The following is a 57,671-nucleotide window of genomic DNA, read 5'->3' as shown; positions in this document are numbered from 1 at the left end:
TAGCAGCAAATAATACTTTTTTATTTAAATTATCTACTTTTAAAAATTGATTTAGGATAACAGTATTGGCTCCCATTGCCCCTGAGGTGACATTATCACCTGAATCGGTAATAAATACAGGCTTCCCTTCAAATGACAAAGCCATCTTAATTGCTTCATCCGGTTTTGCTGTTAGACCTGTATAATGAAATTCATGCCTTCTTTCCCAGACAAAAGATGCCAGTTTATCAGCAATTTCTTCTGCATAGTCTTGATCTCTTTGGGTTGAAGGAATTACAACAATGCCACATCCAGCAACCGGTGTATCATGTCTTAAATATCCAACATGCCATGAACAACTCATGATACGTGGGTCTTCTTCTAGTTCGTTCATATATTGATTAATTGAGCGAACAGGCTCATCTGCTGATACACTCTGTTCACCTCCTAGTATCAGAGGCAATTTTCGATATACCGGTTTTATGTTTCGGGGTTTTTCAATTAAATCAATTAATGTTTGGCAAGTCCTTTGAACAGTTTGTTCAATATCGATATGTGGTGCTTCACGAAAGCTTCGAATAAATGTTGTATTTTCAACATAACTTTTACACAAGTTCCCATGTGGATCACAAGACACTGCGATAGGCATGTATGGTCCAACTATATCTCGAATTTTTTGAACCAAATGATGTTCACCAGAACCCATACCTTCTATTTCACTTGCACCATGTAAATGTAAATATATACCATCAAGACTTCGAATATTTTCTTTGACAGCATTTAAAATTGTTTCTTCTATATATGTAAAGGCTGTTTTCTTCATGACTCCGCTACAAGCCGCATCTGCGCAAATTACCGGTATTAATTCTATATCATTTCGATTAAATACATCTCCTAGTTGCATATGGCTTAACGCTTCTTTTCCATAAGAAATCGCAGTATCTTTCAAATCACATAGCATCGGAACATTTGCATTTGCTTCCAAAACGAATTTTGCTAATAATATCTTCATTGTAACCTCCTTAAATATTATCAATAGGGTACATCGGACGCATGATTCTCTTAAAAGGTAAGGCTGATGTATCTTGTAATGTTGCTCCATCAGTTAGAGCCATAATGCATAATTTCCCATATTTTTTAAAATCAGGAAAGATATACCCTTGTTTCACAAAAATAACATCATAGTCTTCTATATTTATTTGATTTCTTTCTAATTGTTGAATTTCACAAATTGCCCAATTATTATCTGCAACCATAACTTCGATTGGGGTTTCTTTAATTTGTACATTAATATAATGTCCAAATACTTTTTCATTATCATGCATCATAAAACCATTTAGATTTCCTTTGCTTTTTATTATTACATCCAACTCAACGCTTTTTGACAATTCATCAAAATTTGTACCAAGCCGAATTGAAACCTCCTGACCTATTTCCATTCTTTCTAATAATTGATATGTCATAGGATCACAAATTGATGCGAACAAAACTTTTTTATTTAAATTATTAAGATTAAGTATTTTTCTTAATAAGAATGTATTCCAACCAGTAGATCCCGAAGTTACATTATCTCCTGAATCTGTAATGAATACTGGTTTTCCTTCAAAAGAAAAAGCCATCTCAATTGCATCATCTGGTTTTGCAGTAAGTCCAGTGTAATGGAATTCATGTCTTTTATCCCAAACATATGAATAAAGATTGTCTGCAACTTCTTCGGCATAGATTTGATCCTCTTGAGTTGAAGGAACAACTACAATTGAACTTCCTGCAACACTGGTATCATGACGAATATATCCAACATGCCATGAACAGCTCATAATACGAGGATCTTTTTCTAGTTTATTCATATATTGATTAATTGATTTAACAGGCTCATCTGTTGAGACACTTTGTTCTCCTCCTAATATTAGTGGAAGTTTTCTATATACAGCATGAATATTTTGACGCTTTTTTAATAATTCACACAATAAATCTGCAACATGCCACATTGTTTGATCAGCATCTGTATGAGGTGATTCCCTATATGATCGAATAATTGTTGCTGATTCAACATATTCTTTAGATAAATTACCGTGCGGATCACAAACAATCGCGATAGGTAAATAAGGACCCACCAATTTTCTAATTTCAGATAAGATATGATGATCCCCCGACCCTAATTCTTCTATTTCGCTAGCTCCATGTAGCATCAAGAATATACCATCAATTTTCCTTATATTTTCCTTAATTGTTTTCAAAAAAATAGACTCAATATATATAAATGTATTCTTATCAACAACTCCAGAAGCACCTGCATTCGCATAAATAGAAGGAATTATATTTATTCCATTTCTCATAAATACATCTTCTACTCTCATTTTTTGTATACATTCTTTATCAAAAGCAAGATCATAGTCTTTTAAATTACATTTCTTTGGTACATTAGCATTAGATTCCGTTACAAATTCACCAACCATCACATACATAACATTTTCCTCCATTATCTAAAAAATATAACTCCAACAAATTGCTGGAGTTATTTAGTTTAATTATTTCCCACTAGAATCCGTTTTCTTTAAGATGACAGTCGTCGCTACAAAGGAAACAATAATCGCTACAGCAGATACTACTAGATAAAGGATAATATTTCCTGTTGATCCATCCGGAGATAAGAAATAGAAGAAAGATAAAAGTCCTGGGCAACCTCCAACTACATAATTTTTTAATCCAAATACCCCCGCAATCAGTCCTGCAGTTATCGCTCCGATTGCTGTTCCAATCAAACATTTTGGACGCATAATCAAAGAACCATAGAATGCCGGCTCTGTTACACCACACAATGCAGTAACTCCAAATGAAGAAATCATACCTTTTTGCCCTTTATCTTTTAAATGAAATGCAACTGCCAAGGCAGAACCACCAATACATAGATTAGATACTAGACCCATGACCATGTTAAATGGATCGTATCCGATTTCTGCAATTGACTGTGCCATAATTGGAGTAAAAGCTTTATCCAATCCAAGCATAACCATGTAAGGATATAATGCAGAGAGAATTGGCATTGCAATCCAACCAGCCACGGACATAACAGATTGAATTCCATAACCAACCGCATTACTTAATTCAGTTCCAATAGGTCCTAATATAATCAAAGTGATTGGTGTAACAATTACCATTGTTAAAATAGGTTTCAAAAAATAAATGAACATTTCAGGAATAATTTTCTTTAAACCTTTGTCCACAAAATACATCACTCCTACACCCAAAATAACTGGTAGAACACTCGATGCATAAGTAACAGTTGGTACTGTTATTCCTAAAAAATCTAGTCCTTCAGCATCTGAACAAACATATAAAACAGCTCCTAAAAAACCACCCATGATTGGTTCCATACGCAGAGATTTTGCAAATGAATAACCAATCCAAACCGGGAAAAAAGAGAAACCAGCAGTAAAGATATTTAAAAGAAGCTGGGCTGTTCCACTATCATCCGTAAAACCAAAATAATTCACCAATAGATTCTTTATAGCTAAGATCAAACCACCTGTAATCATTGCTGGAATAATCGGCATAAAAATTGCAGCACACTTATTTCCAAACAAATTTAGATAATACATAAAGTTTTTTTCTTCTGGTTCATCTTCAACTTCAGAAGTGACATTTTCTGTTTGATTTGGATTAAAACCAGAAACATCTAAAAAATCATTATATGCATCATTTACTTCAGGACCAATAATGATTTGTATTTGTCCCGATTTTTCAACAACACCAACAACTTTATCTTCTTTTTTAACTGCTTCTACATCAACTTTATTCTTAGAATAATAATGAATTCTTAAACGTGTAGCACAATGTTCAACAAATCTAATGTTTTCTAAGCCTCCAACATCCTTTAATACGCCTTCAGCCATTTTTGTATACTTTGCCATTTTATTTCCTCCTCTTGAAAACATTCTTCCAAAAGGTTTGGCCAGCCAAACTGTAACCACCCAATTATTTGCTCTTCTGGGCTATTTCTTCTCTCCTTTCTGACTTTAAACAATCTTATGATAACTATCATGATATTCGGCCTATTATCGATTAATATTAAGATTGTTTTTATATTTAACAGATACTTTTTCTGTCAAAAACTATGTTGTAAGTTTAACTAAGTGCAATAATAAATACATTTTTTCATCATCTTCAACTTGATAATTATATTTATTTTCAATAAAATGCGCTATTTCATTCACGCACCTGTATTGACTTTTATATAATCCTTTCATCATCAAAAACATTTCTACATATTTTTTCTTATTTTCTTCCACATACTCTTTGTTAACAACCCTTTGTACAAAAAATCTACAATGCGTAATAAATCGATCATACGCAAAATCCTCATAATCTATTTTATAATTACGATTAACAATAGAAAGAATCTCATCAATAATTGAAGTTATCTCATACATTTCCATCATATTAGAATTTGATTCCGCATTGACAATATGTAAAGTTATAAAATTTGCTTCTGAATCATCTATTTTTAAATCATATCTTTTGCTAAGCATTTTTACTGCATGCAAAGCTATTTTGTGCTCAGCTTTATATAAATATGAAATATTTAATAGAATTGTTGAGTCAAAATCTATACCTTTTTTTTATTCTATCAACCATATTAATGATATGATCCGTTAGTGTAACATAAATAGAATCATCTATTTCCTTATCATTATTACTTTTAATATATGAAATTACTTCTTCGCAAATCAAAATATCATCTATGGGAACGTCTTGAATTAATTCTTTAAACTTGTTGTTTACAGTTTCTTTTAATTCAAACCTTTTTTCTACTTTTGATTCATCGATGTTATCACCTTTATTTAATCCATACGCTAATCCACGCCCAACCAATACAAGTTCCTTTCCATTCTTATTTTGTGAGAGCACAACATTATTGTTGTAAACACGTTTTGCTTTCAATGAAATTCACCTCTCTATTCATAAAATTTCAAAAAGAGGATCACCTGCTTTTACATTTCCTTCTTCTCGAATAATTTTTAGCTCTTTTCCCATCACTACAATTGGTACTACTGTATCTTTTCCTTTTTTTTGAATATACTTCCAATCAACAACAGTTAAAAGATCTCCTTGTTTTACATGATCTCCAACCTTAACTTTTGTTTTAAATGGTTTTCCTTTCAACTCTACAGTATCAATTCCTATATGAATCAAAACACTTTGTCCCGATTTTGTTTTTAAACCAATAGCATGCTGAGTTTCAAATATCATGCTGACAACCCCACTTACAGGACTATATACTTCCTTTTCTCGTGGAATAATAGCTATACCGTCCCCCAACATTTTTTCAGAAAACATTTCATCATTAACTTGTGTGATACTAATAACTTTTCCATATAATGGACTATAGACAATTTCAGACACAATAAATCCTCCTGTTACTAAAAAAACCTATTAATAGCATAAAGAAATTTTTTTACCTATTAATAGGCTTTGCTTACAATCAAGTAATAACAACCCTATGAATTAACTTTTTCATCCTTATTTTACTCGTATATGTAACCGCTGTCAATAAGCTATTTAATTAACACTTATATAATAAGTAAATAATTATTTTTTTTATTACATAAATTTAAAGAATGTATTCCAATTTCTCTAAATCGTCAATTGGCCACATAGGTCTATAGATCTTCTTGAATGGTATTTTTTCAGATTTTTGAATTGTTGGTCCATCTGTCAAAGCCATAATATGATATTTCGTTTCTGGAATGAGATATGTATCTAAATATCCCATTTTTACCACTACAATATCATAATCATGAAATTCTAGACCTGCGGCATGAAACTGTTCCATCGTTCCATATTGAATGTTGTGATTCAACACAATTACATCAATATTTGTTCCCTCAATTCTTATTGTATGCGCATCTCCCACAGAATAATTGTTTCCAAATCCATATAACTGGATTCCTTTTTTAATAATTGTTCCAACAATATGTATTGGTTTAGATAATTCGTTTTCTCCAATACCTAAATCAAATTCTATCCGATCATTAACATTATGCATTAAGCAATAGTTATGTGCTTTTTCATCATTTATGCCTGCAATCAAAACTTTTTTTCTGTAGTATGTTTCAAAAATTCTTCGAGAACAACTGTATTTTGACCAGCTCCACCAGCTTCACAATTATTTCCAGAATCTGTTATTACTACCGTTTTTTCTGGATACGAAATTGCTTTTTCAACCGATTTATCTAACTCATCAAAATTTCCAGAGAATTGAAATTCTTCCCTATGATCCCATACATAATTAGAAATCTCTTCAGCTATTTTTTCACAATGTTCTTTATCTTCATATCTATTTGGTACCACAACAACTGCTGCCCCTAATTTGTCATCGTCATGCCTAATATATCCAACATGAAAAGAAGTAGAAAATACTCGTGAATCTTTTTCAGCCTCATCTAACAATCGATTGATTGAGCATACAGGCTCTTTAGCTGAAACACTTCTCTCTCCTCCAACCATAATTGGTAATTTACGTATAATAGGTTTCATTGATCTTCTGTTTTTTAATAAATCAATCAATAATATAGCCACTAATCTTTCCGTCTCAACTTGATCTGAATGAGGTGATTCCCTGTAGCACCTAACAATATTAAGTTCATCACAAAGTTCGTTCGTCAAATTTCCGTGAGGATCCATAACCATTGCGATAGGCATATATTTGCCTGTTATCTTTCGTATTTCATGCAATAGGTAATGTTCTCCAGAAATACAAGATAATTGTTTTACTCCACTTGCTCCATGAAACTGTAAATAGATACCATCTATTTCCTGTACACAACTTTTTAACGAAGCTAATATTTGCTTACAAATAAAATCAAACGTTTCTTTTTGAATCATACCATTTGGATGCATAGATGCAAATATGGAAGGAATGATTTCAATCTGAGCATTTTCAAAAATATCTTTAATATGCATCGCATCAATACAATCTTCATCATAAAGAAAATGAAAATCATCTTTAGTAACAATATGTGAAATATGTTCATTACATTCTGCTGTAAAATGAGCAACAAATACCTTCATACTAATCCTCTCTTTATTATTTTAATAATTAAAAAATCAAACACTATAAACACTAAATTTGTTTATTCCAATAAATAAATATAATGATTACTTTGAATACAGAATAGATCTATGATTTATGGTTTTGATTCAATAAGGATAAGAGGAATGAATAATAAGTATTTTACTATATCAATTTTTTGTCTTTTCATTATAAATACAATGGAATATCGGTAATTGATCCATCTGCTCAATATCCTATTTTAGAAAATCGAAAAATTACTTTAGAGTGAATTTTGTATTAATTACACATTTTTCTAAATTGTATTTATTATTTTTTGCACATTTTTCCCTTATTATATTAAGTGATTTTACACATTTTTCTAAGTTTTTTTAGATTTATAAATCACATTTTTATATTTTGAAATCTAGATTTAATATAAATTCAATCTCTTTATGATTTGAACTTTTATAATTTGTTTATCCGAATCCTAAATAAACTTGATTAATATTTTTTTAATTTATAGCCTTTACCTTGATAACACGTATTCATTTTATACGTGTTTTTTTTGCTGTAATACAAATGCAAAGAGGTGTCATATGCCAATGACGTCTAAAGATATGGAAAAACTTATCCTTGCAGATGGTTGGATATTAAAAAGTCAAGTAGGATCTCACAGACAATACATACATCCAACCAAAAAAGGTAAAGTTACGATTCCTTTACATTCAAAAGACTTGAAAAAGGCTATGGATCTTTCCATTTTGAGGCAGGCGGGACCGAAATAATCCCTGACTCATAATTATATTTTCAGGAGGTTAATTTATGTTATCCATTTACCCAGCTATCTTTTATAAAGAGAAAAACGGATATTCTGTAATATTTCCAGATTTGAATTATCTCTCGACATGTGGTGAAAACTTAAATGATGCGATGGAAATGGCAATCGATTGTTTAGCCGGATATTTATATATCGCAAAACTAGATGATGATAAATTACCAGAACCATCAAAAATTGATGACATTCATCCTATTGACATCGCAAATACAATAGGTTTTGATGGAAAAGATTCATTTATTAATCTTATTTCAGTCGATTTAGAAGATTACGCAAAAACACACTTTAATAAATCCGTAAAGAAAACTCTTACGATACCTGAATGGCTGAATCGTGAAGCAACCAAAAAGAACATCAACTTTTCAAAAGTCCTACAAGAAGCTTTGATTGCTAAATTGCGCTCTTTGTAAACCTAGAAATCAATTATAAGCGTCATTGGCATGACACAATTCTAAAGAAAAAATGAGCATTACACTTGTTAATTTAAGTGTGATGCTCATTTTCTTATAAATCATTTAGAAAGGATCCAAATCTTAAAATTCATTAGTATAAGAGAATACAAACTGATCTCCATCGTTGATTTCTAAATTTTGTACAGCTGGGCACATTCCTTCTTCCTTACATGTTTCATTGTTTTCGCTGGAAAACAGCCACCATGGTCCTTTATTAAAATCCTGTTTTAACCCTAACATAGAATCAATATATGCCCCATAACTGCCCTCTTCAAATACAATTTCTAATTCGTCACATTCAGATAAGAAATCATACAAGTTTTCAATATCTCCTTCTTTTGTCAAAGTTTCATTAAACAATTCTTTATCATTTACTTCATCTTTTACGACAATATCTAAAGAAACTTCTTTTACAGAAGAATCTGTATCACTCTGTGAAGCACAACCTGTTAAAATCATTCCTGCACATAATCCCATTAATAAAATATTCTTTTTCATCTCAATATCTCCTCTGTAATTTTTCTAAAAAACCAACTAATTTATTTCCAATCAAGGCATATTCAACACCACTGATAATTCCCTGTGGAATTGAAACCTGTAACCCCAAAATTAAATATAAAACAGTAACCTGCTTTGAGAACAATAAGAATGGCAACTGTAAGATCTGTCCTGTTAAAAAGGAAAAGAAACCACATAGCAAGATTGGATATATCTTTCTTTTTGCTAATCTCTCTTTATTTAGACCTATGATCAAACTATAACTTGGATACACCAGAACATACATGGCATTCCAAGGGTTTACTCCTTTAATAAACATATTGACCACAGTAAAGATCAAAGATCCAATCACAGCCTGTTTGGTTGAAAAGCTCATCGCAATCACAAAAGTACATAAAGTGATTACCTCCAGATACATCACAAATGAAAGTGAAGTAAAGGCAACAAACTGAATCGCGCCTAAGATTGCACACAAGACCATATCACGTGTTGTCATGAAGCAACCTCGTATGACTTAGATACAAACACCTTTTCTTCAAACCCCTCTTGTTCATTTTCATATAAAGCCATATAAAAGAACAAATTTGCCAATAGATTAAACAAATCATAGATCTTTTTATCCACTTGTTTTTCTTTTTCAATCTTCACGATCCAGCGAACGATATTTTTACATTCACTTCTTAATACATGAAGGTAGCTTGTGCCTATACAGCCAACCGGAAGATAGAACTCTTTAAATGGTCTTTCATACTTTTGATAAATCTGTTCTACTTTTTGAAATCTTATGTCATCAATGGCATTTTTACCACGAATCGATCCATTGGCATGATAGATCGTTTCACATAAAAATAAGAGTTCCTCTTGATCAATATGCTTGATATAGTGCATAGACAACCCTAGAAAACTTGCCAATCGATCAGTCATAATTTCATAATCACATTGATTTGATCCTTCTTTTAGAAAACTATATGCACAATAATCCGCTTTCATCACCTCCTAAAAAAATCTGCCTTTTGGGCAGATTAAAAGAAATCCCTTTTTCTTGAGCCCAGAAGAAAAAACTATTTATAAGAAAGCAGGTCTCCCGACTTCATTTCATCCTCTGATCACCTTCCCATATTTCTACAGTGGCTTTGATCATCGTCCATATCACGGTTGCTGGGGCAGTTAAAGCTTTTACTTTATTCCCTTAACTTCCTTATAAGTGATTCAATTTTACTGTTCTTCGATTTTCATCGTATTCATCTTTCTGAATTGACCAGGTGTTATAGAATAGATTCGTTTAAACGTCTTATAGAGCGCAATATCTGATTTAAACCCGCAATTTTGCGCAATCTCTTCAATCGTTAATTGATCCTCTAACAACAAGCTCTTTACTTCTGTCAGTCTTCTTCGAACGATGAAATCATGCACCGAAAGCTCCATGACCTCCTGGAAAACATGTAAGACATAATACTTGCTGTAACCAAGAGATTCACAGATATCATCCAAACAAATATCTTCTTTAAAATGATCTTCAATATACTCTACAGCTTTTTTCACCAATAAAGATTTCTTATTGTCTTTATCTATATTCATATGTATCATATCCGAATAGAAACGATACACGCTGGAGCTGTTCATAAAGATATCACAAGTTTTATATTTCGTTAAGCTTGAATAAATCGAGCTGAAGAAATAATTGACCTTTTTATATGCAATCGAATCTAAGATATAGAAATCTTTCTGTAAAACCTTAGACATCTTCTTTCCCTTGATCAAACAATATTCCAATTCGACATAGTTAAGATTTAATTCAATCTTATGTTCTCCCAACAAGATCAAAGTTGTTTTTATATCCGGCGATATCTGTTTGTCATCCACTGTAACGATACCTAAGTTTTCATACCAGGAAATCACCAGACAATCTTCTTTGCCTAATTCAAAAGAATATAAGATTCTACTTTTTTTACAAATTTGACCAATCTCAACTGCCAAATGAAGATCATTTTTTAAAGGATGTTCAGATTCTAATAAATAGTGTTTCTTATGTTCTACTTGCTCTGTCTCAAACATAGTCATTCTCTTTCTACAAAATACATATTATCAACAAAGCGATCAAAAAACAAAGAATTCTCCATTAAAGAAATCGTTTTAGACTTTCTTTGAATTTCTTCGATTTTTTCCTTATCCTGCAAAAGCGCATACTGGCATATTCCTCTTAAGGCCGTATTGCCAGAAATAGATACTTTATCCTTCCACAGACGACTAAATATACCTAATCGCATACAATCTTCTATATCTATGCTTTTTGAAAAGCCACCTGATAGATAAACTTTTTTAACCTCTTTATCCTGCAAAAGACAATCAAGAGCCGCCATGATGGCTGATTTTGAAAGCTGAAATTCACGAATATCCTTTTTTGTTAATACAATATCATCACATAAATAAAAATCCTGTTCCATATAGCCACTTTCCTGTAAAACATTCATCTTTAACAATGTCGCAAGCCAGGAAATATAGCCATTTCCACAAACACCAACCACATCTTTATCTTGAAGCGTATGATATTTCAAGCTCTGATCAAACCATACCTTATCCACCGCTCCAGCAATCGCACCTGTTCCACATTTCATGTGTCCCCCTTCAAAAGCCGGTCCACAAGCAGCACTGGTCACGATATATTGATCTTGATCTTTATATACCATTTCTCCATTCGTCCCTAGATCAATCAACAACTCCTTTTCTTTTAAAGATAGAATATAAATTCCCATTAAGATATCACTACCCACATAAGCTGAAAGAGCAGGCAACACCTGTACTTCAAATTCATACTCTAAATCAAAAAATTCTTTGCTGGAATAAGAGCGAAACGCATTTACTTTACACACATAAGGAGCCACTCCAATGCTGGAAGGATCTTCATTCATAAAGATATGCGTCATGATGGCATTTCCACAAACACACAATCGTTTAATAGGATATACGCTCTTTGATAAATACAAATTGATTTCCTGTATCAAACAATCATGCAATACAGATAAACCAACTTCTTTACAGGCTTGAATGCGTGAAATTACATCCGCTCCATAGATTCTTTGGGGATTCAAAAATTTATATTCTTCGACTTTTTTTGCCGTATGGATTTCATAAATACATAAAACCACTGTGGTAGTCCCTATGTCAATTCCTGCCACATAGCCATGCTCTTTACCACCAATAAGATCCATGTTATCAGACAAGATCTGAAATTGATCCTGTTTCTGCACTTCTTCGATTGCCATATCATTTTGTAAGGGGCCATGCATACAGGCAAGACGGATATTATTTTTTATTTCTTCAGCCGTTAATAAAGAAAGCTCAAGCTTGCAAGGTTCAATATAATCCAGAGTATGAATCTTGCATTTGCCACACTTTTTCTTTCCGCCACAACTTGTATCAATATTTAATTTGTGTTTTTGAATGGCATCAAAGAACGTTTCCCCTTTTTTTACTATGATCATTTTGAAAACATCACACTTAATTGATCAGCTAGACTCACGGCATCTTCGGTATATAGATCTGCTTCAATCTTATCGGCATATTCCTGTGTGACAGGAGCTCCCCCGATCGCTACTTTTACTTGATCACGAACACCGGCTTCTTTTAAAGCCTGCATAACTGTTTCAAAATATGGCATGGATGTTGTCAACAAGCTGGACATGCATAAAACATCTGGCTGATACTCTTTGATGGCTTCCACAAATTTAGCTGCATCCACATCGACTCCAATATCTTTAACTTCAATGGATTTTGACTTTAACATCAATATGCATAAATTCTTTCCAATATCATGCAAATCTCCTTTGACCGTACCAAATATAACTTTTCCTTTTGTCTGTTTTGGTTCTTTTACTAAGTAAGGCTCTAAAATATCAATGGCTGAATTCATACAGCGAGCTCCAATCAACACCTCTGGAATAAAAGCTTCCCCATTTGCCCATTTTTTCGCAATATCATCCATTCCTTTTAATAAACCATCATTTAAGATTACCTGCGGATCCACCTCTTCATCCAAACATTCTTGAACTAGCTGATTAATCTTAGGCAGCTGACCTGTTATCAACAAAGAACGAATCTCATTTACTTTTTCATTCATTTTTCTCTGCTCCTTTCAAAGTACCATAACGATAAGCCTCTTCAATAAATGCCACAACATTCTCAATTGGCACATTATCTTCTAAACGATTGTTGACGGTAAAAATCGTTCTTCCCTTTTCCTTTGTATAGAAAGTATCAATCAAGAACTGTGTTTCTTTGATTACATCTTCTTTTGTTCCAAATGGTAAGATACGCTGCAGATCCATACCAACCCAGAAGCTTAACTGATCTCCAAATGTATCCACAACTTTCTTTTCATCTAGAGCATATTTTTGAATTGGATGCAAGACATCAATACCGGCTTCAATCAACTGATCGATCAACATCATCGCATCCCCGCAACAATGCATCCATACATGTAACCCTAAACTATGCGCATAATCACAAAGCTCTTTATAATATGGAAAATAAAATTCTCTAAACATTTCTTTGGACATGAACGGTCCTTTCTGCATACCTAGATCATCCCCAAATCCAATCGCATCAATACCAGCTTCTTTGACACCACGCTTAGCGGCAGCCTTAAAGAAACGAATCACACGGCGATTGATATCATGAACTCTTTGAGGATTCATATAGAGATCCATCATAGAATTTGTCATTCCTCGATATGTCCAGATCCTTGTCCAAGGGCCACCGGAAAGCCATGCCAAACGATATCTTCCATCTGGTTCTGGAGCATGACAAAACATATCCGGTTCTTCAATATCTGGAACATCTTTTGAAATCTGATCATAAACTTCCCAGGATATTGCGGTTTCTTCATCCACTCCAACTGTTGTAGTTCGTCCAATAGAAGGATCGGCATTTTCTACATCACACCAAGTGTATTTATCCCCCGGTTCACCAAAAACACTTGGCTTCTTTACATAGAATTCCTGCATATCTTCCGGATATTTCTTAAACAATTCTTTTAAAACTTCCTGTTTATCTTTGGATAACAAATCCAAATGGATCCAAGTCCCAATAGCTACGCCTGGTCTAGGAGCTCCTTTCCCTTCAATACAATCAATCATCTGTTGACGAGTAAAAGGTTTATATTTCATCTCTTTAAACTTTTCATTAAAATCCTGCATAATATTTATCTCCATTTCTCAATACTCTTAAAGTATTGTTCTATATTTTCCCATTTGGCATGACTTGGGATATCACAACCACTGGAAATCAACCAGTTTGGATATTTCCCTAACTTTTCAAATAATTCTTTTACTTTGACATCCATCTCTTCTTTTGATGCATCACAGAAATACTTAACTGGATCCACATTTCCAAATACCAGGATATCTTCACTTGTTTTTGATAAGACATCCTCTAGATCGATCGCATTTCCAAAATGATAGCCATGCGCCTGAATAGAATAAATCTCTTCTAAACTAGAAACCGTACTAGGCCCGCAGTTATGATAAATAACACTGAAATGATCATCCTGAACTTTATCAATGATCTTCTTTAAATAATTGCCGGAAAAAGTCTGTACCATTTCTTTAGACATCAAACCCGCAAGAGGTTCAGCTATGATAACTCCATCAGCACCTGCTTCCTTAAAAGCTAAAATATATTGTTCTATAAAAGTAGACACCTTTTCTAATACCGTATGAACAAGACTAGGCTGCATGATTGCCTGGATCATGATTTCTGAAACATCGATCAATCTTCCAGCTAAAGAAAACGGTCCAATCGTTCCCGCAAAAATAGGTTTATCCTTGTTTCTTGATGCGACAAGTTTTATCGCATCCACATAAACCTGGGTACGATTTTTAGATACATCGGGAATCTGCAAGGCTCTAGCATCCTCTAGACTTTTTACGATCACACCTTTAGCATTTGGCACTTCACGCTCACTAAATTGAACCTCCATCCCAAAAGCTTGGGCTTCTACCGAAAGATCCATCAAACCAATGTAAGCAGCTTGTTTAGGACAAAATTCCATGATCGTTTCAATCATCTTGGACTGTACTTCAGCATTTTTTACTGCCATTTCAACATTCACATTTAACTTTTGAACAGCCGGAAAGCTTAGAACCAAAAAGCTCTCTTTGGTCTCTAGACAATGTTTTTTCCACTCCTTATATGAATAGCTCATAATACACTCACCTCTAGTTAAAGTATATGAAAAAAACATTCATTGAGTAATGATAAGAATTGTCATGATACTTCCCAAAATTGCTCTTATATAACAAAAAAATTATATATAGGATATTCTTCTTTTCAATTCATCATGTATTAGATAATTAGTAACAAAAGTAAAAGAAGCTGTCCTAAACCATTTAAATAGTTTTGGCAAACAGCTTCCTGTACTTCATAAATGCATAAATCCAGCTAATTATTAATTTTTCTTTAATAATATTTTAATTAAGGGCTTCTGTATCAAATTTAAATTCTAGTGCGTATAAAGGATAGAAATAAATACCATTTTCCTCATCTTTTCCTATATTCTTTGAAGACAACCTAAAAGCGTATTGCGGCTTATATTTGGCAACAAAATTTTTAAACGATTTTGAAGTTGTATGATTTCCAGCTTTTACTTCAATTGGCGTTATTCCATCCAAGCAATCAATCACAAAGTCTATCTTAGTATATTGATTTGGTTCATAGTAATATGCATTTATCGATAATCTTTTTAACATTTGTGAAACAACATTCTCGTATATTGCTCCTTTATATATGCCAATTTCTCCCTGCATGATTCTCAATACATCTCGATCCTCAAAACAAGATACCAACAAACCTGTATCTCCCATATATATTTTGAATATAGATAATTCAACTTCTTTCTTGAGTGGATAATCTATATGTGCTAAGCGATTTGTTTGAATGACGATTCCTGCATCTTTCAACCATTGAAGACTATTATCAAAATACCGCGCATTATACCCTTTCCGTATCATAGAATATTGAAATTTATGGTTCTCTTTTGCAAGCTGTAAAGGGATAGAATCAAAGCATTCTCGAATTTTGATTGCCTGAGTTGCATCTGAATATTTCACCATATCAGCCAAATAATCGTTTACAATAGCTCGCTGTATTCTTAAACAATTTTTTTTGTCTTGAGAATCAATATATTCTTGTACTACTTCCGGCATTCCTCCAATAACCATATATAAAGAAAAATATTCATTCATTTTATCATGCAGTAATTCCGGAATCGGTTCGCAGTTCTTCACACAATCAAAAACTTTCCTAAGTACTGTTTCATTGATATCTAATGCATTTAAAAACTCTATAAATGATAGAGGAAACATTTCTATCACTTCAACATATCGAACCGGATACGAAGAAGTTCTCGAAATCGCAACACCTAATAAACTGCCCGAACAAATAATATCACATGGAAAATCCTCTCCTATAAATTTTAAAGCTGTCAAAGCATCTGGACAAGCCTGTATCTCATCCAAAAACAATAAAGTATCTTGATCTATTCTCTCTTCTAAAGCAAAATATGTAAAATATTCATATATTCCCTTAGGTTCATGCGTTTTCTGGAAAATTTCCCGTGCACTTAAATCTCTTTCAAAATTGATTTCTAATACATTACGATAATTCTCTTTGCCAAACTGACGAATAATATATGTTTTTCCTACCTGTCTGGCTCCTTTAATTATAAGAGGTTTTTTCTTTTTGCTGTTTTTCCATTGTATAAGTTTCTTCATAATATGACGTTCCATAAAGCACCTCCTTTGTGTTTATTATATAATTTACCTTAAAAATGTGCAATTATGCATTTTTTTACATGTATTTTTATGCATTTTTGCACTTTTTTTAAAGTTGCTTATTTAAATATACCACTAAAGAAGAGTCTTTGCTTTTTCATATTTTCCAAAGTATACTGGCAAATCATTATCTGAATATGATTTTAAATAAACTTTTTCTGTAAATTTCTGTCCATATTCACCAATATTGTTAAAAATTCTACTGGGCGCAAATTGCGTTCTTGTTGATACTATTTATAACGTTTTGAATACCACACCACAAATTTATGTTGTCACTGAATAATTCAACAACATTTCCTTTATCAATAAAAGGTGATTCTTGTAAAACAGATAAATCTTTCATTACTCCGTTACGAACAATAAACTCAACAATTTGATTTACAAAATAGATTTGATTTCTATTCATTTGTCTTTCATCCAAGTATTTTGAGAAAGCTTCTTTTGCAGCATTCATATCCAAACCAACTATTTCACGCACAAATTCACCAAGTGGTTTTTCACCAACTTCAGAATAATAATCTTGTTTAGTTCCCAATTGCCCCCATATAATTTTTTCCAGTTCATCCATATCATTTTTATCTAAAGGCTTATTTTCTTTTAACTTCATGATGACTGGATTATTTTCTTGGTGTTGTTTAATATAATATTCAAGTTTATCTTTATAATTTTGTAAATCATCATTTTCCAAATCAGATTCATTCCAATTTACAGACAAAATATCGTCCTCAAAATCAGTAATGTAAATTTTTCCTGTTTTAGGAATATACTTAATCAGATCACGAAGATTCTTTCTAATAATTTCAAAATCATCAATATCACTTTCTTCTAAATAATTCGTATGTAATATTTTATTTAAAAGTTCAGACTGCACTTGTATTTCAGGAATATTTGCAACACTTGCTACACCCTCAACTTTTTTCATAAGATCCTTTTTGTACTTAGGATATTTTTTCTGTGCTAAATGAGCTAATTCAATCCCATACATCAATGCATCAAACCGAACTGCACTAATCTCATCATCATCCGGTTTAATCAATGGTACAAGCTCATCTTTTACATCTAAACAATTTTCATAAGTCAAAGAAGTATAATTTTCTGGATTAGAATATAGATCAACATATTTAATATGTTGCCGTACGTCAAACTTATTACGATCCAATTCTTTTACCTTGCTAACCATTTCTTCAACTAATTGTTTTCTCCACTCTTCCAACTCTTCTGTTTGATAAGTCAGATCTTGCAATTTATATGCAATTTGAAACTTTAAATTGAAGATTGCTCCATGCACAGCTATAGCATTCGCAGATGCTTTACCTTTATTCATTCTAAAGAATTCAAAGTTCCCACAGAAATCGAAAATATAAAATTCTTTTTTATCATTTCCATCTAATAGTCCTGGACACAATCGAGTTCCTCTCCCAATCATTTGCCAGAATTTCGCCTTACTCATTACCTTTTTAAAGAAAACAAGATTAACTACTTCAGGAACATCAATTCCTGTATCAAGCATATCTACTGAAATTGCAATCTGAGGAAGTTTATTTGCGTCCGAAAATTCATCTATTGCGCTTTGAGCATAGTTAATTTTATTATCAATAACTTTGGCATAACCATTCAATTCTGGATATTCTTTATTAAATACTTCGAATATTTTTTCTGCATGATTATGATTCTTTGCAAAGATAATAGTCTTTCCGATTTTTTGACCATAATCAACTGTAATACCATAATTAAATAAAGTCTTTAATACTTTTCGTATTGTATCCTCATTAAACACCCATGAATTCAAAGCAGAAGAATCAATGCGTTCTGGTACATGCCCATTTTCATCTGCAAATGTATCTTCATATTCTTCCTTCTCCTCTTCAGACAACTGATCCCATACAATACCTTCAGATATAAACTTTAATTCTGTTTCAACCGAAAGAAAATCAACTAAGTATCCATCTTTAACCGCTTGAGCAAGTTCATATCCATAAGTAGGAACACCATTTTCTAGTTCAAATATCTTATATGTATTCTTATCAATTTCATCTTTAGGGGTAGCTGTAAGTCCCACAAGAGGGGCATCAAAATAAGTAAAAATATCTTTGTACTTGTTATAAATAGATCTATGCGCTTCATCGCAAATAATCAAATCAAAGTGACCACAAGTAAATAGCTTTTTATCATCTTCTTTAACAGTATCTATGCATCCAATCATTGTCTGATATGTTGAAAATACTGCATGAGCATTATAATTAGATTTATCTTCTACTAAGTTTGTTGCAGATAAATTTGGAAGCATATTCACAAAACTTCTTTTTGCTTGTGTAACCAATGAATTTCTATCAGCTAAGAACAAGATATTCTTGATCCAGCCTTCATTTAAAAGCACATCTACAAGTCCAATAACTGTTCTAGTCTTACCAGAACCAGTCGCCATAACTAGCAATGCTTTTCTTTTATTTTTTTGATCAAAGGCTTCACAAGTAGCTCTAATAGCTTCTTCTTGATAATATCTACCCGCAATATCTTTGTTTATATTGATAAATTTCAAATGAGATCTAGTACTCATTAAATTAAAATACTTCTCTAAATCTCTTTTAGAGTAAATAGAAGACACTTTTCTTTCTGGATAATGATTATCAATGATTCTTGTTTCAAAACCATTTGTAAGGAAAATCACAGGTCTGCGTCCATATTGTTTTTCTAATATATTGGCATATAAAATTCCTTGTTGTCTACCTTTAGAAACATCTACACATGTTCTCTTAGCTTCGATAACTGCTAATGGTTTTTGCATATCGTCGTACAAAACATAATCAGCATATCCTACTTCCGATTTATTAGGCATACCTGGCAGTTCTACTTCATTAACCCAGTCCTTATCTTCCACCCATCCAGCATCGAGGAGCATTGCATCGATATATAATTTACGTGTTTTATATTCAGACAAATCCAAAGGTTTCGCAACATATGTGTTTTGCTGCTGTGACCTACGCTTACTTAGTTCTTCTTTTAAAGATTTATTTTCTTCAATCAACGCCTTCAAGTCAATATCTAGATTTATTTTCGGAACTAATGTTACATCTTCTTTTTCTAAAAGAGAGGCGTCAAATTCTCTCTCTTCATATTCATCTCCGTAACAATATGCTATCCAATCCATAAAGTAGAAAAGATTCTTCAAACATATTTCCGCAATATTTTTAGCCTTGTCCCCACTATTATGAGCTGCTTCATTTCCATAACGACGGATGAATTCCAAACGCCTCCATAAATCATCACCAATAATTTGTCTAAATGCATCACAATTCATTAGAGTATAGAGATTATCTTTATAAGGCACTTTTAATTCATAATCAACTGAAAACATCCACTTAATGGCTGCTTCCATTGCCCTACGACAATTTATGATACAAGTATTACTATCAACTTTATATGTCTTTTCTGCAATAATCGCTATATTGATAAAGTCTTTAAATTCACTCTCTTTTCTCAAGTAATCAAAGTTTGTCATAGCGCACCTCACTTCCCTTATACTTATTCACATCTATATTCTAATACATTTATATCTACATACATAGCGTCATATTTTGATTTGTCGATTTGTTTAACAAAGAAAACAAATTCATTTTGAAGTTCTATCGGTGGAACAATAACTTTTAATTCACTAAGTATTTTCAGATTAATATTCTTTTGTGCTGACTCTGGAGCCTGCGATTCAAGTATTCCCTGAAAGAATGAGAACCAATAATGAATAAATATATTGCTAGTCTTATCATTGGCAACAAAACCAACGACGCTATCTGGAAAACAAGCATCAAATTCCAATATAGCTGTCTTAGCAATATTAGCTGCAATTGTAATACAAAGAGTTCCTTTATCCCACATTTTACTCTGCTCTAAACCAAGGTCTGAATAAGTTGCATTATACGACGATATATATAAATCTGCATTTGCCACATCGCCTGTCTGAATCAATGGATAATCACCACCTAATAATTTAGGATCATTTCTCGGCCTGTGTTTAGATACACCACGACCGAACTCACCTAAGTCAGGTAATGTTGCTTCAGGTAATTCATAAGGGTTTTCAAATGGATTCCCAAACATCTCGACAAATCGGGCTTTGGTAAGTTCATCTAGTTTTTCAAGTTCCTTCCGACGCACATCAATTATCGCTTCTAATCGAGAAAGAATCTCTGCAACTTTATTCTGTTCAGATAAATCAGGAACATACAATCGCAACTTGTTTAGTTCTTTTGCTGAAAGATGCTTTACTGTAACGAATGCCGTTTTTTGTTCAATTTTTTTCAGTGCCTTTGACATAGCAAAACGAAGATATTCTTCATTTGTTCCTTTTCTTACAGTTAACTTACATACTCGCTGATTTAATAGTGCCCCATCACTTTTCCAACGAGCAATATTGAATTCTCCGTCCATCCCTATAAGGAGATCACCTGATTTTAGGACGTACTCCTGTGGATAATCTCCCGAATAATAAGTCTCAGAATATCCTCTCTTCACATCTCTTATTCGAACCAATGGTGGATATGCGGGATCCTCAGTAAAACATTTCGAATCAAATGCAAATCCATATTGAATGTCACATATATCTGTTAATTTCTTCATATATTCATCCCTACAAATCCGAATCTGCAGTTTTATCTTTTTGTTATTTGGGTTACCTCTTTTCTTAATTCTTCGCTAAATTCATCTAGATCCTCTAGGTTTATTACATGATCTTCTAATAGATCCAATATATTTATGAGCATTTTCGATCTTCTCATGTCAATCACAACGCCAACACTTCTTTTATCTTTAAACACTCTGTTTTCAAGATCCCAGAAATTTTGAGCCGCTGATCCATCCCTACTCAATATCTCGATGTATTCTTTATTTAGTTTTTTCATATAATCTTCTTGCCATCGAGGCACTCTTTTTCTAAAAATCTTCCAATCTGATTCTTTTACTTCGTACATAACTTTTCTCCTATGAAATATATCTTCTATGTGATTCCTTTACATTGTTCTGATTTACCATTGCATAATGCATGGTTGTATCTATTTGAGAATGTCCTAATAAACTTTGAACCTGTTCTATCGGCATTCCTTTGTCAATAGCCTTTGTTGCTACAGTCCTCCTAAATTTGTGTGGGTGAACTTTAGAAATCCCTAATCTTCTTCCTAATTGCCTTAGTCTAATTTCAACACCGCTGATATTTAATCTATTATGTGGTTTATCTAGTGAAACAAACAAAGCTTGATTTGAATCAGTTCTAGAATTTAAATAATTCTTTAAATGAATCTTGGTTCTCGCATCAAAATAAACTGGCCTTTCTTTGTTCCCTTTACCAAATACGACACATTCCCTATTTTCAAAATCAATATCATTAATATTTAACTTTACAAGTTCTCCAACTCTCATACCAGTGGAAGCTAATAAATCAATAATCGCCAAATCCCTTAAACAACTACAATTATCTCTTAGCAGTTCTAACGTTTCATCAGAGTATGTATCTTTAATAACCTTGTCCGTTTTAATCTTATGAATTCTTTTCATAGGACTTTTTAATATATAATTTTCTTCTTCTAACCAAGAAAAGAAACTACTTAAATTACGTCTAATGTTATCAACACTTGCTTTAGAACAATTATTGATTTTCTGATAATCCGTCAAATACGTTCTTAAATCATCTGTTGTCATATGTGTAATTCCTTTATTCATTTTAGAATTCATTTTTATTAATGTGGCCTCATAATATTTAGTAGTTCTACTGCTACAGCCCTCTATTTCTTTAGCTGAAATGAATTTTTTAATCAATTCCTCATTTGTAAATTCACAAATTCCAACATTCTCTTTCGAATAGATTTCAACACCATCAAGACAACGATTTAAGACTTTATGCAACACTTCCATTTGTGCATTGTCCAAATAATTCAATAAAGACTGTTCAATTTCAGTAATAATTTCTGTTTTCATGTTAGTAACCTCCGTTACCAACATCCCTACATCCATTATTCTTTATCCAAAATATTCTTGCATTAAGCTATCAAATAGTTGTTGTGTTTTCTCTAACGACTTCTGTACTGCTAATTTTGATTTATCGACTTGTGTAACAAAACTTGCAAACTGCCTTTGTCGCTCAATATCAGGAATCATAATATCAATCTTATTCATAGTTGATATCGGTAACTGTGGTTGAGCTGAACCACTTGCAATTTTCTCTTTAATATCTACAAGCAACATCTTAAATTGCTCAATAAAGTACACTTCATTCACAATATCTCTTTTCATCCTCAGAATAACCATTCCTGAATTAATCCTCACATTTTCAAACGGTACATCATCAGTATAAAACGCTAAATTCCCAAGTGTTCCTCTTGTTGTGAGTACAATATCACCCCTTGTAAGTTTCCCTTTACGAAGTTGCTTATCTTTTTCTTTTGAAATAAACATACACGTATCAAAATTAAATCCCTCGCATGTAACATTTTTTGCATTTAAAAACAAACAATAATCCTCTTTTTTAAAATCGTCAGCAACAGGATAATTTTTCCCTCTATCCCCATCAATAATTTCACACACTTCAGTCATTATCTTTGTTTTTAATTTGAGAGGATTAGTCAATGGATCCCCAAACAGTTCGACAAATCGGGCTTTGATAAGATTATCAAGATAATTAATCTGCATTGTATAGTGAGAAATAATATCTGATACTAAATCTAATTGCTTTACAATAGATACTTGATTATCTATTGAAGGTAGAAAATGTTTCTTTTCTGAAGTAGTTGATATCCACTGACGTTTATGGTTGGGAGGCATTTTTGATAAACTTAACAATAGATAATAACAATATTTTAAATTTGCATTATGCTTTGAAGTCAATATTTTCATTGCCGACGATTTAACTTTAAAAGGGAAATCAACATAATGAACCGATGTAGTAAAGTCATCAAAGATGATACAAGGACATTTATTATAGATTCCTTCTTTTTCATTTGTATATCCTAAAATAAAGGATTGTCCTGCAGTTAAAACAGGTGTTCTATATTCGTCACTATATCTATCCGATTCGACAATATAATCAGTTGGCTGTTCATAATCTATAAAATCTTTTATTTTCATTAAATCGCTAAATCCGAATTTACCATTCAGATTTTTCCTCCTTTCTATCCTTTCAGAAGAGCTTTTAATTCTTCCAAATTCTTATCAATTTCTTTATTTAACTCTTCTATATCTGCAAGTATTTCACTAGTAGGTGGATATTCTACTTTTTCATAAATAACTTCTTTGTATTTATTAATAGAAAGATCATAATCGTTATCAACTATTTCCTTCATATCCACGAAGAAACTTTGTTCTGTTCTTTTACGATTTTCCTCTTTATCTAAATGATTAAATCTTTCAATAATATCTGGAATATCATTTTCTTTGACTGGTGATCTCTTATCGTCTAATGAATAACCATCCGCTTTCATATCATAGAACCAAACTTTATCAGTTCCACCATATCCTGTTTTAGTGAATATCAATATTCCTGTTGAAACACCAGCATATGGTTTAAACACTCCAGAAGGCATTGAAATTACTGCTTCTAATCTATTATCTTCAATAATTGCTTTTCTTATTTGCTTATGAGCTTTACTTGATCCAAATAAAACACCATCTGGAACAATACAAGCACATCGTCCACCAATCTTTAACATCCTTATGAATAAAGCTAAAAATAATAGTTCCGTTTTCTTTGTTTTGGCTACTTTTAATAAACTAGCAGATACCGAATCGGCATCCAACGTTCCCTTAAATGGAGGATTGGCAAGAATCAAAGAATATTTATCTGTATCAATATTTTGATCAGATAAGCTATCTCTATATTCAATGAATGGAGACTCTACACCATGAGTCATCATATTCATAGCACCAATACGAAGCATAGTTCTGTCCATATCAAATCCGTAGAACATATGATTCATATAATGATCTCTATTTTCTTTATTCATTAAAATATCATTCCGATATGTCTCTCTTAAATAATCACTCGCTCCTACTAAAAAACCACCTGTACCACATGCCGGATCGCAAATCGTTTCCTTTGGTGTTGGCTTCATCAACTCAACCATCATATGAATAATATGTCTTGGTGTTCTAAATTGCCCATTTCTTCCAGCTGTAGAAATCTTAGATAATAAATATTCATATACATCACCACGAATATCAATTTCTGTTGATTTTCCCATCAACGAATAAATATCGTCTAATGAGTCAACGACTTTAGATAATACTAATGGCGTAGGCAATTTAAATATCGCATCATCCATATATTTTGAATATGCACTATTCTTGTCAGAGTGTAGATTCTTAATAAAAGGAAAAACCCATTCTTGAACCGTTTCATACATTTTGTTTGCTGGCAAATCTCTAAATGTTGACCATTTTAATTGTTGTCCATCAACAGTTCTTTCACCAATTTTAATTTGGTCAGAAAAAATGCTTTTAAATGGTAAACCTAACATCGCACATTCTTTTGCATTTTTATTATCTGTGTCATCCAAATCACGAATAAACATTAAATAAGTAATTTGTTCAATTACTTCAAGCGGATTTGTTAATCCACCGGCTGCAAACACATCCCACAGAGCATCAATTTTATTTTTTAATTCACCTGTAATCATTTTTCTTCCTCCCTATTCCATATATATGAAGTATATCTTCCACCACTCAATTTAATAATTTCATTATTTTTTAATAAGTCAGAGAGAGTTCTTTGAATAGTAGTTTCACTTATATCAGGACATTTCTCCATGATTTGATTCTTTGTGATTTTGCCCATATGTTTTCGTATCACTTCACGAATTCTTCCCGGCTTGCTCATTCCAGATTCAATCAATGTCTGCACTCTACCAGAAAACTCTTTATATGCTGCAATAATTACTCCAAGATAATATTCTACAAATGGTTCATAATCATTTTCATTCTCATGCCATCCATAAGAACTAGCCTGTAATACTTCATAATAGGTTTCTTTAGATTGCTCTATCAGTTTTTCTATACTTATGTATTTTCCAACTATATATCCTGACTTATATAAAAGAAGCAAAGTAAGAAGCCTACTCATTCTTCCATTTCCATCATTAAAAGGATGAATACACAAGAAATCTAATATACACATTGGCATCAATATCAATGGATCAATATTATCATTAATGGCATCGTTGTATGCATTGCACATATTAGCTATAGCTTCTGGTGTAGCCCAAGCTTCAATAGGTTTAAATCTAATTCTTTGATTTCCAAAAGAATCAACTTCTGCGATTATATTATCTGAAGATTTAAATTTTCCTCCAAAGCCTAAACTATTATATTTATATAAATCTCCATGCAACTGAAGAAAATAATTCTCATTTACAGGAATATATTCATAATTTTCATGAATTGTATTTAATACATCACGATAACCTGCTATTTCCTTCTCATTTCTACTTTTAGGCATTGTCTTGTCCATAACAAGTTTCCTCAAACGTTCATCTGTAGTAATAATTCCTTCAATCTTATTTGATGCTTCGGTACTTTGGATTTTAGCTACCTCTAATAATTCAGTTAGTTTGTCAGAATTAGACTCAATAAATAAATTTTGTTCTCCTTTATATTCATGAATAGAAGTCAAGAGCGAAACTATATTCGGAGTTAATAATTTCTTCCAACTTTCTTTGTATTCAAATTGTCTCATTATGTCCCCCTTTATCTTTTAACATCATTATAAATTTAATTTAGTCATTTTTCAATTCAATTTAGTCATTTTTCAGAAAATGACTAAATTAAATCATTTAATGACATAATTAAAATTGTGTATTAAAACCTAAAACTAAAAGAGTTGTCATAGAATTAACTTTCTTTTTAATCTGAATTTCATACTTCCAAGATATAAGTCAAAAAATAGATTAAACATTATATCTAAACCGTTATGCATCTTCCATCTAAAACTAGCCTCCTTGCATATTCTTAGCAATATCCCTATAATTTACTCGATAAAACGGAGAACAAAATGAAACTTAAAATTGGTACCAGAAAATCAAAACTGGCAAGAATTCAAACAGAATTAGCCATTCATAAAATACAGGAATGTATGCCTGAAATTGAAACAGAGATCATTCCCATTTCAACCCAGGGTGATAAAGATAAAACAACACCACTTTATGCCATACCTCAAACCGGTGTTTTCATCAAAGAAATTGAAAAAGCTTTGATCAATAAAGACATTGATATTGCCGTGCACTCTTTAAAAGATGTAACTTCTACTTTAGATAATCGTCTAATGTTGATTGAACCATTTTTATTTGAAGATAAACGAGATGCACTGATCACAAAAGATCACTCAACCTTAAAAAATCTAAGAAAAAACGCTGTGCTTGCGACCAGCAGCATTCGCCGAATAGCCTGCATCCACCATATACGTCCTGATATTCAATTTGTAAATATCAGAGGAAATATTGAGACACGTATTCAAAAATTTAAAGAAATGGATATCGATGGTATTGTTCTTGCTGCAGCTGGGCTAAAACGATTACATCTTGATTCTTTGATTGATGAATATCTCGATCCATCTATGATCATTCCTGCCTGCGGACAGGGAACCATTGCCTTAGAAATACGAAAAGAAGATAAAGATCTATTTTCAAAACTATCTCAATCATCCAATCAAACATTAGAAACCAAGATAGAAAGAGAATTCTTAAGCTTATCTAAAGCAGGCTGCCATTATCCAATTGGATGTTACGCAAAGTTTGTAGATGATCAACTACAAGTTCATGCCTGCCTAGGCGAAACAATAGAAGACTGTAATTTTGTTTCGACGGTCTTCGATAAAGCTGAATACAATACAGCTGCAAGTTCTATATATAAGAAAATAAAGGAAGAAAATATATGATATGGTTTGTAGGAGCTGGATGCTATCATCCAGACATGTTAACAATAGGTGCTAAAAAATTATTAGAACAAGCTGACTGTATTTTATACGATCATCTTGTAAACAAAGAATTTCTTCAATATGCTTCCAAAAACTGTGAATGCATCTGCGTAGGAAAACGAGGACATCAAAAATCATGCGCCCAGGAAGATATCTTTACCCTTTTGGTTCAAAAAGACAAACAATATAAAAACGTTGTTCGTTTAAAAGGTGGTGACCCTTATCTTTTTGCCAGAGGAAGCGAAGAAATGCATTATGTATTGGAAAATGGATGCAATTGTCAATATGTCCCAGGAATCAGCAGCGCCATTGGCGCTTTAGGCTATGCTGGCATTCCTGTAACACAAAGACATACTGCTACTGGTTTTATCGTGCATACGATGCATTATCAAGATGGCAAAGATCATCTGGACTATAAAAAGATTGCTCAGGAAACAAATACCCAGATTTTTTTCATGGGTTCTCATAAGATCAAGACACTGGCTCAAAAATGTATAGACAATGGCATGAGCGAAGATACTCCGATCGCAATTGGATCACATCTAACTTATCCTGAACAAAAAGTATACACATCCACGCTCAAGAAAATCTTGAATAAAGATCTAAGTAGTTTTACCAGTCCATTACTGATCGTATTAGGAAATGTCGTAAAAGAACAATCACTGCTGGATAACACAAAAAGGTTACCCGCTTTTGCCAAAAACGTTCTTTTTGCCAGCATTGATGAGAATCCCTGGCCAATTGAAGACCTGCTTTTAAGATATGGCATCTTTACCTATTCTAGACAGGTCGCAAATGTTATATATATACCAGATGAAATTGTCGATTTGAACTTATATGATACATTGATCTTCAGCTCTAAACACGCTGTTAAAAGTTTCTTTCAATATCTATCATATAATCACATTGATATAAGAAGCTTATTTTCAAAAAAGATCTTCTGCATTGGTAAAAAAACACAAGAAGAATTAGAGCGAAGAGCCATACAAGTCGATCATGTTGAATCCAATTCATCCGATATGTTTACTTATATAAAGGAGCATAAAAACGCTCTTTATATAAAAGGAAAAGATGTTGATTGCCCAATTGATTCTTTAAGCACCTATCAAATTGCACCAATAGAATTTGATTTACCTGAAGTAAAACTGGATGCCATTGGCATCAGCTGTCCACAAGCTTTAGAAATCCTTGATCAAAAAGGCATTGATAAAACAACTCCAGTTTTCTGTTATGCGCATAAAACATACCAAAAGGCAAAGGAACTTGGATTTACAAATATTCATACGACGCCATCTTCAAAACAAGAGATCGTAAAGCATATCCTTGAATACTTTGGAGGAAACATATGAGAGTCTGTTTAGATATTGAATTTCAAGATGCAATCGTGTGCATCCTTGGAGGAGGGAAGGTTGCCTTACGGAAAGCCAAACAATTTATTGAAGCCGGCGCTACGATTTATATACATTCAATACAATATGAACCTGAATTTAACACACTACATATCAACAAAGTAGACAAAGATACTTTCATTCATACATTATCCAAAGCTAAGTTAGCCATTGCCTGTACAAACAATAAATCTATAAACAAAGAATTTATTCAAACAGCTCGAAAACATCATGTACTTGCCATGTCCTGTAATAAAAACCAGGAACAAGATACGTTTAGTACTGTGACTAAACGCGATAAACATCTTGTCTTGTCATGCCATACCAATGGAAGCTTTCCTGTGGCCAATCAGAATATAGTCAATGATTGGAAGGCTCGTCTAGAAATCCTGGAAACTTTGCGAAACAATCTTCAAGACCATGCACTATGTCATGATCTAGTAAATCTGGATGATCAACATCTCTGCTTTTTTCAAGAAGCCCTTCAAACCAAGCAGGCCATTATCTACCTGCTTCATGGAAACTCTTCTTTAAAGGCAAGAATACAATGTCAAAATCTGATTCAGCACTCTAAAACTAAATTTGAAGAATATACAAGCACAACTTTCTTTCTGGCAAAGAAATACCAGGATATTGATTTAGAAACACTTTGTAAGCTTCTACAGGAGTTTCACATTAAACCTCATTTTGTCTTCTTGTTTTGGCAACAAGGGCGATATGTCATACAGGGAGCACAAACAATCAATCAATTCGGCTTTGATCATCAACATATACAGATTGATCCAAATCAGTTTATAAAAGAAAGCGAAACTTTGATCATGCATACAAAACCAACCAGCAAAACACAAAATGCCGTTTTAGTCAGCATGTTGGATTCACCATTTTTACGATCACAATATCCTGATGCTCGTTTTGTTAGTTGCCTAGATGATACTAAAGTCATAGAAAGGATACTCTATGAAGTCAATTCAGCTCTTTAGTCGCATGGCTCTCTTTTTAGCACTGATGATCCTTTCAGCCTATATTCAAATTACCCTTCCAACCCCATTTATGCCTATGCATATCACCATGCAGTTATTTACTGCCATTCTATGCGGGTTTTGTCTTCCCGATAGATATGCATTCTTGTGTATGTTTACATATATATTGGTTGGTCTTCTTGGATTTCCTGTCTTTGCCAGTGGTGGAGGCCTGCAGTATATCATGAAACCAACCTTTGGCTTTGTGTTAGGTTTTCTTGCCTGCAGTACTATATGTGCCATCGCATACAAAAGAAAAAGTCCAGTCAGTCTGAAAGAATACTTTCTTGTCGGACTCACCGGACTTATCAGTTTTTATGTAGTAGGAAATATCTATTACTATTTTTCCTTTCCCATCTTGATGAATACCCGCATTCCTTTATGGTTATCTTTAACCAACGGATTTTTGGTTTCCATCATTCCAGATATATTAATCTGTTTTCTTGCCTGCAAAGTCGCAAAAACTCTACAGATACTTATCAAGTAACGCCTGCCACTGGTCGGCGTTTTCTTTTTGCCAGTTTTCAAATGTTGCATTGGCATTAGAAACCAGTGTACCAAGTTCAATAAAGAAATCATTGATATCACTTTCCAGGATCAAGCCTACTTCTTTACCAAACTGTGTATCTTCTAGATCTGAAGATCCATTGACGCTCATCTTAAATGCCGAATACGGTTTCTTATCTACCAACTTAGTAAATCCCTGTAATCCAATCGCTCCAATCTGATTGGTTCCACAAGAACTTGGACATCCAGAAATATACACACGAGGTAAAACTCCTTCTTTAAACTCATAAGGACGTAAAGCTTCGATCAAAGATTTTAAAACATTATTAGAGTCACGAAGCCCAACTTGACATGTGCTGGCTCCAATGCAGGAAACACTTGTTTCAAACGTTGTATGAGCCCCATCTTGCGTATGTTCTAATACTTTTTGAACTTCATCGCCACTTAGATTTACGATATAGATATCTTCCTGTGGCGTTAAACGCAGTTCAACTTCATCCATATCCTGGACCACATCATAAAGTTCTTTCCATTTATCCAGGCTCATATTTCCACATAATGGATGATATTTCACCGCATATAAACCTGATTGTTTTTGTTTGATCACACGATCCGGAATCACATCTAGTTCCTTGCCTTCTTTTTGGATCACTACATCTTCTACATGTACATCATGATCCAGATACTTCTTGGCTAATTCGACTTTTTCATGAAATTCCTCTACGATCCTATTTTTTCCTAGACTCATCTGAAGATATCTAGAACGAGCTTTCGCACGATTTTGATAATCCCCATGCTCCATGAACACCAAGACCATTGTATTAATATAATAAAGAATATCTTTAGGATCGATATGATCTCCAACCTTGACACCCATCATCGGATTGTTTCCAAGTCCTCCGCAACAATACACATCAAAAGTTTGATCCGTATTGGCAATAAATCCCAAATCTCTAAAGTTGGCATGTACTTCATTGGCTTTGGAATTTGAAAAAGCCACCTTAAGCTTTCTAGGAAGAGAATACTTGTTTACGATGCTTAACAAATACTCACCAGCTGCCTTCGCATAAGGATAGACATCAAAAGCTTCTTCTGGATCCAATCCGGATAATACAGAACACATGACATTACGCGGATAATCTCCTCCACCACCACGAGTTACGATATCTCTTTCTAAAGCTTCTTTCATGATTGGCGTTAAAGCTTCCGGTCTTACATCATGCAGCTGAACGGTTTGACAAGTCGTACAATGCGTACGCACAATTCCATGTTCTTGACATTGATCAATGATAAATTTCAATTTTTCTTTTGTGATACGTCCCTGATTCATTCTAAGTCGCAACATAAAGGCTTCTCCACCACGCTGCGCATAAGAACCAAACCCACCGCTGTATCCTTTATACTCTTTCATAGAAATTTCTTTTTGGATAAACTGTTTGGTCTTACGTTCAAATTCAGGAAGTTCCTGTAACAATTCTTCTCGTAATGTATTCATATTCTTCTCCATTTCTTTCTTTCATTATACCTTATCAAATATTTATTACTATGAAAATTTATTAAAAGTCTGTGTCAGATCCGGCACGATTTGTTTTTTTCTTGATAATAAATCTTTTACAAATACATTCTTCTTTCCAAATGTCTGCCATAATAAATTTTCTTTCGATCCAGCCCCATATAAGATTGAACCCTTTTTCTTGATACTGGTAAAAGCTACGATCACTAGATCGCCATTATATTTGATCGTCATTTCCTCTAAGATTTCCTGCACCTTTTCTTTAATAGACCGGACAGAACTTAAATCCAATATAAAGACTTGAGAGATCAATACTTTTGATCCCTTCATATCAAAAGTCTTCATATCCGCTTCAATACGCTGAATCAATTCTTCTTTAGAGATATTCTTAGGAAGATTCATCGTGATCGAAAACATTTTATAGGCTAGAGCATCTGCATCTTCATGCGATATCATCGCCAACTGTTGGGCAAGCTCTGTATCTTTTTTTGTCGTTGTCGGAGATTGAAAATTTAATCCATCAGAAATAATAGCCCCTAAAAGTAAGCCCGCCAAATTCTCTGGAATTTCAATATGACGCTCAAAAAACATCGATGTAATGATCGAAGCTGTACTTCCTATGATCTCATTGCGAAACGCTATTGGCGAAAGCGTAGAAAAATTATGGATCCTATGATGATCGATCACTTCTAATAAGTTGGCTTTTTCAATCCCGTTTACCGATTGAGAGAATTCATTATGATCGACCATAATAATATTCTTATTTTGCGCATTCATGATATGGTATCTGGAAACATAACCAATCAAACAATCTTTTTTATCTAAAACAGGATATGTATTAAACGTCGTATCTCGCATCTTGATCATTACATCTTCAACAAACTCATCTTCTTTAAAATATGTGATCTTCTTTTGCATGATCAATTTAACCGGGATCGAGAAATACAAGTAACGTGAAGTATTCATACTTCCAATACCCGAAATAATGATCGAACAGTTATGTTCTCTAGCTGCCTTTAAGACATCTTCTTCGATATGATCTGTCCAGACCGCAATCAAAATACCCGCGCCTTTTTCAATACTTTCTTTTTGTCCCTGTGGATCATCTCCAATAATAACGATACGATCCTGTATTTCATAGCGTTCCAGTTTTGTCTTGCAAAGCGCAATAATACTGACTTTACCATTCACATGGTGTTCATCTGCCTTATATATGATCTTTCCTTCAATTGTCTTTGCCATCAACTCAATCGGTGTCTCTTTTAATAAATCAATACCTAAAGCTGTATCTCCCATACCTAAAAGTGCTAAATCACTTCTTGTGACAACCCCTAATAACTTTTGATCTTGATCTAAAACGCCCAAAATACGCGCCTGATTCTGGTTCATGATTTCTTTGGCCTCAAAAATTGTTGTATCCGGCAAGATATGATCCGCCTGTTTTAATTCAATTTCAGATAAACGAACTCTTGCATCTTCTATTAATATAGGTTCTTCATACCCAAAGCGATCAAGAAGATAGGCTGTTTCTTCATTTATATCCCCTAAACGTCCCGCAACAGCTTTTTTCCCACATTGATTTAATAAATATGCATAAGCTATTGCACTGACAATGGAATCTGAATCTGGTTTTTTGTGTCCAATTACATAAATTTCATCATTTTTCATGCTATTACCTCAGATTGATTATAACAGTATTGTGATTTATACCGCAACATTTCTACAAGCTTTCAACCATAGTTTTTGTACATTTTAACAAACTAAAATTCTTTTTTTACAACCTCCCTTTATATAAAGGGAATGCACTTTTTTAGAGAAAATACAAGGTTGTTTTTTAAAATTTTCGATGTATACTCTAAGTACACAGTCAAAATAGTTGAACCGTCAACTATTTTGTGTTTAAGTAGTAGTACAAAGATAAGGAGATTTAGTATGAACGTTATTAAAAGAAGCGGTGAAGAAGTCGCTTTTGATATTTCTAAGATCGAAAATGCCATCCGCAAAGCAAACAAAGCTACCTCTCATTCCCAAATGAGCGAAGCCACGATTTTAAAAATATCAAAACGCGTTTCCGACAAAGTTGAATCATTAAAGCGAAGCACAAGCGTAGAAGAAATCCAGGATATGGTCGAAACAGAAATCATGCGAGAAAATTATTTCGCAGTAGCGCATAATTACATCACATATCGTTATGAAAGAGCACTTGTCCGCAAAGCCAATTCAACAGACAAGCAGATCTTAAGCTTGTTGGAAAGAAACAATGAAGAAGTAAAACAGGAAAACTCAAATAAGAACCCATTAGTTAACAGCGTACAGCGTGACTACATGGCCGGCGAAGTTTCAAAAGACATAACAAAACGATTCCTGTTACCTCAAGAAGTAATTGAAGCTCACGAACAAGGAATCATTCACTTCCATGATTCAGACTATTTTGCCCAGCACATGCATAATTGCTGTCTGGTTAACTTAGAAGACATGTTACAAAATGGTACGGTCATTTCTGAAACGATGATTGAAAAACCACATAGTTTCTCTACAGCATGTAATATCGCCACACAGATCATTGCTCAGGTCGCAAGTTCTCAATACGGCGGACAAAGCATCACCCTTTCTCACCTTGCCCCATTTGTACAGGTAAGTCGCGAAAAGGCAAGACGTGAAGTTAAAGAAGAATTGATTGCTTCTAATCTTGATTCAAGTGAAGAGACAGTAAACAAAATTGCTGAAATGCGTGTACGCAAAGAAATCGAAAAAGGTGTACAGGTCATTCAGTATCAAGTCATTACTTTGATGACAACAAACGGACAAGCTCCATTTGTAACTGTATTCATGTATCTAAACGAAGTACCAGAAGGACAGACACGCGATGACTTGGCATTGATCATTGAAGAAATGTTAAAACAGCGCATCAAAGGTGTTAAAAACGAAAAAGGCGTTTTCATTACACCAGCCTTCCCTAAATTGATCTATGTATTGGAAGAAAACAATATCCGCGAAGGAAGTCAATATTGGCACCTTACAAAACTTGCAGCTCAATGCACCGCAAAACGTATGGTCCCTGACTACATCTCTGAAAAGAAGATGTTGGAACTTAAAGTAGATAAAAATGGAAACGGAAACTGCTACCCTTGCATGGGATGCCGTTCTTTCCTTACTCCATACGTTGATGAAAACGGCAAACCTAAATATTATGGACGCTTCAACCAAGGTGTAGTTACGATCAACTTAGTTGACGTAGCATGTTCTTCAAAAGGTGATGAAGAAGCCTTCTGGAAGATCATGGACGAAAGATTAGCTCTATGTAAAGAAGCCTTGATGTGCCGTCATAAACGTTTGTTAGGAACACCAAGCGATGTAGCACCAATCCTTTGGCAAAATGGTGCCTTAGCTCGTCTTGAAAAAGGTGAACCAATCGACAAATTACTATTCAATGGATATTCTACAATTTCATTAGGATACGCCGGATTATGCGAATGTGTATACTACATGACAGGCGGACCACACACAGAAGAACCAGGAACATCTTTTGGCTTAAAAGTAATGCAGTATCTAAACGATGCATGTGCTAAATGGAAAGCCGAAGAAAATATCGATTTCAGTATCTATGGAACACCAATGGAATCTACAACATACAAATTCTCTAAATGTTTGCAGGAGCGCTTTGGTATCATTCCTCATGTAACGGATAAAAACTATATCACAAACAGTTATCACGTTCATGTTACGGAAGAAATCAACGCTTTCGATAAATTAACATTTGAAGCACAGTTCCAGAAACTTTCTCCAGGTGGAGCCATCTCTTATGTAGAAGTTCCAAACATGGAAAACAACATCGACGCCGTATTGGCAATCATGCAGCACATCTATGAAAACATCATGTATGCTGAATTGAACACAAAGAGCGATTATTGCCAGGTATGTGGCTACAGCGGTGAAATCCAGATCGTAGAAGATGAAAACCATAAATTGATCTGGGAATGTCCAAACTGTGGAAACCACGATCAGGAAAAGATGAATGTCGCAAGACGTACATGCGGTTATATCGGAACTCAGTTCTGGAACCAGGGACGTACACAAGAAATCAAAGAACGCGTAATGCATCTATAACCCCCTAGAAGACCTTTGATCCCCGAAATCAAAGGTCTTTTTCTATGCAAAGATTCTTTGCATGACAAAAGAATCAAACCTGTATTATGATGTAGTAAAGAAAGGAGGTCATCTTTATGTCAACCAATCTAGCAAACAATTTAAAGTATCTTAGAACATTACATAACTATTCCCAAGATGAATTAGCCAAACAACTTTATGTCAGCCATCAAACCATATCCAATCATGAAACCGGAAAATCCCAACCAGATCTCGATACAATCCATGCCTACGCCAAATTCTACGATGTAAACTTTCAAGATTTGATCCACATAGATCTTTCTAAACACAACCATCGAACAAAAGTTATTTTCGATGAAGTCATCTTTGATAAAAGAGATAAAACAATGATCATCTTAAATGGAACCAAAGGAACTTATGACTATCGCCAAATCAAAAAATGTGAGATCCTAAACGAGGCTGCTCACTACAAAGGAAAAGAAGAGCCTTTTAAACACATTATCGTAGCTGGTGTTGAATGGATGACACAAGCCAATATTCTGGAAAGATCTTTCTATGTCGGTCTAAAAATCACCATGAAAGACAATTCAGTATTAGGAATCTATACCTGCAACCAACCAACCCGTGTTCAAACCGACATTCACATCAAAGGATATAACAAAGCCAAACAAATCAAAGCTTTTATCGATAAGATCGTGCGCAAATATAAAGAATAATGATATTGAATTTGGTATAATGAAACCAAGGAGGAAATCACAAATCATACATGTGATATCAATAACGGTTATGTATTATGGAAATATAAAAAAATACGATATTGCCGATGGCGAAGGCGTTCGTGTAACCTTGTTTGTATCTGGATGCACCAACCATTGTTTAAACTGTTTTCAACCGGAAACATGGGACTTTAACTATGGAAAACCATATACAAAAGAAACAGAAGATGAAATCATCGAAGCTTTAAAAGCTCCCTATATCAGCGGCTTAACACTTCTAGGGGGCGAACCATTCGAACCCGAGAATCAAAGAGAATTGGTCCACCTATTAAAAAGAGCACGTGAAGAACTTCCAAACAAAACTATTTGGAGCTACACAGGATTTGTCTTAGACCAGGATCTTTTGGATGGCGGCAGAAAGCATTGTGAAGTAACAGATGAAATGTTATCGTATTTAGACGTTTTGGTGGATGGTCCATTTATTGAAGCCAAAAAGAATATCTCTCTAGCTTTTCGCGGAAGCGAAAACCAAAGAGTTATCGATATGAAAAAATCATTAAAAGAACAAGAAGTCATTCTTTATCTTGAATAACAAAAAAAATTCGATTTCGCTATAATTGCGTCATCGAATTTTTTATTATTAATGAATTTCCAAAGGTGTATATCCTTCTTCTTTTACCACATTGAATAAAACTTCATCAGCGATTTTTTGACTCATCTCAATTTCAGCTGATTTAGAATCAAGATCTACATTGGCACTGATTACACCATCCACACCTTCCAAAGCATTTTTAACGTGTCTTACACAATTTTGACACATCATTCCATCCACGATCATAGTTTTCTTCATAGTTTTTACTTCCTCCTTTTCTATGATAGTTTCTTCATCTTTTACATTAATTACACTAGGCTTAAAGAAACGTAAACGCAATGCGTTTGTCACAACACAAACTGAACTTAAAGACATGGCAGCTGAACCAATCATCGGCGATAACAACCACCCAAATAATGGATAGAAGACACCAGCTGCAACAGGGATTCCTAAAAAGTTATAGAAGAAAGCCCAGAATAGATTCATCTTGATATTACGAATGATAGCTGTACTAAGATCTATTGCGGTATTCACATCCAATAATGAATTTTTCATCAAGACGATATCTGCCGAATCAATCGCAATATCGGTTCCCTGTCCAATGGCAACACCAATATCTGCACGCATCAAGGCTGGTGCATCATTGATACCATCTCCAACCATCATAACTTTACGCTGTTCACTTTGTAATCTTCGAATGACACTTTCTTTATCCGCCGGCAATACATCCGAGATCACTTCATCGATATACAACCCTTGGGCAACCGCTTTAGCTGTTCTTTGATTATCTCCGGTCAACATAACAACATGAAAACCTTTTTGTTTGAATTCTTGAATAGCTGCCTTGCTGGTATTACGAATCGTATCGGCAACCGCAATAATTCCAATCGCTTCTGTTTCATCCGTAAAGATCAAAGGTGTCTTTCCTTCATCTGCCAGTTTTTCTATATCTTTTTCATTAAAGGAAATGCCATTTTCTTTGATAAAGATAGAATTCCCTGCAAAATATGTTTGCCCATCTATCTTTGCCTTGACTCCTTTTCCTCCAACAGCTTCAAATTCTTCAACACTCTTTAAAGAAAGTTGTTTTTGTTTTGCCTTGCTTAAGATAGCCAAAGCCAAAGGATGCTCACTTCCCTGTTCAATCGATGCTGCTAAAGCAAGAAAAGCATCATCTGACATATCTTTATATTTGACAATATTTTGAATCGATGGTTTTCCTGAAGTGATCGTACCTGTTTTATCTAAAACGATCGTATCTACACTATGTAATGTTTCTAGACTTTGAGCTGATTTAATCAAGATACCCTGGCTGGCTGCTTTACCAGTTCCTACCATAATAGCTACCGGTGTAGCCAAGCCTAAAGCACAAGGACAGGAAATAACTAGCACACTGATCGCATTAGAGAGAGCAAATTCAAAACTTTGTCCTAATGCCAACCAGACGATTGCAGTTACAATGGCAATCCCAATAACGATCGGCACAAAGATTCCACTTACCTTATCAGCCAATCTGGCAATTGGAGCCTTAGAATTTCCAGCCTCATCCACAAGACGAATGATCTGTGCCAGGGTCGTATCATCACCAACTTTTAATGCCTCAAATTTAAATGAACCATTTTGATTTAAGGTTGCGGAAATAACCATATCCCCCGGTTGTTTTTCAACTGGAATGCTTTCACCAGTAATAGTGGATTGATCTACATACCCAGTTCCTGAAATGATCTTTCCATCAACGGGAATCTTTTGGCCTGGTTTGATGACTACGATATCCCCCTGCATCACTTCTGATGCCGATACCAAGATCTCTTTTCCATCGCGAATGACCGTAGCACTTTTTGGTGCCAGATCAACCAACTTGCTTAAGGCATCCGTTGTTTTTGATTTGGATCTAGATTCTAAATATTTCCCAACACTGACCAATGTTACGATCATAGCTGCTGATTCAAAATATAAGGCATGCATCGCATGATGTACCATTTCCATATTTCCATAGCCAAAACCATATGCCATCCTATATACAGAATATAAACCATATACATATGAAGCTAAAGAACCAATCGCAACCAATGAATCCATATTTGGCGCTCTTTTTATCAACGCTTTAAATCCATGCACAAAGAAATGATTCTGGATAAACAAGATAATTGTTGCTAGTAAAAGCTGGGTGATGCTGGAAATCATCGCATTTTCTTCGCCTTCCAAAATTGGGATCCCCATCATGGGCCCCATCGCAATCAACATCAAAGGTACCAGCAGGATCAAAGAATAAACCAATCTTTGTTTGGCGTGTTTTTGTTCGTCCTGTACTCGCTTTTGACGATCATCCCACTCCTTTTTAAAACCTTCACTTTCTTTTTTCTTGCCCTTTGCGCTTGCACTATATCCAATATTTTCTACCGCTAAACTAATCTTGTCTTCATCCACCTTGTCTTCATCATATTCAACTTTCATAGAATTCGACAATAAGGATACATCGACATTTTTAACACCATCTAATTTTAATACACATTTTTCAACGTTAGCCTGACATGCTGCACATGTCATACCTCCAACATCAAACTGCTGCTCCTTCAAAAGCACCACCTTCTTTCTATTTCAATTTTTTAATTAATTCCATGACCTCCATCATTACTTCTGGATCATCGGCTTTGGCTTTATCTCGCACACAAGTTTCAAGATGATCTTTTAATACGATATATCCAACTGACTGCAGTGCACTCTCTACAGCCGAAATCTGTACCAGCACATCTCCACAATAGCGATTGTCATCTAACATTTTTTCTATCCCGTTTAATTGACCAATGATACGATGAATACGACTTTTTAAATTTCTTAATTCCTTTTCATCTCTTGGTTGATCTTTAAATCTACATTCCATATACCCATACCTCCTATACACATCTGCATTATATACCCCTTAACTGTATATAACAAGTAAAAAGACCGAAGAAATTTCTTCAGTCTTTATTTACAGATCATATCTCTTGAAATATCACTCAAACTCTTGGCGCCACACATCTCCATGGCATCTTTTAATTCTAAACCAAGCTTATCTACTAGAGTCTGGATTCCTTCTTTGGCTCCTCCATATACCGCATTGACAAATGGACGGGCAATAATGACTCCATCAGCTCCTAATGCAAGAGCCTTAAACACATCTGTTCCACTGCGAATACCACCATCAACCAAGATCTTCATATCCTGCCCAACGGCTTTTACGATATCTTCTAAGACATCTGCTGTAGCCGGACAGCTATCCAGTACTCGTCCACCATGATTGGAAACAACAATAGCACTGGCTCCTGCTTCTTTAGCCTTTAAAGCCCCTTTTACGGTCATGATTCCTTTTACAATGAACGGCACTGGTGTTTGATCAATAATTTCTTTGAGTTCTTCAACGCTCTTTCTTCCAGCTGGTGGAATAGAACCCTTTAAAAATGGTAAACCAGCTGCATCGATATCCATCGCAATCGCAAATGTCCCTGAGTCGATAGCCAGCTTTAATTTTTCCATATATACTTCTTTATTCCAAGGCTTGATTGTTGGAATTCCCATCCCTTCATTTTTCTTGATCGCAACCGTTATATCCTGCATGATCTTTGGATCTTTTCCATCCCCGCAAAACGCGACGATACCTGCTTCTTTGCAGCCTTCAACTAGAACATTATTATACTTTTCATCATCATAAAGATCTCCATAATGCAACTGCACAGCTCCAACCGGACCAGCAAAGAATGGATATTTAAATGTCTTCCCAAAGATTTCTAAACTTGTATCTGCTTCAACATTATCTACGATCGTATCCATATTTAAATAAATCTTCTGCCATGCATCGTAGTTGCGGATTGCTGTTTCACCAACACCTTTAGCTCCTGGACCAGGAATTTGGTTTCTACATGCCTTTCCATTACAAATAGGACAGCTTTTACAATATGGTCCCATGACTTCTCTTGATTTTTGTAACACCGTTTCATATGTCATAAAAAAAAGCTCCTCCAAACATATCTATTATATAGTTTGGAGAAGATTACTTCCACTATAATTTAATATCCAAATTCATCAAGATCCTTCTCGACAAATTTCTTTCCATCAAATGCCATCATAGATTGAAATCCACACTCTTTGATCAATTCGAGAGATTCTTTATAGTTACAATCTAGTTTAAATCGATTGTGACAATCGCTGTTTAACAATATCTTTCCACCCTTTTGATGAATGTATTCCAACAATGTTTTATGTGGATAGGGACTCTTGCGATAACCACGGGCAATTGCCCCTGTATTCACTTCAAATATCTTATTGGCCTTGATCAACTCATCAATACATTCTTTGGCTAGTGCTAAATAGTCCAAGTTATCAAATCGAATAAAAGATTCATCTTCATTGAATTTGGTCAATAAATCGACGTGTCCTACGATATCCACTTCATCCATAGCAGCAATCTTTTTTACTTCTTCATAATAGACCTTAGCATATGTTAAAAAATCCCCACAAAATTCAACGATTTTCTCTGTTGTATTTTTATCCATATCTACTGCCAGATATTGATCTGCTACATTCACAAAATGAACACTTCCAATAATATAATCAAAAGGATCGTTCTTTTCAAAACGTTTTCCCAAGACATCTTGTTCTATTCCTAGATAAACAGAAATCTGATCTTTATACTTTTCTTTTGCCTGTTGTACGTCTAGGATGTATTTTTCCATTTCATCAAATGGCATGGAATATGTATCAATGCTGCAATAACCATGACCTGAAAATCCAAGCACATCAAAATTTCTGGAAATTGCCTCCTGAACCATTTCTTCGATCGTATCTTTTCCATCACAATACAGCGAATGAGTATGAAGATTTTGTTTGAACATAGAACCACCTCGTTGGTATTATCGCATGTTATGCTTAAATTTGCCTGTTAATTTTTATTAACTTTTAAGATTCTGTCAAGCCAGATAACACAACCGGTATAAATATCTTGATATGCCGTCTCAAAATCATCTGTGTACCAAGGATCTGCCACATCTTTTCCATCCAGCAACTTATGAATTTTCTGTTTTGGATCTTCACGAATGATATATTGAATATTTCGCATATTGTTTCGATCCATACAAAAGATATGATCCCATTCATCATATTCATTAGCTCTAATTTGTCTAGCTCTATGTCTTGCATATGGAATCTTTTTCTCACTTAACTTTCGCTTTGCACATGGATACATGTCATTTCCAATTTCTTCTGTACTTGTTGCGGCCGATTCAATCAAAAACTCATTTTCCAATCCTTTATCTTGAACCAGCTTTCTCATAATAAACATAGCCATTGGACTTCGACAAATATTGCCGTGACAGACAAATAATATTTTAATCATACACGAAAACTCTCCTAAAATATCGTATTCTGCTTCAATTTGTCACAGTTTACCAACTATAAATTTTACTCTAAGATTGTTAAAAATATCACAGATTGCGCAAAATGCAGCAAAACAGAGCAAGCTGAGGCAATCAAACGTAGTAAGAATTGAAATTTTTTACTACTGTGCTTATTTTATCATAGTTTTCTAGATTTAGAGAGTAAGAAATCATAGTAGTCATCCATTGTCGATGTCAAACTTAACATTAATCCTTGTTCCCTCAAATCAGCGAATACTCCCTTGCTTTTTATAAGTATTTGCTTGTATCACATTGCATAACAGTTTCTTAGGCCTACTCATGCCAACATAGGCAAGTTTGCGACAATAACAAAATAGATTTGAGCTCCCAATTTTACCTATACCACAATATAGAAGAATTTGATTTAGGGCTAATACTCCTTGCCTGACGTTAACATCTTGCTCTTATTTAATAATTATATTTATCGTGTTTTCAAGACTTTTGATTCAATTTATTCACATAGATGTATAATTTTTATTAGAAGTTAACGAATCAAACATCACCACAAGTATTTCCTGCAGTGCTATCTAACTTCCCCATTTGGCATGCAATTTCTTTGCATAATAATAGAAGTATCCATAATCAATTGAAAAAACTCCTTCATTCAAAGGGCAGTTTCGCCATTTGAAATAGTATCTGTTACTCCTTGAGCTTCATTTCCTGCCTGTTCCAAGAATCATTATTATTTCATATATTTCATTCTGCAAATCATCTGCACACAGAAATACATCTTGCCTCTACTTAATACGCAATCCTAAAATAGTTCAAATACGTTTTATACTTATCCTGTGCTGTCAAGCAGGTATCTGTTAGATACCCTTTTTCATTATCCCATTCTTTTAACCCACGGTAATAAAACAGTTTCAGATTATCCTCGATAATGAATGGAACTATATTGCGTTTCAAGCATTCCTTAAACATGATCAATCTACCTACGCGACCATTTCCATCCTGAAAAGGATGAATTCGTTCAAATTTTACATGAAAATCCAAGATGTCTTCAAGTGTCTTTTCTTTGATTACGTTATATTCTTTCAATAACATTTTCATCTTATCGGCAACTTCTTCAGGCAAAGCAGTATCCATGCCACCCACTTCATTAGGTATTTTCTTATACTCTCCCACTGCAACCCTCTCTTTTCTAGAATCGCTGGTTCCATTTTTCAAAGTCAGATGAAGTTCCTTAATAAACTTTTCACTTAAAATATCATCTGCATGATCTATGACCAGATCAATACAATGAAAATGATTTACGGTTTCAATTACATCATCTACATTAAGAACTTCATTCTCTACACCGACAGTATTGGTTTCAAAAATATATCTAGTCTGATTACGAGTCAAACGACTCCCTTCCATATGATTGGAGTTATACGTTAAATCAATTTGTGTCCTGTGGTAAATACCACCGGAATATTTTCCTTCTTTTTGGTCCCGTAAAATATCCAACAAAGTAAGCGTATGTCCTTTCTTTTTGTTGGAACGTTCTGGTTTTTCAGCATTCTCAGGAATATTCCAAGTCTTTCCTGTAAGAAAAGCCCCCTGCACACGCCCATGAGCACAATAATTTCTTACACTGCGTTCAGATATATTCCATTTTTTTGCTATTTCTATTACCGAAAGATATCTCATATTTCCTCCATTCAACCATAAAGTTCAATCATTACCCTTTTTGTAAAATATCTTACAAGCCTTTTTATCGTTATAGTTGAATATTTAACATACAAAGGCAACAATGAATTCACATCATTTTCTAGGTTCACATAATCTTTATTGATTCATTCCACTATATCAAGTATATCATGCATCGGCAATATTTTAACATAAAATAGATTTAAATTTTCACAATTTTTGCCGATAAAGGAAGCTTTATTCATTAGATTTCATCAAAAAAAGCCGCTTGATCATTTAAGCGACTATATCTTATTTTGATAATTGATCTGCTACTTCATCAATGATATTCATTGCGTTTAAAGTTCGAGGATATCCAATATAAGGCATACACTGTTCTACAATGCTATAAAGCTTTGACTTATCATTTCCTGCCATGATATTTCCAGCTGTATGACCTCGAAGCTGATTTTCACATCCACCTTGGGCAAGAATAAAACAGAATGTGATCATTTCTCGTTCCCTATCATTTAAACCATTTCGAGTATAATAATCTCCAAAACAATTATCTGCTAACCATCGATTGACATTGCTTCTTAATTCTGGTGCATCTGTCTGTTGTTTTCTCATACCTGGGCCAAACAAGGAAACTTGTTTTTCCAATCCATCATGAAATCTTGTCTTCTCTGTCACAGTTTTTTGTGAAGGCAATGGCAATGTAACCCCAAATTCTTCCATCACTTTATTTGTCGCAACTAGAAAATCATGAACACGTCCAATACCTAGATAAGCTGTTGCCTGATAAACAGTTTCTTTGATCGAAACAGGATCTACCCCACTCTTTAAAGCAGCATGCAGCCACATGCTCTACATCTGCCATACTTACAGTAAATGCTTTATTAGTCATGATATTATCCGTAGTTTGATGATCACCTAAAGAGATAATGATTTGATCCATTCCAACAATACCACCCCAGGCTGCGTTCATCACATTCGCTTTTCCATGTTCATCATAACTTGCGATAATCATAACAGGTTGTGGAAACAAATAAGGTTTTGCTCCTAAGTTTTTTCATATAGAATTCCTCCTATTTCACAAATCAGACAATCAATGAGAATATTTAAAATTCTCACTTTTATATCGACCTAGTTAATCAAATTATAGAAATAGATCAATTTAGTGTACAATACCAATTTTGCAAACTAGTATAACTAAAATGCATACTAAAAAAGTCGAGATATACTCGACTTATTTCAATTCCTCATAAAATGAGCTTAAGATTTTAGCGGATTGAATCAATTCTTCCTTTTCTTCCGGCAACAAACGAATTTCTACTGTTTCTTTAGCTCCACTACTATTTAAGATCGTAGGAACAGATAGATAGACTTGATCAATACCATATAAGCCTTCCACTAAAACGCTGACTGGTAAGATACGGTTTTCATTAAACAAGATTGATTTAACAATAGCTGTTGTTGAAGCGGCAATACCATAACAAGTATTCCCTTTTCTACTAAAGATTTCCCAACCAGCTGCTTTAGTTTGTTCTAATAATGTTTCTTTCGTTTCATTCTTTGTACGATCTGCATTATCGCTCATAACATCCGTTAAACTTTTTCCACCAATTGTCGAAGAAGACCAGGCAACCATTTCACTATCACCATGCTCTCCTAAAATAAATGTGTGAACACTTTTTGAATCTAGATCATACATCGATGCCAGGCTGCAGCATAATCTTGCGGTATCCAAAGCCGTTCCACTTCCTATAACCTGTTTTGCAGGAAGACCCGAAAACTTCCATACAAGATATGTCATGATATCAACTGGGTTTGAAACAACAATAAAGATTCCTGAAAAACCACTATCCATAACAGAAGAAACAATGCTCTTCATGATCTGAATGCTTGGTTTTAACATTTCCAAACGATTGTTTGAATCCTTTGGCATTGGTGCACTTGCGGTAATGATTACGATGTCTGCATCTTTACATTCTTCATAATCTCCTGCATGAATCGTAATGTTTCGATTCATAAAATGAATCGCATGTTGCATATCCAATGCTTCTCCATATGCTTTTTCTTTATTTACATCAATCAAAACAATTTCTTCGCATAAGCCTTGATTGATAATGCTGTATGCAGTTGTAGAACCAACATTTCCAGCTCCTACAATGACAACTTTTGAATTTTTAAATTTCATGTTCTCCTCTTTCTAAGAATGTCATTCATCCTGAACACTGATCTTATTCTATCATCCTTCATACTATATAGCCAGCTAAGCGCCTGATTAGCGATCTATCGGTGATTATTATTTCAGGTTCCTGTATTGTTTGTGCAAAAACTATATTTCCACCTGAAGAAAAAGCCGCATTTACTGCGGCCATATTTTACTGTAGTATTTCAAACATTAAATATAGTTATTTTCGTTTAAATAAAGAAATGGAATTTATTACAATAGAAATAAACGTACATACCCATAAGATTTTCGACATTGTAGGCACAATATCCATTAATGCTGAAAAATCTTCCTGAGCCACAAAATTTGCGGCATTCTGATAAAAAGCACATACCGTTAAAGCCGTGAAAGCTAAACTAATATATCCTAACCAGCCATGTTGATTTCTTATTACAATATTTAATATCATAAAAACAATAGCAACTAATCCTAATATGATCCACATAAAAATATCACCCATAAAACATGATACATGATAAAAAGAAAAAAGGCCATTAAATGACCTGTCAATCTCTGATAGATAAAATGTTATGAGGCTCAATGCCTACATATACTTTTTGCCCTTCTTCAAACAAGGCAAAACTTCTGAACAATACCTCGGAAGTAAAGAAAACATCTCCACAACGTAATGTATAACGCAATACATTTCCTCGAGAGATAAAGTTTTCAACTACAGCCTCAAAAGTATACATTCCATTATCCATAATTGGTTCTCCTTGAATTTGAACCGTTTCTGGACGGATTGCATAGAAACCATCATCAAACTTTTCCAAAGGTAACAAAATATTTAATTTTGACTTATCTAAAATATTGTAATGTCCAATAAATTCAGCCGCAAATTTAGAAACTGGATGTGTATACAAATCAACTGGTTTTCCACTTTGTTCAATAATGCCTTGATTCATCAAATGAATTCGATCGGACATGATCATCGCCTCATCTTGATCGTGAGTTACAAAGATTGTTGTAATTTTTAACTTCTTTTGAACATTCTTGATCTTTTCCTGAAGTTCACGTCTTAACTTTGCATCAATCGCACTTAATGGTTCATCTAGCAAAAGCACTTTAGGTTCCATTACTATAGCACGAGCAATAGCAACACGCTGCTGCTGACCACCAGATAACTGTGAAGGATAACTTTTTTCCTTACCTACAAGATCAACCATTTCAATAGCTTTTTTAACTTTTTCTGAAATTGTCAATTTATCCATTTTTGCTATCTTAAGACCAAAGGCAATATTCTCTTCTACATTCATATTCTGAAATAAAGAATATTGCTGGAAAACCATGCCAATACCACGTTTTTGTACTGGTAAGTTGGTAATATCTTCACCATCTAAGATGATCTTTCCTGAACTAATTTGTTCAAGTCCAGCTAATGAACGTAGAAGCGTTGATTTTCCACAACCACTTGGTCCCAACAAAGTAACCAATTCACCTTTTTCTACATCAAGATCAATATTCTTTAAAACTTGATTGACTCCATCATAGCTTTTACAAATTCCTCTAAATTCAATATATGCCATTATGACTTCCTCCCTTTTGTCGCCTGTTTATTCTGAATTGCCAATGTTAAAGTTGAAATAATCAAAGTCGTAATAAACAAGATTACGATGATTGCACTGGATGTCTGTCCAGATTTAGACATTGTTTGATACAAGTAAATTCCAGCTGTTCTGAATGAACTTCCGGCAATCATATTTACAACGACAAAATCTGCAAACAGCATCGTAAAAGCTAACATCATCGTTGATATGATACCTCTTTTCATCTGAGGAATAACAATTGTAAAAAATGCATGTAGTTTCGAGCAGCCCAGTACTTGAGCCGCTTCAATCACACATCGAACATTTAAAGCTCCGATAGTATTTTTTAGCCCTCTAAATATATAAGGCAAAATAATAATGCAATATGCTCCTACTAAAAGAAATACACGATTTGATAAAAACCCGGGTTTTCCTGAATAAAGAGAGATTACGCCCGCAGCTAAAATTACACCTTGAATTGCATATGGAATATTGCATAATATTTCAATATACTTTTCTAATTTTGGAATATATAGTGTTATGACATACAGCACTAATAGAATAGAAATAGTACAAATTACAACAGGAACAAACGATATTACGATTGATCTCAACAGTGAATTAATGAAAGCTCCATCAGAAAAGATTCCTGCATAAAAGCTAAGCGTAAATCCTGTTGGAAGAATATCCATCCACTCGGTAAATACAGAATAGAAAAAAGTTAATGCCAAAGGAAGAATCAAAAATGCAGCAATCAAGAATAATATGATCCCGTCCCAAATATGTGTTTTTACTTTCATGCCATGCCTCCTCCAGCTCGTTTCTGTAATTTATTAGTAATCAAAATTGAAAGTACCATCAATGCCATCATAACTAAAGATAAGGCACATCCAAATTCCTGATTCTGGACAACTTCACCAACATATTGTTGTGAAATTCGAATTGGTAACAAAGCAATATTATTGCTTAAAAGAGCATAAGCTGTACCATATGCCGCTAAGGAATTGGCAAATAAAACAGAGAATGTACCTAAGATACTAGGCAATAATGATGGAATAGCAACTTTAAACCAATAATGGAAACTATTCCCTCCTAAAAGACCAACTGCCTCTCTCCATTCTTTTTTTAATCCGCCAAAAATTGGTAACATTAATAAAGTTGCCAACGGGATTTGGAAATAAATATATGTCAACAACAACCCATTGATCGTATACAAATCAAAATCTGCCAAAAAACTGATTCCATAGTTTTTCCCAATCAAGGTCAAGATACCTACATTTCCTAACAAGATCATAAATGCAAATGCCAAAGGTACCCCAGCAAAATTACTTGTAATATTTAATACACTGGTAAAAATATTACGAACTTTAGCACTAGCTGCATTAGCAGCTTTAGCGCCTAAAAATGCAATAATAATACCTGCTAAAGCAGAAAAAATGGAAATCCATAAAGAGTTAAAAATAGATTGCTGATATAGTCTTGTCGTAAAGATCTTTACAAAATGCTCTAAAGTAAAACCATTTCCTCCTGTTTTTGAAAAACTTTCAATCACAATATTGGCAAGTGGTAATATTTCGAATAAAAACGCAATTAAAAAGAAAGGAAGTAAACCTATCAAATACATTTTATTTCCCTTTAAAGACTTATTCATTAAAAGCGACCTCCAATCCTTTCATCCGTTTTGTTGGTTTTAATCCTAACAATTTGCACAATAATGGTGCCATCTGTAAAGTTGTTAATTCTTTTTCATGATATCCGCAGACGACATCATTACTGATAATATAAAGTGCAGTTCTTCTTTGTTCATCACTGTTTCCGCCATGATATCCATTCTGGCTCATACCATGGTCTGCACCTACTACTACGTTATATCCAGCTTCGATCCATTTTGGGATATAGGTTGAAAGCTGTTTATCATTATCCATTACTGTCTTGGCATATTCTTTAGAACCCGAACCAAATTTATGTCCTGCATCGTCAATGCTCATTGGATGGATGAATACAAAATCATAGTTTTCTTTTTCCATAAAGCTGGAAGAAAGTGAATAAAGATGATTATCTGGGAAAACATCTTCATAGTAAAAAAAGCCTTGGTCTATGCAGGAACTTGAATCGTTGTGATATACATCTTTCGCTTTATCAAAAGGAGCCGATATATACAATTCACTGATCCAATAATATGCTAAAGTAAGACTTTTTTTATGGGCTTCATGAAGCATTTTGAACAAATGCTGTTGGTTCGATAAACGACAAATACCATTGTTCACGATACCGTGTTCATATGCTTCCAAGCCGGTAAAGATTGTTTCATACATAGGGCGGGAAGCACTAGGAAGTTCTCCCAGCACTTCATATTTTGCCGCTCTTTGTTTTTCACATAGATGTTCTAAATATCCTAAATGTTCTTTTGCGTATTCACTTTGTAACCCATCCAACAAAACAAACACTGTTTTATTGTGCATAAGCTACTACTTCTTCCTGCCAAGATGTTGCAAGATCAGCTACAGCAGCATCCCAAGCTTCTTGATCTTCAATAAAACGGGCATTTGTATACTGTTCATCTGGTAATAACTGTGCCTGTACTTCTTCTGGTAAAACAACATCATCACGAATTGGTCGAGCAAATCCTTTGGCAAGATTGATCTGTCCTTCATCAGACAAAATATATTCTCTTGACGCAGCAGCTGCATATGGACGTTTTGTATAAGCGTTGATAATCGTGCAATATCCACTCTGGATTGCTCCATCCGTTGGTACTGATACTTCAAAGTTTGCATCTGGGTTGTTTGCTTGAATCTGAGAACGATAACCCAAAGAGTTATAATCCCATAACACTGCTACTTCAATTTCACCTTTTTCAAGACGAGCCACACTTGTATCACCCATGTCTAAACGACCTTCTTCAGCCAATGTTTTAAAGAAATCTAGCCCTGGCTGGATATCGCTTTCGCTTCCGCCAAATGCGATTGCAGCACTTAATAGGGCACTTTGAGCCTGTGTTGCTACAGAAACATCACCAATTGTTACTGTATAGTCACCATCAAGAATATCCTGCCAACTTGTAGGTGCTGTATCTACAAGATCTGTATTTGTAATAAAGGTAATCGTTCCGTAGTAACCAATGATCCAATCACCATCATCATCCTTAGCCCAATCTGGAATTGAATCCCAATAAGATGTTTTATATGGAAGTGTAACACCTTGTTTTTCCGCTACTGGTCCAAATGACTGACCAACATCTCCAATATCTTTTGTTGCGTCGTTTGCTTCATTAGCAAACAATGCTAATTCCTCAGCACTCGACATATCTGTATCTGTATGAGTGATACCATAAGTTTCTTCGATTTCTGTCCAAGTTTCTCCCCAGTTTGCCCATGTATCTGGCATACCAACTGAGTTTACTTCTCCATCTTCTGAAGCTTTTTGAGCTATTTCTTCAAATGTCATAGAATTAAGATCGACTGTATTTGCTGCGCTTTCTTCTGCACATCCTGTAAGACATCCACATGCTACCAAAGCACAAAGACCAGCCTTCAATAGTTTACTTTTCATCCTTGATTTCTCCTCCTAAGCACACTTAAAAATATAGAGCCTGCATGTTAAAAAACCATTACTCAAAAGTTAAATCAACGTTAATTGTCAAAACAAAAATCAAATATAATTTACATATTCATTCAAATGAAAAATCAAGTTTAAAAGATTGAAAAATTCTATATCTTTTTATAAGTATGCTATAATAGCGTCATGCTAAATTTTAAACAAAAACTATTGATTTATTTCACCGCCTTATCCGCTGGTGCTCTATTGATATCCAATCTTTGCGCAGTTAAACTGTGGAATTTTTTTGATATCGCTGTTGATGGCGGCGTCATCTTATTTCCATTCACTTACATATTAGGTGACTTAACAATCGAATTTTATGGTCAAAAAATTTCTAAAAACATCATTTTTTCAAGTTTTCTGATCAATATCATAGCTATCCTTATATTTTATATCGTCATTGCCTTACCACCCTATCCAGGTTGGAGCCTACAGAACTCTTTTCAAAACGTATTAGGGTTCACGCCAAGGATCATTCTTGGCTCTTTGATAGCCTTTGTCTTATCCAATCTGCTTAATAATTATATTTTTACTCAACTTAAACAAAGAAAAGGCATCTTTGAAAGAGTATTCATAGCCCGTGCTTTAGGTTCCAGCGCCTTTGCCCATTTAATTGACTCTTTTATTTTTGAGACCATTGCCTTTTTAGGTGTATTATCATTCAATGAATTCTTGATACAAGCTGGATTTGCATATATATTAGGATTAGTATTAGAAATCGTTTTATCACCAATTGAAATGATCATTCAAAAACACTTGGAAGGAAAGATAACACATGAATCATAACTATCAAAACAACAATACATTTAGTTTCGAAATCACAAAACGCATTCCTGGACAACTCGGAAGAGCTGGCATCATTCATACACCACATGGTGATATCAAGACACCTGCTTTTATGTGTGTAGGAACCTATGGAGAAGTTCGTTTCATGTCCATGGAAGATCTTCATGCCATCAATGCTCAAGCCATGTTATCTAATGGATATCATTTAAGAAATATATCTCCTGAAATCGCTCAAAAAGGGGGTTTAGCAGCCTGGTCGGGATGGAATGGACCCACACTAACTGATTCGGGAGGATTCCAAGTCATGTCATTGGGCTCTGGTATGGGCAAGGTTGTCAGCATGGACCGTGAAAAAGAAGTTACCAATACCGATCCAAAAGAAAGACTCGCTCATGTCAGTGAAGATGGTGTTGAATTCTTTGATCCCTTCACCAATCAAAAAGATTTCATTGGTCCAGAAGAATCCATGCAGATCCAATGTCGTATTGGAGCTGATATCCATATGGCCTATGATGAATTAACTTCTTTAGCAGATAGTTATGAATACAATGTTGAGGCCTTGGCAAGAACGGAAAGATGGGCCCTTCGTAGTCTTGAAGAACACAAAAAACGCCATATGGATCTAGGCTATTATCAAGCGCTTTATGGCGTTATCCAAGGTGGAAGATGGGAAGATCTACGACGTTCTACCTGTAAAAAATTCGCTAAGATGGATTTTGATGGATACGGATTAGGTGGAGCCTTCTTAAAGGAAAGTCTTGGAGAAATCTTAAAATGGTGTAATGAAGAATTACCTGAACATAAACCAAGACACTTATTAGGCTTATCTAGGCCGGATGATATCTTGATCGGTGCCCAAAATGGAGCTGATACATTTGACTGTGTTGCCCCATCCAGAGAAGCAAGACATGGAAGAATTTATACTCGTCACGGTAACATTAGTATCAAAAAATTCACTGACAGCGAGGAGCCATTAGATATTGGATGTGATTGTCCAACCTGCCAAGCTGGATGGACAAAGAAAAGACTTCGCGAGCTTTTAAAATCCGAAAACAAAGAAGACAAATATCTATACTTTAATCTGGCTACTGCACACAACCTTCGATTTATTATTCGTTTAACTGAAGAGATTCATCAAGCTATCTTAGAAGAACGATTTGAAGAATACAAGAATAAATTCTTAAAAGATTTTTATGGCAATTAAAAAAGTTCAGAGGCATCCTAAGATGTTTCTGAACTCCTTTTTTATTAAGAAAATAAAGCTATTAGTTTAAGGAATCTAAGATATCTTTCATCTTTTTCGCCAGACCTTTAATTTTGTCTAGTGAAAGAGAACATACCGCAACACGAATTCCTTTGTTTACTTTTACCGTATAAATATGATTTGCCATCAAAGCTTCATGGTATTTATCACGAGTTTCATTATCCATTGACAATGTGACAAAGAATCCTTCTTTATATGGATAGTGTTTTAAACCAACTTCATTGGCTTCTTTGACAAAGATATCGCTTCTTTCTTTTAATAGATTTACATAATAATTTCTTTCCTTATTATATTCATCCAAATGATTTTCTAATACATCAACAAACATAGCCATAGCCCCATTGTTAATATTTGACCAGGTTGCTCTAGCTTCCTTTTCAAATACGATCTTGATCTCCTGCACGATTTCTTCTTGTTGTGCCATGATGATGGCCGCTCCACAGCGTAGACCATAACTTGTCATAGACTTAGACAAACTAAACGCAACGATGACAGCCATATTATCGCTAATTCCATCAAATACAGAATAATACTCTTTCGCCTTTGCCTGTCCATACGAAAAATCGATATACGCAATATCATTTAACAACACAACTTTATGCGTTTTTGAACACTCATTTAAGAAATCAACAACTTCTTTCCATTCTTCCTTTGTCAAAGAATAACCAGTTGGATTATGGCAAGGATCATTGATGATCATGACAAGTTTATCCTGTACTTCCATGACCTTCTTACAAGTTTCTTTAAAAGACGTTAAGTTAAAATGATCTCCTTCAAATAAAGAGTAGTTTTCTACCTTTAAATTATGCATTTGTGCCATCAAAGCATAAGAACCCCAGGCAATTTCTGGCAAGATAATTGTCTGTCCTTCTTCTAAACACTCATTGACAACCATGCCAACTGCACCGGTTCCTCCCGGAGTCGCAATAACTTCATGATATAGTTTTGAATTTCCATCCAAGACCCAGTCATAAACAGCTTTTTGAAAATCGGGATTTCCCGTAAAGCTTGTCGCATATTTGGCAAGCACTCGATTATCCTGCTTTTTTAAAGATTCAAAAACAGTATCTAAGGCAACTAGCGTTCCATCTTCACTATAAAGAGAACCTATTGTCGCATCGACAACATTTTCTGCACCCACTTCTTCTTTAGCTTTTTTAGCCTTGTCTACGATCACAAATACAGTATCTACGATTGGTGTCTTATTTACACTTTCCTTTGTAAAACTCATCTTAATCATCCTTTCCTTTTAATGAATATGTTCCTAAATATTTTACACTCTGTGTCACCTTTTTAATATCTTTTAAACATTCTCGTGTATTTTTCATCTCAAGATTTCCATCCATTTCAATAAAAAAGAAATATTCAAATGGTCGATTTTTGATAGGTCTTGACTGAATGCTTTGCATATTTAAACCATGCTGGGCAATCGTTTCAATGATACGAGCTAAAGCCCCACTTTGATGCTTGACAATCAAACATACGCTAAAACGATTCCCTTGTGTCTGTGGTTCTAATCCAATCACAATAAAACGCGTCGTATTTGAAATATTTTCTTCGATATTTTCTGCCAGGATCTTTAATCCATAAAGATCTGCATTTTCCTTGGCTCCGATTGCAGCCTTTCTCACATCATTTTGACTTGCTACATATTGAGCCGCCATAGCTGTATTAGGATAAGCTACAGTCTGAACATTCAACCCTTTTAAAAATACCTTGGATTGTGCTAAAGCCTGATCTTTAGAATAAACCCATTCCACATCTTTTAGTGTAGCATTTTCGACCCCTAACAAACATTGTTCTACTCTTTGATCGACCACCTGCTGTATATAAACCGGATATTCCAATAAAGCATCTAAAACTTCTCCAACAAGACCAGAATTGGTGTTTTCAAAAGGGATAATCCCATATTGAGCATCTTTATTTACGACCGCCTTAAAAACATCTTCAAAATTTGTATAATTCAATTTTTTCTCGGCCGGAAACATACGACTGGCAACAATTTGAGAAAACGCTCCTTTCACCCCGGCATACGCAACAACATCGCTTGACAATAAAGTTTGTTGAAAATCACGGGAATTGCTCATGACTTTTTTCATAAAGTCAATGTATGAATCGATATATTCTTTATTTTGAATATACTTCTGATTCTTTTCTATGATCGCATCTTCCCTGCCTGCATCCAAGATAGGAAGAACATTTGCTTTTTTATACTCCAATACTTCTTTGACCGCATCTAAGCGTTTTTCATAGAGTCTGGCAATTTCTTTATCGACGCTATCAATCTCTAATCTAGCTTTTTCAATTTGATTCATTTTGTCATCTCCATGCGTATATAATACCATAAGAAACAGGTTTTCATCCGGTTTTCTGAAAATTTTTTCTTTTCGTGCTATTATAGTTCTATATCTAAAGGAGATCATCTATTATGCAATTAAATGTGAATTTAAAAGACTGCGCATATCCAATCACGATCCAACGAAATGCGCTTAACAATATTCAAGAAACGATCCAAACCAATCGTAAGGTCATGATCATCACAGACAGCGGTGTTCCTCAAAAATGGATCGATATCGTATCCAGTCAATGTTTAGATTCTTTTATCGTAACGATTCCAAATGGTGAACAATCAAAATGTTTTAAACAATATGAAGAATTATTGCTGGAAGCTATTGAACATGAAATGACCCGAAAAGACGCCATCATTGCCTTAGGTGGCGGAGTTGTTGGTGATTTAGCTGGATTTGTAGCCGCTACATATATGCGCGGTATTGATTTCTATAATATTCCTACAACATTACTTAGCCAGGTGGATTCAAGCGTAGGTGGTAAAGTCGCTATTGATGCTGGAAACTATAAAAATATCGTTGGCGCTTTCTGGCAGCCTAAAGCTGTCATCATCGACCCTAATGTGCTTTCAACCTTACCACAAAGACATATAAATAACGGACTGGTTGAAGCTTTAAAAACTGGATTGATCCAAGACAAAGAACTGGTTGAACTATTCAAACAAGATGATTTAGATATCGATCAAATCATCTATCGTTCAATCAATGTAAAAAGAAAAGTAGTTGAACAAGATGAAAGAGAATCCAGCCTTAGAAAGATATTAAATTTCGGGCATACAATTGGGCATGCCATCGAAGGAGCCTACGGTTTGGATACTTATCTACATGGAGAATGTGTTGCGATGGGAATGTTATTCTTTATCGACAATAAAGAACTAAAAGAAGATGTATTAAAAATCTATGAAAAACTACATCTTCCTAAAGTACCCGATTATGATGTTGATACATTGATGAACTTTATTCAACATGATAAAAAAAGCAGCTCTTCATCCATAACGATCGTACTTGTTAAACAGGCAGGTACCTATGAATTACAGGAAGTATCATATGATACTATCAAAACATACTTAGAAAGAGGACCTTATGAAAAATAACTTTGGAACAAATATATCCATGACGATCTTTGGGGAAAGTCATGGTCCCTGCATAGGAATCACCTTGGATGGACTTCCCGCTGGATTTAAGATCAATCTTGAGAGAATAAAAGAAGACATGGAAAAGCGAAAGGCAAAAGGAAGCATATCCACACAACGCCATGAAGACGATGAAGTCGAAATTGTCTCAGGATTTTTTAATGGATATACGACCGGAACCGCTTTAACGATCTTAATCCAGAATAAAAATACCCAGTCAAAAGACTATTCCGATATTCAATATCGCCTGCGACCTGGACACGCAGATTTTAGTGCATATGAAAAATACCATGGCTTT

The 57,671-nt window shown here is 34.2% G+C and carries 56 protein-coding genes and 1 riboswitch (2 of these 57 only partly in view); of the genes, 13 read left to right on the top strand and 43 right to left on the bottom strand.

What is annotated here, in order from left to right:
• From PND65_RS00975 to PND65_RS00940, 8 genes are all read right to left on the bottom strand, one after another.
• On the bottom strand, nt 1-991 hold the 5' portion of the coding sequence (locus tag PND65_RS00975) for a M81 family metallopeptidase (RefSeq protein WP_271989914.1). 452 nt of this gene lie to the left of the window's left edge; the window shows 991 of its 1,443 coding nt (coding positions 1-991); its start codon is at nt 989-991; its stop codon lies beyond the left edge, outside the window.
• A 10-nt stretch (nt 992-1,001) separates the two neighbouring features.
• Complete coding sequence (locus PND65_RS00970) at nt 1,002-2,444, bottom strand: M81 family metallopeptidase (protein WP_271989917.1); 1,443 nt, start codon at nt 2,442-2,444, stop codon at nt 1,002-1,004.
• A 63-nt stretch (nt 2,445-2,507) separates the two neighbouring features.
• Nucleotides 2,508-3,890 carry a PTS transporter subunit EIIC gene (locus tag PND65_RS00965; RefSeq protein WP_271989919.1) on the bottom strand — a complete coding sequence of 461 codons (1,383 nt, stop codon included), beginning with the start codon at nt 3,888-3,890 and terminating at the stop codon, nt 2,508-2,510.
• Nucleotides 3,891-4,091: 201 nt separating this feature from the next.
• A complete protein-coding gene (locus PND65_RS00960) occupies nt 4,092-4,559 on the bottom strand; it encodes a PRD domain-containing protein (protein WP_271990106.1) in 468 nt (155 codons plus the stop codon).
• Nucleotides 4,560-4,578: 19 nt separating this feature from the next.
• The gene (locus PND65_RS00955; RefSeq protein ID WP_271989920.1) at nt 4,579-4,920 is read right to left on the bottom strand and encodes a CAT RNA binding domain-containing protein; all 342 of its coding nucleotides are present in this window, start codon (nt 4,918-4,920) and stop codon (nt 4,579-4,581) included.
• 18 nt (nt 4,921-4,938) lie between these two features.
• Nucleotides 4,939-5,382 (bottom strand): PTS sugar transporter subunit IIA, encoded by a 444-nt coding sequence (locus tag PND65_RS00950; RefSeq protein ID WP_271989922.1) that lies wholly within the window; start codon nt 5,380-5,382, stop codon nt 4,939-4,941.
• A 208-nt stretch (nt 5,383-5,590) separates the two neighbouring features.
• Nucleotides 5,591-6,070 carry an MlrC C-terminal domain-containing protein gene (locus PND65_RS00945; protein WP_271989924.1) on the bottom strand — a complete coding sequence of 160 codons (480 nt, stop codon included), beginning with the start codon at nt 6,068-6,070 and terminating at the stop codon, nt 5,591-5,593.
• Nucleotides 6,067-7,050 (bottom strand): M81 family metallopeptidase, encoded by a 984-nt coding sequence (locus PND65_RS00940; protein ID WP_271989926.1) that lies wholly within the window; start codon nt 7,048-7,050, stop codon nt 6,067-6,069. Before PND65_RS00940 ends, PND65_RS00945 begins: the two co-directional genes overlap by 4 nt.
• Nucleotides 7,051-7,629: 579 nt before the next feature.
• On the opposite strand from PND65_RS00940, the gene PND65_RS00935 reads away from it, so the two are divergent.
• Both PND65_RS00935 and PND65_RS00930 read left to right on the top strand, forming a co-directional pair.
• Complete coding sequence (locus tag PND65_RS00935; RefSeq protein ID WP_271989928.1) at nt 7,630-7,818, top strand: type II toxin-antitoxin system HicA family toxin; 189 nt, start codon at nt 7,630-7,632, stop codon at nt 7,816-7,818.
• Between the two features lie 37 nt (nt 7,819-7,855).
• Complete coding sequence (locus PND65_RS00930; RefSeq protein WP_271989930.1) at nt 7,856-8,278, top strand: type II toxin-antitoxin system HicB family antitoxin; 423 nt, start codon at nt 7,856-7,858, stop codon at nt 8,276-8,278.
• A 123-nt stretch (nt 8,279-8,401) separates the two neighbouring features.
• Here the strand turns inward: PND65_RS00930 and PND65_RS00925 are convergent, their stop codons facing one another.
• The 16 genes from PND65_RS00925 to PND65_RS00850 form a co-directional block, all read right to left on the bottom strand.
• A complete protein-coding gene (locus PND65_RS00925) occupies nt 8,402-8,818 on the bottom strand; it encodes a DUF4430 domain-containing protein (RefSeq protein WP_015535417.1) in 417 nt (138 codons plus the stop codon).
• Between the two features lies 1 nt (nt 8,819).
• Complete coding sequence (locus tag PND65_RS00920; RefSeq protein WP_022356349.1) at nt 8,820-9,314, bottom strand: hypothetical protein; 495 nt, start codon at nt 9,312-9,314, stop codon at nt 8,820-8,822.
• Complete coding sequence (locus PND65_RS00915) at nt 9,311-9,808, bottom strand: ATP:cob(I)alamin adenosyltransferase (RefSeq protein WP_271989933.1); 498 nt, start codon at nt 9,806-9,808, stop codon at nt 9,311-9,313. Before PND65_RS00915 ends, PND65_RS00920 begins: the two co-directional genes overlap by 4 nt.
• Before the next feature lie 67 nt (nt 9,809-9,875).
• A riboswitch (cobalamin riboswitch) is annotated at nt 9,876-10,031 on the bottom strand.
• Nucleotides 10,032-10,033: 2 nt separating this feature from the next.
• The gene (locus PND65_RS00910) at nt 10,034-10,873 is read right to left on the bottom strand and encodes a helix-turn-helix transcriptional regulator (RefSeq protein ID WP_271989935.1); all 840 of its coding nucleotides are present in this window, start codon (nt 10,871-10,873) and stop codon (nt 10,034-10,036) included.
• Between the two features lie 2 nt (nt 10,874-10,875).
• Nucleotides 10,876-12,300 (bottom strand): ASKHA domain-containing protein, encoded by a 1,425-nt coding sequence (locus PND65_RS00905; protein ID WP_271989937.1) that lies wholly within the window; start codon nt 12,298-12,300, stop codon nt 10,876-10,878.
• Entirely contained in the window at nt 12,297-12,935 is a 639-nt protein-coding gene (locus PND65_RS00900) for a cobalamin B12-binding domain-containing protein (protein ID WP_271989939.1), read from the bottom strand. Before PND65_RS00900 ends, PND65_RS00905 begins: the two co-directional genes overlap by 4 nt.
• Nucleotides 12,928-14,028 (bottom strand): uroporphyrinogen decarboxylase family protein, encoded by a 1,101-nt coding sequence (locus PND65_RS00895; RefSeq protein WP_271989941.1) that lies wholly within the window; start codon nt 14,026-14,028, stop codon nt 12,928-12,930. Before PND65_RS00895 ends, PND65_RS00900 begins: the two co-directional genes overlap by 8 nt.
• Nucleotides 14,019-15,020: a uroporphyrinogen decarboxylase family protein gene (locus tag PND65_RS00890; protein WP_271989943.1), complete on the bottom strand. Its 1,002-nt coding sequence runs from the start codon at nt 15,018-15,020 to the stop codon at nt 14,019-14,021. Before PND65_RS00890 ends, PND65_RS00895 begins: the two co-directional genes overlap by 10 nt.
• A 265-nt stretch (nt 15,021-15,285) precedes the next feature.
• A complete protein-coding gene (locus PND65_RS00885; protein ID WP_271989945.1) occupies nt 15,286-16,602 on the bottom strand; it encodes an ATP-binding protein in 1,317 nt (438 codons plus the stop codon).
• Nucleotides 16,603-16,846: 244 nt separating this feature from the next.
• A complete protein-coding gene (locus PND65_RS00880) occupies nt 16,847-20,146 on the bottom strand; it encodes a DEAD/DEAH box helicase family protein (RefSeq protein WP_271989946.1) in 3,300 nt (1,099 codons plus the stop codon).
• 23 nt (nt 20,147-20,169) lie between these two features.
• Nucleotides 20,170-21,261, bottom strand: coding sequence for a restriction endonuclease subunit S (locus PND65_RS00875; protein ID WP_271989947.1), 1,092 nt, complete (start codon nt 21,259-21,261; stop codon nt 20,170-20,172).
• Between the two features lie 32 nt (nt 21,262-21,293).
• Nucleotides 21,294-21,611, bottom strand: a complete 318-nt coding sequence (locus tag PND65_RS00870; RefSeq protein WP_271989951.1) for a multidrug transporter — start codon at nt 21,609-21,611, stop codon at nt 21,294-21,296.
• A 10-nt stretch (nt 21,612-21,621) separates the two neighbouring features.
• Nucleotides 21,622-22,611: a site-specific tyrosine recombinase/integron integrase gene (gene xerA / locus PND65_RS00865; protein WP_271989952.1), complete on the bottom strand. Its 990-nt coding sequence runs from the start codon at nt 22,609-22,611 to the stop codon at nt 21,622-21,624.
• 42 nt (nt 22,612-22,653) lie between these two features.
• Nucleotides 22,654-23,757 carry a restriction endonuclease subunit S gene (locus tag PND65_RS00860; RefSeq protein WP_271989954.1) on the bottom strand — a complete coding sequence of 368 codons (1,104 nt, stop codon included), beginning with the start codon at nt 23,755-23,757 and terminating at the stop codon, nt 22,654-22,656.
• Nucleotides 23,758-23,801: 44 nt separating this feature from the next.
• Nucleotides 23,802-25,304 carry a class I SAM-dependent DNA methyltransferase gene (locus PND65_RS00855; RefSeq protein WP_271989956.1) on the bottom strand — a complete coding sequence of 501 codons (1,503 nt, stop codon included), beginning with the start codon at nt 25,302-25,304 and terminating at the stop codon, nt 23,802-23,804.
• On the bottom strand, nt 25,301-26,359 hold the full coding sequence (locus PND65_RS00850; protein ID WP_271989958.1) for a Fic family protein: 1,059 nt from the start codon (nt 26,357-26,359) through the stop codon (nt 25,301-25,303). The genes PND65_RS00855 and PND65_RS00850 overlap by 4 nt, the downstream gene beginning before the upstream one ends.
• 315 nt (nt 26,360-26,674) lie before the next feature.
• Between PND65_RS00850 and hemC the strand changes: the two genes are divergently transcribed.
• From hemC to PND65_RS00830, 4 genes are read left to right on the top strand one after another with little or no spacing between them, the layout of a single operon-like run.
• Nucleotides 26,675-27,556, top strand: coding sequence for a hydroxymethylbilane synthase (gene hemC / locus PND65_RS00845; RefSeq protein WP_271989962.1), 882 nt, complete (start codon nt 26,675-26,677; stop codon nt 27,554-27,556).
• Nucleotides 27,553-28,944, top strand: a complete 1,392-nt coding sequence (gene cobA / locus PND65_RS00840; RefSeq protein WP_271989963.1) for a uroporphyrinogen-III C-methyltransferase — start codon at nt 27,553-27,555, stop codon at nt 28,942-28,944. Before hemC ends, cobA begins: the two co-directional genes overlap by 4 nt.
• Nucleotides 28,941-29,963, top strand: a complete 1,023-nt coding sequence (locus PND65_RS00835) for an NAD(P)-dependent oxidoreductase (protein WP_271989965.1) — start codon at nt 28,941-28,943, stop codon at nt 29,961-29,963. The genes cobA and PND65_RS00835 overlap by 4 nt, the downstream gene beginning before the upstream one ends.
• The gene (locus PND65_RS00830) at nt 29,941-30,489 is read left to right on the top strand and encodes a biotin transporter BioY (protein WP_204712691.1); all 549 of its coding nucleotides are present in this window, start codon (nt 29,941-29,943) and stop codon (nt 30,487-30,489) included. The genes PND65_RS00835 and PND65_RS00830 overlap by 23 nt, the downstream gene beginning before the upstream one ends.
• On the opposite strand, the gene PND65_RS00825 is transcribed toward PND65_RS00830, so the two are convergent.
• Together PND65_RS00825 and PND65_RS00820 are read right to left on the bottom strand one after the other, a co-directional pair.
• A complete protein-coding gene (locus PND65_RS00825) occupies nt 30,469-32,004 on the bottom strand; it encodes a nitrite/sulfite reductase (protein ID WP_271989967.1) in 1,536 nt (511 codons plus the stop codon). The genes PND65_RS00830 and PND65_RS00825 overlap by 21 nt on opposite strands.
• A gap of 48 nt (nt 32,005-32,052) precedes the next feature.
• A complete protein-coding gene (locus PND65_RS00820; RefSeq protein WP_271989970.1) occupies nt 32,053-33,690 on the bottom strand; it encodes a putative manganese-dependent inorganic diphosphatase in 1,638 nt (545 codons plus the stop codon).
• A gap of 264 nt (nt 33,691-33,954) precedes the next feature.
• On the opposite strand from PND65_RS00820, the gene nrdD reads away from it, so the two are divergent.
• From nrdD to nrdG, 3 genes are all read left to right on the top strand, one after another.
• A complete protein-coding gene (gene nrdD, locus PND65_RS00815; RefSeq protein ID WP_035402498.1) occupies nt 33,955-36,129 on the top strand; it encodes an anaerobic ribonucleoside-triphosphate reductase in 2,175 nt (724 codons plus the stop codon).
• A 116-nt stretch (nt 36,130-36,245) separates the two neighbouring features.
• Entirely contained in the window at nt 36,246-36,845 is a 600-nt protein-coding gene (locus PND65_RS00810; RefSeq protein WP_271989972.1) for a helix-turn-helix transcriptional regulator, read from the top strand.
• Nucleotides 36,846-36,915: 70 nt separating this feature from the next.
• Nucleotides 36,916-37,437, top strand: coding sequence for an anaerobic ribonucleoside-triphosphate reductase activating protein (gene nrdG / locus PND65_RS00805; protein ID WP_271990110.1), 522 nt, complete (start codon nt 36,916-36,918; stop codon nt 37,435-37,437).
• 48 nt (nt 37,438-37,485) lie between these two features.
• Here nrdG and PND65_RS00800 read toward each other — a convergent pair whose 3' ends face one another.
• The 15 genes from PND65_RS00800 to PND65_RS00730 form a co-directional block, all read right to left on the bottom strand.
• Entirely contained in the window at nt 37,486-40,020 is a 2,535-nt protein-coding gene (locus PND65_RS00800) for a heavy metal translocating P-type ATPase (RefSeq protein WP_271989975.1), read from the bottom strand.
• A gap of 10 nt (nt 40,021-40,030) precedes the next feature.
• On the bottom strand, nt 40,031-40,318 hold the full coding sequence (locus PND65_RS00795) for a metal-sensing transcriptional repressor (RefSeq protein ID WP_271989977.1): 288 nt from the start codon (nt 40,316-40,318) through the stop codon (nt 40,031-40,033).
• An 86-nt stretch (nt 40,319-40,404) separates the two neighbouring features.
• Entirely contained in the window at nt 40,405-41,421 is a 1,017-nt protein-coding gene (locus PND65_RS00790) for an alpha-hydroxy-acid oxidizing protein (RefSeq protein WP_271989981.1), read from the bottom strand.
• 62 nt (nt 41,422-41,483) lie between these two features.
• Nucleotides 41,484-42,308: a histidinol-phosphatase gene (locus PND65_RS00785; protein ID WP_271989984.1), complete on the bottom strand. Its 825-nt coding sequence runs from the start codon at nt 42,306-42,308 to the stop codon at nt 41,484-41,486.
• 47 nt (nt 42,309-42,355) lie between these two features.
• Entirely contained in the window at nt 42,356-42,808 is a 453-nt protein-coding gene (locus PND65_RS00780) for a low molecular weight protein-tyrosine-phosphatase (RefSeq protein WP_195376233.1), read from the bottom strand.
• An 802-nt stretch (nt 42,809-43,610) separates the two neighbouring features.
• Nucleotides 43,611-44,501: a Fic family protein gene (locus PND65_RS00775; protein WP_271989987.1), complete on the bottom strand. Its 891-nt coding sequence runs from the start codon at nt 44,499-44,501 to the stop codon at nt 43,611-43,613.
• A gap of 291 nt (nt 44,502-44,792) precedes the next feature.
• Nucleotides 44,793-45,344, bottom strand: coding sequence for a carboxymuconolactone decarboxylase family protein (locus tag PND65_RS00770; protein ID WP_271989990.1), 552 nt, complete (start codon nt 45,342-45,344; stop codon nt 44,793-44,795).
• Entirely contained in the window at nt 45,244-45,528 is a 285-nt protein-coding gene (locus PND65_RS00765; protein WP_271989992.1) for a PNPOx family protein, read from the bottom strand. Before PND65_RS00765 ends, PND65_RS00770 begins: the two co-directional genes overlap by 101 nt.
• Before the next feature lie 201 nt (nt 45,529-45,729).
• On the bottom strand, nt 45,730-46,680 hold the full coding sequence (locus PND65_RS00760) for an L-lactate dehydrogenase (RefSeq protein WP_022356291.1): 951 nt from the start codon (nt 46,678-46,680) through the stop codon (nt 45,730-45,732).
• A gap of 217 nt (nt 46,681-46,897) precedes the next feature.
• Complete coding sequence (locus tag PND65_RS00755) at nt 46,898-47,161, bottom strand: hypothetical protein (protein ID WP_271989995.1); 264 nt, start codon at nt 47,159-47,161, stop codon at nt 46,898-46,900.
• A gap of 61 nt (nt 47,162-47,222) precedes the next feature.
• Nucleotides 47,223-48,242 carry an ABC transporter ATP-binding protein gene (locus PND65_RS00750; RefSeq protein WP_022356286.1) on the bottom strand — a complete coding sequence of 340 codons (1,020 nt, stop codon included), beginning with the start codon at nt 48,240-48,242 and terminating at the stop codon, nt 47,223-47,225.
• Nucleotides 48,242-49,042 (bottom strand): ABC transporter permease, encoded by an 801-nt coding sequence (locus PND65_RS00745; protein WP_015535434.1) that lies wholly within the window; start codon nt 49,040-49,042, stop codon nt 48,242-48,244. Before PND65_RS00745 ends, PND65_RS00750 begins: the two co-directional genes overlap by 1 nt.
• Nucleotides 49,039-49,893 (bottom strand): ABC transporter permease, encoded by an 855-nt coding sequence (locus PND65_RS00740; RefSeq protein ID WP_022356285.1) that lies wholly within the window; start codon nt 49,891-49,893, stop codon nt 49,039-49,041. Before PND65_RS00740 ends, PND65_RS00745 begins: the two co-directional genes overlap by 4 nt.
• Nucleotides 49,886-50,704 carry an alkaline phosphatase family protein gene (locus tag PND65_RS00735; RefSeq protein WP_271989997.1) on the bottom strand — a complete coding sequence of 273 codons (819 nt, stop codon included), beginning with the start codon at nt 50,702-50,704 and terminating at the stop codon, nt 49,886-49,888. Before PND65_RS00735 ends, PND65_RS00740 begins: the two co-directional genes overlap by 8 nt.
• A complete protein-coding gene (locus PND65_RS00730; RefSeq protein ID WP_195376241.1) occupies nt 50,694-51,794 on the bottom strand; it encodes an ABC transporter substrate-binding protein in 1,101 nt (366 codons plus the stop codon). The genes PND65_RS00735 and PND65_RS00730 overlap by 11 nt, the downstream gene beginning before the upstream one ends.
• A 192-nt stretch (nt 51,795-51,986) precedes the next feature.
• Here PND65_RS00730 and PND65_RS00725 point away from each other — a divergent pair, with 192 nt between their 5' ends.
• Both PND65_RS00725 and tgt read left to right on the top strand, forming a co-directional pair.
• Nucleotides 51,987-52,628, top strand: coding sequence for a queuosine precursor transporter (locus tag PND65_RS00725; RefSeq protein WP_022356282.1), 642 nt, complete (start codon nt 51,987-51,989; stop codon nt 52,626-52,628).
• A complete protein-coding gene (tgt, locus tag PND65_RS00720) occupies nt 52,618-53,832 on the top strand; it encodes a tRNA guanosine(34) transglycosylase Tgt (protein ID WP_195190729.1) in 1,215 nt (404 codons plus the stop codon). Before PND65_RS00725 ends, tgt begins: the two co-directional genes overlap by 11 nt.
• Before the next feature lie 61 nt (nt 53,833-53,893).
• On the opposite strand, the gene PND65_RS00715 is transcribed toward tgt, so the two are convergent.
• Together PND65_RS00715 and PND65_RS00710 are read right to left on the bottom strand one after the other, a co-directional pair.
• Nucleotides 53,894-55,123, bottom strand: coding sequence for a pyridoxal phosphate-dependent aminotransferase (locus PND65_RS00715; RefSeq protein ID WP_271989999.1), 1,230 nt, complete (start codon nt 55,121-55,123; stop codon nt 53,894-53,896).
• A gap of 1 nt (nt 55,124) precedes the next feature.
• Nucleotides 55,125-56,207 (bottom strand): chorismate mutase, encoded by a 1,083-nt coding sequence (locus PND65_RS00710; RefSeq protein WP_271990001.1) that lies wholly within the window; start codon nt 56,205-56,207, stop codon nt 55,125-55,127.
• Between the two features lie 113 nt (nt 56,208-56,320).
• Between PND65_RS00710 and aroB the strand changes: the two genes are divergently transcribed.
• Together aroB and aroC are read left to right on the top strand one after the other, a co-directional pair.
• On the top strand, nt 56,321-57,334 hold the full coding sequence (aroB, locus tag PND65_RS00705; protein ID WP_015535437.1) for a 3-dehydroquinate synthase: 1,014 nt from the start codon (nt 56,321-56,323) through the stop codon (nt 57,332-57,334).
• Nucleotides 57,324-57,671, top strand: partial view of a chorismate synthase gene (gene aroC / locus PND65_RS00700; protein ID WP_271990003.1) — the 5' portion only. The gene runs 771 nt beyond the window's last position; 348 of the gene's 1,119 nt are visible here — the first part of the coding sequence; it begins with the start codon at nt 57,324-57,326; the stop codon falls past the right edge of the window. Before aroB ends, aroC begins: the two co-directional genes overlap by 11 nt.

Origin of the sequence: Faecalitalea cylindroides, from assembly GCF_028321995.1 — a bacterium.
Classification (GTDB): Bacteria; Bacillota_I; Bacilli_A; order Erysipelotrichales; family Erysipelotrichaceae; genus Faecalitalea; species Faecalitalea cylindroides.
Note: the sequence above shows the minus strand (reverse complement) of the source record. Positions and strands in the feature narration are given on the sequence as shown.

What these genes read in the sequence shown, in the direction of transcription:
- PND65_RS00965 (WP_271989919.1), bottom strand. Translation starts at nt 3,890, where the DNA reads ATGGCAAAGTATACAAAAATGGCTGAAGGCGTATTAAAGGATGTTGGA.
- PND65_RS00920 (WP_022356349.1), bottom strand. Translation starts at nt 9,314, where the DNA reads ATGACAACACGTGATATGGTCTTGTGTGCAATCTTAGGCGCGATTCAG.
- PND65_RS00925 (WP_015535417.1), bottom strand. Translation starts at nt 8,818, where the DNA reads ATGAAAAAGAATATTTTATTAATGGGATTATGTGCAGGAATGATTTTA.
- PND65_RS00880 (WP_271989946.1), bottom strand. Translation starts at nt 20,146, where the DNA reads ATGACAAACTTTGATTACTTGAGAAAAGAGAGTGAATTTAAAGACTTT.
- PND65_RS00910 (WP_271989935.1), bottom strand. Translation starts at nt 10,873, where the DNA reads ATGTTTGAGACAGAGCAAGTAGAACATAAGAAACACTATTTATTAGAA.
- PND65_RS00795 (WP_271989977.1), bottom strand. Translation starts at nt 40,318, where the DNA reads ATGGAATGTAGATTTAAAGATCAACCAAGAGATGAAAAGGAATTAAGA.
- PND65_RS00915 (WP_271989933.1), bottom strand. Translation starts at nt 9,808, where the DNA reads ATGAAAGCGGATTATTGTGCATATAGTTTTCTAAAAGAAGGATCAAAT.
- PND65_RS00775 (WP_271989987.1), bottom strand. Translation starts at nt 44,501, where the DNA reads ATGAGATATCTTTCGGTAATAGAAATAGCAAAAAAATGGAATATATCT.
- tgt (WP_195190729.1), top strand. Translation starts at nt 52,618, where the DNA reads ATGAATCATAACTATCAAAACAACAATACATTTAGTTTCGAAATCACA.
- PND65_RS00835 (WP_271989965.1), top strand. Translation starts at nt 28,941, where the DNA reads ATGAGAGTCTGTTTAGATATTGAATTTCAAGATGCAATCGTGTGCATC.
- PND65_RS00855 (WP_271989956.1), bottom strand. Translation starts at nt 25,304, where the DNA reads ATGATTACAGGTGAATTAAAAAATAAAATTGATGCTCTGTGGGATGTG.
- PND65_RS00735 (WP_271989997.1), bottom strand. Translation starts at nt 50,704, where the DNA reads ATGCACAATAAAACAGTGTTTGTTTTGTTGGATGGGTTACAAAGTGAA.
- PND65_RS00730 (WP_195376241.1), bottom strand. Translation starts at nt 51,794, where the DNA reads ATGAAAAGTAAACTATTGAAGGCTGGTCTTTGTGCTTTGGTAGCATGT.
- PND65_RS00780 (WP_195376233.1), bottom strand. Translation starts at nt 42,808, where the DNA reads ATGATTAAAATATTATTTGTCTGTCACGGCAATATTTGTCGAAGTCCA.
- PND65_RS00750 (WP_022356286.1), bottom strand. Translation starts at nt 48,242, where the DNA reads ATGGCATATATTGAATTTAGAGGAATTTGTAAAAGCTATGATGGAGTC.
- PND65_RS00885 (WP_271989945.1), bottom strand. Translation starts at nt 16,602, where the DNA reads ATGGAACGTCATATTATGAAGAAACTTATACAATGGAAAAACAGCAAA.
- PND65_RS00850 (WP_271989958.1), bottom strand. Translation starts at nt 26,359, where the DNA reads ATGAGACAATTTGAATACAAAGAAAGTTGGAAGAAATTATTAACTCCG.
- nrdG (WP_271990110.1), top strand. Translation starts at nt 36,916, where the DNA reads ATGTATTATGGAAATATAAAAAAATACGATATTGCCGATGGCGAAGGC.
- PND65_RS00940 (WP_271989926.1), bottom strand. Translation starts at nt 7,050, where the DNA reads ATGAAGGTATTTGTTGCTCATTTTACAGCAGAATGTAATGAACATATT.
- nrdD (WP_035402498.1), top strand. Translation starts at nt 33,955, where the DNA reads ATGAACGTTATTAAAAGAAGCGGTGAAGAAGTCGCTTTTGATATTTCT.
- PND65_RS00785 (WP_271989984.1), bottom strand. Translation starts at nt 42,308, where the DNA reads ATGTTCAAACAAAATCTTCATACTCATTCGCTGTATTGTGATGGAAAA.
- PND65_RS00900 (WP_271989939.1), bottom strand. Translation starts at nt 12,935, where the DNA reads ATGAATGAAAAAGTAAATGAGATTCGTTCTTTGTTGATAACAGGTCAG.
- hemC (WP_271989962.1), top strand. Translation starts at nt 26,675, where the DNA reads ATGAAACTTAAAATTGGTACCAGAAAATCAAAACTGGCAAGAATTCAA.
- aroB (WP_015535437.1), top strand. Translation starts at nt 56,321, where the DNA reads ATGCAATTAAATGTGAATTTAAAAGACTGCGCATATCCAATCACGATC.
- PND65_RS00820 (WP_271989970.1), bottom strand. Translation starts at nt 33,690, where the DNA reads ATGAAAAATGATGAAATTTATGTAATTGGACACAAAAAACCAGATTCA.
- PND65_RS00810 (WP_271989972.1), top strand. Translation starts at nt 36,246, where the DNA reads ATGTCAACCAATCTAGCAAACAATTTAAAGTATCTTAGAACATTACAT.
- PND65_RS00760 (WP_022356291.1), bottom strand. Translation starts at nt 46,680, where the DNA reads ATGAAATTTAAAAATTCAAAAGTTGTCATTGTAGGAGCTGGAAATGTT.
- PND65_RS00970 (WP_271989917.1), bottom strand. Translation starts at nt 2,444, where the DNA reads ATGTATGTGATGGTTGGTGAATTTGTAACGGAATCTAATGCTAATGTA.
- PND65_RS00825 (WP_271989967.1), bottom strand. Translation starts at nt 32,004, where the DNA reads ATGAATACATTACGAGAAGAATTGTTACAGGAACTTCCTGAATTTGAA.
- PND65_RS00895 (WP_271989941.1), bottom strand. Translation starts at nt 14,028, where the DNA reads ATGGAGATAAATATTATGCAGGATTTTAATGAAAAGTTTAAAGAGATG.
- PND65_RS00790 (WP_271989981.1), bottom strand. Translation starts at nt 41,421, where the DNA reads ATGACATATGAAACGGTGTTACAAAAATCAAGAGAAGTCATGGGACCA.
- cobA (WP_271989963.1), top strand. Translation starts at nt 27,553, where the DNA reads ATGATATGGTTTGTAGGAGCTGGATGCTATCATCCAGACATGTTAACA.
- PND65_RS00890 (WP_271989943.1), bottom strand. Translation starts at nt 15,020, where the DNA reads ATGAGCTATTCATATAAGGAGTGGAAAAAACATTGTCTAGAGACCAAA.
- PND65_RS00875 (WP_271989947.1), bottom strand. Translation starts at nt 21,261, where the DNA reads ATGAAGAAATTAACAGATATATGTGACATTCAATATGGATTTGCATTT.
- PND65_RS00755 (WP_271989995.1), bottom strand. Translation starts at nt 47,161, where the DNA reads ATGTGGATCATATTAGGATTAGTTGCTATTGTTTTTATGATATTAAAT.
- PND65_RS00830 (WP_204712691.1), top strand. Translation starts at nt 29,941, where the DNA reads ATGAAGTCAATTCAGCTCTTTAGTCGCATGGCTCTCTTTTTAGCACTG.
- PND65_RS00930 (WP_271989930.1), top strand. Translation starts at nt 7,856, where the DNA reads ATGTTATCCATTTACCCAGCTATCTTTTATAAAGAGAAAAACGGATAT.
- PND65_RS00710 (WP_271990001.1), bottom strand. Translation starts at nt 56,207, where the DNA reads ATGAATCAAATTGAAAAAGCTAGATTAGAGATTGATAGCGTCGATAAA.
- PND65_RS00860 (WP_271989954.1), bottom strand. Translation starts at nt 23,757, where the DNA reads ATGAAAATAAAAGATTTTATAGATTATGAACAGCCAACTGATTATATT.
- PND65_RS00725 (WP_022356282.1), top strand. Translation starts at nt 51,987, where the DNA reads ATGCTAAATTTTAAACAAAAACTATTGATTTATTTCACCGCCTTATCC.
- PND65_RS00935 (WP_271989928.1), top strand. Translation starts at nt 7,630, where the DNA reads ATGCCAATGACGTCTAAAGATATGGAAAAACTTATCCTTGCAGATGGT.
- PND65_RS00770 (WP_271989990.1), bottom strand. Translation starts at nt 45,344, where the DNA reads ATGTGGCTGCATGCTGCTTTAAAGAGTGGGGTAGATCCTGTTTCGATC.
- PND65_RS00870 (WP_271989951.1), bottom strand. Translation starts at nt 21,611, where the DNA reads ATGTACGAAGTAAAAGAATCAGATTGGAAGATTTTTAGAAAAAGAGTG.
- xerA (WP_271989952.1), bottom strand. Translation starts at nt 22,611, where the DNA reads ATGAAAACAGAAATTATTACTGAAATTGAACAGTCTTTATTGAATTAT.
- PND65_RS00745 (WP_015535434.1), bottom strand. Translation starts at nt 49,042, where the DNA reads ATGAAAGTAAAAACACATATTTGGGACGGGATCATATTATTCTTGATT.
- PND65_RS00715 (WP_271989999.1), bottom strand. Translation starts at nt 55,123, where the DNA reads ATGAGTTTTACAAAGGAAAGTGTAAATAAGACACCAATCGTAGATACT.
- PND65_RS00905 (WP_271989937.1), bottom strand. Translation starts at nt 12,300, where the DNA reads ATGATCATAGTAAAAAAAGGGGAAACGTTCTTTGATGCCATTCAAAAA.
- PND65_RS00740 (WP_022356285.1), bottom strand. Translation starts at nt 49,893, where the DNA reads ATGAATAAGTCTTTAAAGGGAAATAAAATGTATTTGATAGGTTTACTT.